At 42.3% G+C, this 57,671-nt stretch carries 37 protein-coding genes, 1 tRNA gene, 1 other RNA gene and 1 pseudogene; 22 read left to right on the top strand and 18 right to left on the bottom strand.

The features are described 5' to 3' along the window. Both RMY64_RS18260 and RMY64_RS18265 read left to right on the top strand, forming a co-directional pair. The coding region (locus RMY64_RS18260; protein ID WP_322700780.1) for a hypothetical protein at nt 1-196 on the top strand (196 nt) is incomplete at its 5' end. 82 nt (nt 197-278) lie between these two features. Beyond that, entirely contained in the window at nt 279-2,612 is a 2,334-nt protein-coding gene (locus RMY64_RS18265) for an EF-hand domain-containing protein (RefSeq protein WP_322700781.1), read from the top strand. A 210-nt stretch (nt 2,613-2,822) separates the two neighbouring features. On the opposite strand, the gene RMY64_RS18270 is transcribed toward RMY64_RS18265, so the two are convergent. Further along, nucleotides 2,823-3,053, bottom strand: a complete 231-nt coding sequence (locus RMY64_RS18270) for a hypothetical protein (protein ID WP_322700782.1) — start codon at nt 3,051-3,053, stop codon at nt 2,823-2,825. A 155-nt stretch (nt 3,054-3,208) separates the two neighbouring features. On the opposite strand from RMY64_RS18270, the gene RMY64_RS18275 reads away from it, so the two are divergent. The 3 genes from RMY64_RS18275 to RMY64_RS18285 all read left to right on the top strand — a co-directional run bounded on the left by RMY64_RS18275 (nt 3,209) and on the right by RMY64_RS18285 (nt 12,235). Continuing rightward, a complete protein-coding gene (locus tag RMY64_RS18275) occupies nt 3,209-7,519 on the top strand; it encodes an ATP-binding protein (protein WP_322700783.1) in 4,311 nt (1,436 codons plus the stop codon). Between the two features lie 442 nt (nt 7,520-7,961). After that, on the top strand, nt 7,962-10,184 hold the full coding sequence (locus RMY64_RS18280; RefSeq protein ID WP_322700784.1) for an EAL domain-containing protein: 2,223 nt from the start codon (nt 7,962-7,964) through the stop codon (nt 10,182-10,184). Between the two features lie 467 nt (nt 10,185-10,651). Beyond that, entirely contained in the window at nt 10,652-12,235 is a 1,584-nt protein-coding gene (locus RMY64_RS18285; protein ID WP_322700785.1) for a mechanosensitive ion channel family protein, read from the top strand. Between the two features lie 319 nt (nt 12,236-12,554). Here the strand turns inward: RMY64_RS18285 and RMY64_RS18290 are convergent, their stop codons facing one another. Then, entirely contained in the window at nt 12,555-13,496 is a 942-nt protein-coding gene (locus RMY64_RS18290; protein WP_322683090.1) for an N-acetylmuramoyl-L-alanine amidase, read from the bottom strand. A 562-nt stretch (nt 13,497-14,058) separates the two neighbouring features. Here RMY64_RS18290 and RMY64_RS18295 point away from each other — a divergent pair. The 6 genes from RMY64_RS18295 (at nt 14,059) to RMY64_RS18320 (ending at nt 23,272) form a co-directional block, all read left to right on the top strand. Next, nucleotides 14,059-15,213, top strand: a complete 1,155-nt coding sequence (locus RMY64_RS18295; protein WP_322675506.1) for an L-histidine N(alpha)-methyltransferase — start codon at nt 14,059-14,061, stop codon at nt 15,211-15,213. A gap of 14 nt (nt 15,214-15,227) precedes the next feature. After that, nucleotides 15,228-15,833, top strand: a complete 606-nt coding sequence (locus RMY64_RS18300) for a hypothetical protein (RefSeq protein WP_322700786.1) — start codon at nt 15,228-15,230, stop codon at nt 15,831-15,833. An 84-nt stretch (nt 15,834-15,917) separates the two neighbouring features. Further along, nucleotides 15,918-19,646, top strand: coding sequence for a magnesium chelatase subunit H (bchH, locus tag RMY64_RS18305; protein WP_322700787.1), 3,729 nt, complete (start codon nt 15,918-15,920; stop codon nt 19,644-19,646). Between the two features lie 536 nt (nt 19,647-20,182). After that, complete coding sequence (locus RMY64_RS18310) at nt 20,183-20,605, top strand: hypothetical protein (RefSeq protein WP_322675509.1); 423 nt, start codon at nt 20,183-20,185, stop codon at nt 20,603-20,605. 349 nt (nt 20,606-20,954) lie between these two features. Further along, nucleotides 20,955-22,664, top strand: coding sequence for an NACHT domain-containing protein (locus RMY64_RS18315; RefSeq protein ID WP_322675510.1), 1,710 nt, complete (start codon nt 20,955-20,957; stop codon nt 22,662-22,664). Next, entirely contained in the window at nt 22,616-23,272 is a 657-nt protein-coding gene (locus RMY64_RS18320; protein ID WP_322700788.1) for a hypothetical protein, read from the top strand. Before RMY64_RS18315 ends, RMY64_RS18320 begins: the two co-directional genes overlap by 49 nt. 374 nt (nt 23,273-23,646) lie before the next feature. Here the strand turns inward: RMY64_RS18320 and RMY64_RS18325 are convergent. Beyond that, a pseudogene (locus tag RMY64_RS18325) lies at nt 23,647-23,994 on the bottom strand (Uma2 family endonuclease); the annotation flags it as partial. A gap of 549 nt (nt 23,995-24,543) precedes the next feature. Here RMY64_RS18325 and RMY64_RS18330 point away from each other — a divergent pair. From RMY64_RS18330 to RMY64_RS18355, 6 genes are all read left to right on the top strand, one after another. Continuing rightward, nucleotides 24,544-31,185: a HAMP domain-containing protein gene (locus tag RMY64_RS18330; RefSeq protein WP_322700789.1), complete on the top strand. Its 6,642-nt coding sequence runs from the start codon at nt 24,544-24,546 to the stop codon at nt 31,183-31,185. Between the two features lie 57 nt (nt 31,186-31,242). After that, nucleotides 31,243-31,983: a cytochrome c biogenesis protein CcdA gene (locus tag RMY64_RS18335; RefSeq protein ID WP_322674274.1), complete on the top strand. Its 741-nt coding sequence runs from the start codon at nt 31,243-31,245 to the stop codon at nt 31,981-31,983. A gap of 31 nt (nt 31,984-32,014) precedes the next feature. Continuing rightward, on the top strand, nt 32,015-33,415 hold the full coding sequence (locus RMY64_RS18340) for a cytochrome c biogenesis protein (RefSeq protein ID WP_322700790.1): 1,401 nt from the start codon (nt 32,015-32,017) through the stop codon (nt 33,413-33,415). Between the two features lie 228 nt (nt 33,416-33,643). Further along, nucleotides 33,644-34,723, top strand: coding sequence for a phosphate ABC transporter substrate-binding protein PstS (pstS, locus tag RMY64_RS18345; RefSeq protein ID WP_322674276.1), 1,080 nt, complete (start codon nt 33,644-33,646; stop codon nt 34,721-34,723). A gap of 412 nt (nt 34,724-35,135) precedes the next feature. Then, complete coding sequence (locus tag RMY64_RS18350; protein ID WP_322674277.1) at nt 35,136-35,732, top strand: hypothetical protein; 597 nt, start codon at nt 35,136-35,138, stop codon at nt 35,730-35,732. A 292-nt stretch (nt 35,733-36,024) separates the two neighbouring features. Then, nucleotides 36,025-39,321, top strand: coding sequence for a filamentous hemagglutinin N-terminal domain-containing protein (locus RMY64_RS18355; RefSeq protein ID WP_322700791.1), 3,297 nt, complete (start codon nt 36,025-36,027; stop codon nt 39,319-39,321). Between the two features lie 416 nt (nt 39,322-39,737). Here the strand turns inward: RMY64_RS18355 and queF are convergent, their stop codons facing one another. The 5 genes from queF to RMY64_RS18380 form a co-directional block, all read right to left on the bottom strand. Beyond that, nucleotides 39,738-40,124, bottom strand: coding sequence for a preQ(1) synthase (gene queF / locus RMY64_RS18360; protein WP_322674279.1), 387 nt, complete (start codon nt 40,122-40,124; stop codon nt 39,738-39,740). Between the two features lie 114 nt (nt 40,125-40,238). After that, a complete protein-coding gene (locus tag RMY64_RS18365) occupies nt 40,239-40,640 on the bottom strand; it encodes a hypothetical protein (protein WP_194046692.1) in 402 nt (133 codons plus the stop codon). 164 nt (nt 40,641-40,804) lie between these two features. Further along, the gene (locus RMY64_RS18370) at nt 40,805-41,191 is read right to left on the bottom strand and encodes a phasin family protein (RefSeq protein ID WP_289795595.1); all 387 of its coding nucleotides are present in this window, start codon (nt 41,189-41,191) and stop codon (nt 40,805-40,807) included. A 25-nt stretch (nt 41,192-41,216) separates the two neighbouring features. After that, nucleotides 41,217-41,313, bottom strand: an RNA gene (gene ffs, locus RMY64_RS18375) — signal recognition particle sRNA small type. A gap of 37 nt (nt 41,314-41,350) precedes the next feature. Continuing rightward, nucleotides 41,351-41,617, bottom strand: coding sequence for a YciI family protein (locus tag RMY64_RS18380; RefSeq protein WP_289795594.1), 267 nt, complete (start codon nt 41,615-41,617; stop codon nt 41,351-41,353). A gap of 214 nt (nt 41,618-41,831) precedes the next feature. Here RMY64_RS18380 and RMY64_RS18385 point away from each other — a divergent pair, with 214 nt between their 5' ends. Continuing rightward, nucleotides 41,832-42,383, top strand: coding sequence for a 2'-5' RNA ligase family protein (locus RMY64_RS18385; protein ID WP_322700792.1), 552 nt, complete (start codon nt 41,832-41,834; stop codon nt 42,381-42,383). Nucleotides 42,384-42,432: 49 nt separating this feature from the next. Here RMY64_RS18385 and RMY64_RS18390 read toward each other — a convergent pair whose 3' ends face one another. After that, a complete protein-coding gene (locus tag RMY64_RS18390) occupies nt 42,433-43,734 on the bottom strand; it encodes a response regulator (RefSeq protein ID WP_322674282.1) in 1,302 nt (433 codons plus the stop codon). Between the two features lie 110 nt (nt 43,735-43,844). Then, nucleotides 43,845-46,226: a hybrid sensor histidine kinase/response regulator gene (locus RMY64_RS18395; RefSeq protein WP_322700793.1), complete on the bottom strand. Its 2,382-nt coding sequence runs from the start codon at nt 46,224-46,226 to the stop codon at nt 43,845-43,847. A gap of 713 nt (nt 46,227-46,939) precedes the next feature. Between RMY64_RS18395 and RMY64_RS18400 the strand changes: the two genes are divergently transcribed. Next, a complete protein-coding gene (locus tag RMY64_RS18400; RefSeq protein WP_322700794.1) occupies nt 46,940-48,274 on the top strand; it encodes a lipid-A-disaccharide synthase in 1,335 nt (444 codons plus the stop codon). 149 nt (nt 48,275-48,423) lie between these two features. Here RMY64_RS18400 and RMY64_RS18405 read toward each other — a convergent pair whose 3' ends face one another. The 6 genes from RMY64_RS18405 to RMY64_RS18430 form a co-directional block, all read right to left on the bottom strand. After that, nucleotides 48,424-48,810, bottom strand: a complete 387-nt coding sequence (locus tag RMY64_RS18405) for a hypothetical protein (RefSeq protein ID WP_322674286.1) — start codon at nt 48,808-48,810, stop codon at nt 48,424-48,426. A 141-nt stretch (nt 48,811-48,951) separates the two neighbouring features. Next, nucleotides 48,952-49,641, bottom strand: coding sequence for a Uma2 family endonuclease (locus RMY64_RS18410; RefSeq protein WP_322674287.1), 690 nt, complete (start codon nt 49,639-49,641; stop codon nt 48,952-48,954). Between the two features lie 178 nt (nt 49,642-49,819). Beyond that, a tRNA-Phe gene (locus RMY64_RS18415) sits at nt 49,820-49,892 on the bottom strand. A 74-nt stretch (nt 49,893-49,966) separates the two neighbouring features. Then, nucleotides 49,967-50,848, bottom strand: a complete 882-nt coding sequence (locus RMY64_RS18420) for a metal ABC transporter permease (RefSeq protein ID WP_322700795.1) — start codon at nt 50,846-50,848, stop codon at nt 49,967-49,969. 47 nt (nt 50,849-50,895) lie between these two features. Beyond that, the gene (locus RMY64_RS18425) at nt 50,896-51,672 is read right to left on the bottom strand and encodes a metal ABC transporter ATP-binding protein (RefSeq protein ID WP_322700796.1); all 777 of its coding nucleotides are present in this window, start codon (nt 51,670-51,672) and stop codon (nt 50,896-50,898) included. Nucleotides 51,673-51,788: 116 nt separating this feature from the next. Further along, on the bottom strand, nt 51,789-52,730 hold the full coding sequence (locus RMY64_RS18430) for a metal ABC transporter substrate-binding protein (protein WP_416212153.1): 942 nt from the start codon (nt 52,728-52,730) through the stop codon (nt 51,789-51,791). Nucleotides 52,731-53,134: 404 nt separating this feature from the next. Here RMY64_RS18430 and RMY64_RS18435 point away from each other — a divergent pair, with 404 nt between their 5' ends. Then, nucleotides 53,135-54,739, top strand: a complete 1,605-nt coding sequence (locus tag RMY64_RS18435; RefSeq protein ID WP_322674291.1) for an iron uptake porin — start codon at nt 53,135-53,137, stop codon at nt 54,737-54,739. 287 nt (nt 54,740-55,026) lie between these two features. On the opposite strand, the gene RMY64_RS18440 is transcribed toward RMY64_RS18435, so the two are convergent. Further along, on the bottom strand, nt 55,027-55,650 hold the full coding sequence (locus tag RMY64_RS18440; RefSeq protein ID WP_322674292.1) for a TenA family protein: 624 nt from the start codon (nt 55,648-55,650) through the stop codon (nt 55,027-55,029). A gap of 158 nt (nt 55,651-55,808) precedes the next feature. Then, entirely contained in the window at nt 55,809-56,579 is a 771-nt protein-coding gene (locus tag RMY64_RS18445; RefSeq protein ID WP_322674293.1) for a pentapeptide repeat-containing protein, read from the bottom strand. A 525-nt stretch (nt 56,580-57,104) separates the two neighbouring features. On the opposite strand from RMY64_RS18445, the gene RMY64_RS18450 reads away from it, so the two are divergent. Continuing rightward, nucleotides 57,105-57,371: a type II toxin-antitoxin system HicA family toxin gene (locus tag RMY64_RS18450; RefSeq protein WP_322674294.1), complete on the top strand. Its 267-nt coding sequence runs from the start codon at nt 57,105-57,107 to the stop codon at nt 57,369-57,371. Next, the gene (locus tag RMY64_RS18455) at nt 57,355-57,567 is read left to right on the top strand and encodes a type II toxin-antitoxin system HicB family antitoxin (RefSeq protein WP_099103575.1); all 213 of its coding nucleotides are present in this window, start codon (nt 57,355-57,357) and stop codon (nt 57,565-57,567) included. Before RMY64_RS18450 ends, RMY64_RS18455 begins: the two co-directional genes overlap by 17 nt. The last annotated feature ends 104 nt before the right edge of the window (nt 57,568-57,671 follow it).

Here is a 57,671-nt window from a genome sequence, read left to right on the forward strand (position 1 = left end):
ACTTTCTGGACGAATGTTTGAACTTTCTGGACGAATGTTTGAACTTTCTGGACGAATGTTTGAACTTTCTGGACAAATGTTTGAACTTTCTGGACGAATGTTTGAACTTTCTGGACGAATGTTTGAACTTTCTGGACGATATGTGGCATTATCTTCACGACTAACAATCTGCCAAGCGCCGAACCTACTTACTTAATATAATTAAACAGCATTGAAGTAGCTGTTATAAAACATGGTAATAAATTTATTAGTGACAGATATAGAATTGGAACAAAACCATGATTGATGAACAAGAAATAGAAAAATTGTGGCAAGCTTTCAAAGTATTAGACGTAGACGGCAACGGCGCGATCTCAACCGAGGAACTAGGGGAGGTAATGCGATCGCTAGGGCAAAATCCCACAGAAGCGGGGCTACGTGACTTGATTAAGGAGATTGACGTTGACTTATCAGGCACTATCGATTTTGAAGAATTTAAAACGCTGATGATTGCGAAAGTAGGCGATCGCCAAAGTCGCCTGAAATTAGCCTTCAGTGCCTTTGATGAGGACGGTAGCGGTGAAATTACTGCCGTTGAACTGCGGACAGTGATGACTCAGTTTGGGCTGACAGACGCTGAGTTGAAAGAGATGTTGCAGGAAGTAGATCATGATGGCGATGGCTCAATTGACTTTGAGGAATTCTGTCAGCTAGTACCGGAGGAGTCAAGCAAAACTGGTTATCAAGACTCACCGATTTCCCTGAACAGTTCGCTCAAGACAGTGGCTACTTCCAATGAGGCCGCAGCAGCCAGCACCCAGCCGACGCCAGAAGCAACGACTCCAGAGTTGGCACAGCTAAAAGAACAGTTAGCACAACATCCAAACTCACCGAATCAGAAAAAAAGTGGTACATCTCTCTTACAAATGCAGATTGGTTTGTTTCGTTTGATTCAAGGAGCAGCCTACCGCAGCTTCCGTGAGAGTTTCTCTGCAAATCACGAAACTCACTTGCGGGTGAAAAACTTGCCATACAGAATTACTGATTTTGTGGAGTTTGTTAAACAGGCGATCGCACTGTACAAAGCATTAGGTATAGTATCCGAAGATTGCTACCCCGTTCTAGATGCAGTGGTGAAATCGATTGCTGATGAATACGCCCGATTGCAGGAGCGGATTAAGAACTGGCAAACAGTGGCAAAGACACCAGAAATGTTGGCAGAACAGCAAGCGATTTTAGAAGCGCGGAGTAAATTTGCCAATGTCAAAGAAAAGTTTGCTGCTGGAGTCGAGTTTGCAATTACGATCAAAAAGAAAAGTCTCAGCTTGGGTGACATCGTAGAAGGTGTGCTGGCGATTAACGAACTCAATCGTCTCAGGGGAATAGAACTGAACGAAGAAATGGCTCCACCACCAGTTAAATCTCAGGCAAATCCAAAAGACTATTTGCACAAGTGGAACCGCGTCATTCTCTCCCAAGCAACTGAGGAAATAGATGGTGCAATCATGCCAGTAGCATACTGGTATGAGGACTTTATGCCGAAGTTATTGGCAGCGTTTAGTGTTTCTAGCACAGCAGATATCCAAAGTAACACCGTACCCGACGAAGCGGCTTTGGATGAATGGTATCAGTGTACAAAAAACTCAGGAGAATTTAACCGCTACGGGGCGGATGTTGCCGAAAATTTTCCCCGTTGCACTCCCAAACAGAAATTGATCCTCAAACAAGCATGGCGGTTAACGCATCACTACCTGAATGGAGTGCAGAAACGCCGGGAACGCCTAGAATTTGGGCGAGAATCAGGGGCGCTATCGCAGTATGTAGCATTCATTGATGTCTATCTAGATCGGACTGAGGTGAAGGATTCCCAAATGCGAGTCAGTTTCCCCTACTACATTGGCCCGGCAGTGTGGCGCTTCTTCCATACCACAGCTGAGATTGTCTGTACCAAGACACCAGAACAGCAAAAAGCGGCAGTCGCAATCTTCAAAGATTTCTTCCAACTGTTTGCCACAATGTACCCGTGTCCTTACTGCCGACACCACCTGAATATGTATGTTGTCCAAAATAAGGAAGTGGATATGTATCCTGTAGAATACCTGATACTTGGGCGCGACCCCAAGCTGACTGACTTTGAGGTATCATTGGAGGCAAAATTGTCCACCGTCGTAGATGGTTCTTCCCTGCGCTTATTCTTCTGGAAACTGCATAACACCGTTTCTTCTTCCATTGCGCGATCGGAAGAATGGTATCACAAGGATGAAAAAGCGTTCTACACCACCCGTTTTTGGCCCAGCCTTGACTCTGAGTTAGCAAGAGCCAATGCACTCAAATACACCAGCATAGAAACTGCTCGCATCTACAACATCTATGGAATTCTGAAGCCATTGGCACGGCTGACAGGGGTAAAAACAGAATTGCCAAAGCTGCTGGAGAAGGGCGATGCGAATAACCTCAAGGAAGCGTGTATAGTTGCACAGAACCACATCAAGGATTTAGAGGAAGCTGTCATTAACGGACAATTTCTCCAAGAAACATACTACTTTGAACCTAGCCTTGTGGATAAAGCTCCACTTTTCACCCCTGAAGAAGAAGAGTTTGCCCGAACCGGTATGTTTACAGAAACGATTTAAATACTTATAAGACTATCCCTTCAACGTAAGTAAAAGTTTTGGTCAAAAAATTCCTCTTTAATTTTTTACTCTGTGTTTTCTCCGTCTGGAGTAGTTAAATAAATTACTTTTAAATCGCATAAACGCGGAGCGCACAAAGAGAAAAAGAGAGATTTTTCCAGTCACCTTGAAAGGGGTAGTCTTAACTTAGAATGCTTTAATTCCCCTCCTTCAAAGTTTCCTCGGCAGGGGAATTAAAGCGCGACCCATTATTAAAACGCGTCTGCTTGAGCTACAGCGTGCCAAATGCTTGTGGGTAGCGATCGCCGTTGCAACATCATTGTCTAATGAGAATTGCCCTTGGTAGCTAGCTTGAAATATCGATGATATAAAGGAGACAATAAAAATAGCCAAAGTAGAAGCTTGCCCCGAAAAAGCAATTTCAATGCTTTGAAAAGTCACAGTAGAGTTGGTATCTCACCCTGTATATGCCTTTGAATATCCTCTAAAATAAGTGTTTAGAAGCGTAAAGGTCTAGTCTAATTTATAGAGGATTTTTTCTAAAAGATAACCACCGATGTAGCCTGTAACCGTACATGACCAATCGAGAGGAATTAATGAAGAACGAGTCAACGTTAGCAAGCAACGCCAACGTAAATTTCCTTATCGGTGGAGGTGAAATGGGGGCTAGGATGCGAGAACAGGATTGGTCAAAAACGTCCCTTGGCCCAACACAGCAGTGGCCGCAGAGTTTGAAGACTGCCGTGCGAATTATGCTAACTTCCCGTCAACCCATGTTTGTTTGGTGGGGCGAAGAACTGATTAACCTTTACAATGACGCTTATAAAACTATTATTGGCGGCAAACATCCAGAAGCATTTGGACAGCCGGCTTCATACGTGTGGCGGGAAATATGGGATCAGGTTGGGCCTCGCGCCGAATCAGCAATGCTAAAGAATGAGGGTACTTACGACGAAGCGCTACTGCTAATTATGGAGCGCAATGGCTACCCAGAGGAAACCTATTATACTTTTTCATATAGCCCGGTTCCTAATGACCAGGGCGACACAGGTGGGATCATCTGCGCCAACACAGAGGACACGCAGCGGATTATCAGCGAGCGTCAATTGGCACTTTTGCGCGAACTAGCGGCGAGGACAGCAGACGCGCGGACATTCGATGAAGCCTGTACGCTAAGTGCGAGTTGTCTGGAGAGCAACCCTTACGATCTCCCGTTCGCAATGATTTATCTGGTCGATCCCGATAAGCAGGAAGTTTTTCTGGCTGGAACGTGCCGCATTGGGCAAAACCACGTAGCAGTTCCAGAAACAGTGCCTCTCGATGCTGATGGGGTTTGGCCGTTTGCGGAAGTGAGCAAAACGCATCAAGCCAAACTGATTTCCGATTTGGAAGTGTCTTTTAGTAGTCTACCCTGTGGTGTTTGGCAGCGATCGCCCCATCAAGCGATCGCAGTACCCATTGCCGCATCTGGTCAAAGCGGAAAAGCTGGTATATTAATCGCTGGTTTGAACCCCTTCAGGCTATTCGATGACAATTATAAAGGATTCATTGATTTAGTTGCGGCTCAAATTGCCGCCAGCATCGCTAACGCCCAAGCTTACGAGGAAGAACGCAAACGCGCTGAAGCCTTGGCAGAAATCGATCGCGCCAAAACCGTCTTTTTCAGCAACGTCAGCCACGAGTTCCGTACCCCACTGACTCTGATGTTGGGGCCATTAGAAGACACCTTAACCACTTGTGCTACTCTGCTTCCAGCCAAAGAACGAGAGCAGCTAGAAATGGTGCAACGCAACGGACTTCGGCTACTGAAACTGGTCAACAGCTTGCTAGATTTTTCACGCATTGAAGCCGGAAGGGTTCAAGCCTCTTATGAACCCACCAACCTTGCCACCTTCACCGCAGAACTAGCTAGTGTATTTCGTTCCGCAGTAGAACGGGCAGGGATGCAGTTATCAGTTAATTGTCCGGCTCTGCCAGCACCAGTGTATGTAGATCGAGAGATGTGGGAAAAAATTGTTCTTAACCTACTCTCGAATGCCTTCAAGTTCACGATGGCTGGAGAAATTGCAGTCAGTTTGCAGTGGTTAAATGACCATGTTGAGTTTGCAGTCAAAGACACAGGAATCGGTATCCCAGCCGCAGAAATCCCCCACCTTTTTGAACGATTCCACCGCGTCAAAGGAGCGCAAGGACGAACTTTTGAAGGGTCAGGAATTGGATTATCACTGGTGCAAGAATTGGTGCAAATGCATGGTGGAACAGTTAATGTTACCAGTCTTCTTGGAGTAGGCAGTTGCTTTACTGTGTCAATTCCAACAGGATATGCTCATTTGCCTCCAGACCGAATTAGTGCCCCGCGAACTTTAGCTTCAACTGCATTAGGTGCAACACCTTATTTAGAAGAAGCCCTGCGGTGGCTACCGGAAGAAGAGAGCAGGGGAAGCAGGGGGAGAAGAGAAGCAGGGGGAGAAGAACTAGTTCAAGAAGACTACAACATATATATAGATTCTTGCCCTGCCTCCCCTGCCTCCCCTGCCTCCCCTGCCCCCCTGCCCCTCCGCTCTTCTGCACCCTCTGCTCGGATTCTCTTGGCGGATGACAACGCAGATATGCGCGATTATGTTAAGCGGCTATTAAGTCAACAGTATGAGGTGGAATCAGTGCCGGATGGTTTAGCTGCTTTGGATTCGGCTCGTGGACGTGTCCCCGATTTGGTACTGACAGATGTGATGATGCCTGGATTAGACGGTTTTGGACTGCTGCAAGCATTACGAGCCGATCCGCTGACGCAAAAAGTTCCCATCATTCTGTTGTCGGCACGGGCGGGAGAAGAAGCACGGGTGGAAGGGTTAGAAGCGGGAGCCGATGATTATCTGATTAAACCTTTCTCTGCCCGTGAATTGTTGGCGCGGGTAGAGGCAGCCCTAAAAATGGCTCGTCTCCGCCAAGAGGCAATGGAACGCGAGCAAGGGTTGCGAATTGAAGCTGAGGTCGCTAAAGCACACCTAGAGACTGTTATCGCTGGTATTCAAGACCAGTTCTTTGTGTTGGATCGAGAGTGGCGTTATAGCTTTGTCAATGAACAGGTAGCAGAAATTGTTGGCATCCCCAAAGAAGAGTTGCTAGGTAAGATCGTTTGGGAAGTGTTTCCCGATATGGTTAAAAGCGAGTTTGATACTGAGGTTCATCGGGCGATCGCCCAAAATACTGTTGTTCAGTTTGAATACTTTTATCCAGCTTCGCAGCGCTGGTTTGAGAATCGCATCTACCCCTTTGCAGAAGGAGTCAGCATTTTTGTTACAGAAATTAGCGATCGCAAACAAGCAGAAAAAGCCCTTCGGGAAAGCGAAGAAAAGTTCCGCAACATGGCTGATAATGCCCCCTTCATGGTTTGGGTGACAGATACCAATAGCGACTGCACCTATCTCAGTCAAAGCTGGTATGATTTTACAGGTCAGAGCGAGGAAATGGGTTTGGGATTTGGCTGGTTAAATGCTGTGCATCCAGAAGACAGCAATGACACCAGGAATGTTTTTCTGGAAGCTAGTAGCAGTTATTCGGCTTTTCGTTTGGAGTACCGCTTGCGGCGCAAAGATGGCAAATATCGCTCTTGCATCGATGCTGCGAATCCGTGGTTTGGAGTGGACGGTGAGTTTAAAGGTTATATCGGCTCAGTGATTGACATTACCGAACGCAAAGTCGCAGAAGCCGAACGCGATCGCCTCCTAAAACTCGAGCAAACTGCCAGAACTGAAGCCGAAAGAGCCAACCGGATAAAAGATGAGTTTCTGGCGGTACTTTCCCATGAATTGCGATCGCCTCTGAATCCGATTCTTGGTTGGGCGAGACTGTTGCAGACTCGTGAGTTTGACACAGCAGCCATAAAGAAAGCGATCGCAACTATCGAGCGGAATGCTCAATTACAAGCTCAACTAATTGAAGATTTGCTCGATGTCTCTCGGATCTTACAAGGCAAGCTCAACTTGAAGATGTTACCTGTCAACCTAGTACTGGTGATTGAGGCAGGATTGGAAACAGTCCGTTTGGCAGCAGAAGCTAAAAATATTCAAATTCAGACGATGCTGGATGCTTCTTTCGGGCAAGTTTTGGGTGATTCCGGTCGTTTACAACAAGTTATTTGGAATCTCTTATCGAATGCCGTTAAATTCACTCCTGAAGGAGGAAAAATTGATATTCAACTAGAGTACGTTGGGGCTGAAGCTCAGATTACCGTCAGCGATACAGGTAAGGGAATCAGCCCTGAGTTTCTGCCTTACGTGTTTGAATATTTTCGTCAGGCTGATGGCACGACAACCCGAAAATTTGGTGGATTGGGGTTAGGGTTAGCAATTGTGCGTCATTTGACCGAATTACATGGCGGCACGATTCAGGCAGAAAGTTTAGGTGAGGGGCAAGGAGCTATTTTCCGAGTCCGGCTACCACTAATTAAAAAAGATTTAACCCCAAAACCAAACATAGATATTGCTGCACTAAATCCTTCTCCTGCGATTGAAATCCTGGCAGGCAGCCAAATCTTAGTTGTAGATGATGACGATGATACCCGTGACTTTCACACATTTGTACTAGAACAGGCTGGAGCAATGGTGACAGCAGTGACATCAGCAAAAGAAGCATTACAAATTTTGGCAGAGTCAGAACCAGACATGCTGCTCAGTGATATTGGGATGCCAGAGATGGATGGCTATATGCTAATGCGCCAAGTTAAAGCATTGCAGGCAAATCAAGCCAAACAAATTCCGGCGATCGCTTTAACTGCTTATGCTGGAGAAATCAATCAGCAACAAGCACTTGAATCGGGGTTTCAAAAGCATCTGTCTAAACCCGTCGAACCAGAGGAATTAATCAAGGAAATTGCAATTCTAATTGGTAGAAGTGGGCATGTCTAAGTATAGTGGAGCCAATTTCAAAGTCTCTCTCCCAACATTGGGAGAGGGATTTAGGATGAAAGCTCTTTGATTCATGGCTTAATTTATTAACTTGTTTTAAATATTTTGTTATTTATTGAGGTCTATTCATTCTTCAAAAAGATATATTTACTCTGAATTAATCTAGCTAAACGCTGTCACTAATTTGGCTAACTTTACTTTTAATTTGTAACTTAAATTGTTAATATAACTCCTCTTTTTGTTGCTTGATTGTACAAAATACATCGGCAATTACTTGGGCTTTGAGTATAAATTTTGGTATGTGTCGCAAAGTCACTTACTCAGCTAAATTATGCAGTTTACTTAACTCATCAAATCTTCATGTATTTGAAGTGTAGTTTATCTTTTACAGTAAAAATAATGGGAATAATAGAATAAATCGGATTGAGCAAATTATTTAGCTATGAGCCAAATATGTCCTATCTCCAAAACCTGTGCTTGTCGCAATATTGCACGCTGCCGGACTAAGGAAGCAGGTAAGCTCTTTCTCTGGTTCCCCGTTTCACATACCCTGATAAAAGTCACTTCTTACCTACAGCAGTTTTCCCTTAAGTATGAACTGATGCACGAGCGACCAGGTTTGAGTTTAGAGTGTAGACCCGGACAGTCTCTAGAAATTGCCCGTAACCTGGCTAAACTACTTGCACCAAGAGAATTAAAAGAGACGCAAGTCCTTTTCATGCAAGGCACTTTCCAACCTCAACTCCATGATTTTAGTGACATAGCCTCATTACAACGCTTCATTAAGTTAAACCAATCCGACTGGCTGGTTGAAATGCTGGCAACAGAACGATTCACCAGTTACTTTCAACCAATTGTTTCAATTAACGATACATCGCAAATTTTTGGATATGAATCGCTCTTGCGAGGGCTAGATGAAGAAGGCAATTTAGTACTACCGACATCTATTCTGGAGTTAGCAACTGAAGCCGGACTTCTACCACAACTCGACCAAGTTGCTCGTCTGAGCACAATCACTCAATTCAGCCGCCATCAAGTAAATGGGCACATTTTCATCAATTTTGCACCAACGTCACTTTATGACCCAGCTTTTTGCCTACGTAGTACGGTAGAGGCCATTGATACTGCCAGAATTCCCCACGATCGCGTTGTTTTTGAAGTCGTGGAGTCAGACAATCCTCAAGATTTAGCCCACCTCAAGGCAGTGCTTCAATACTACCGGAATGCTGGGTTTTTAATCGCTCTTGACGATCTTGGTTCTGGTTATTCCAGCCTAAACTTGCTGCATCAGTTACGTCCAGATTTTATCAAGCTGGACATGGAGTTAATTCGAGATGTGCATCAAGACCTTTACAAAGCTTCGATTACCGAGAAGCTTCTAGAGATTACTCAAAAGTTAAATATTCAAACCGTTGCTGAAGGAATTGAGTGCATTGAGGAACTGAACTGGCTGCGAGAACGAGGTGCAAATTTTGCTCAAGGCTATTTGATTGCTAAACCCAGTGCAGCGCCTGTCACTACAACCCCTTTCTTTGAGCAAATCGCATCATTAACTCTAGCATCGGCACATTCTCAGCAGGTTGAGCAGCGTGTCCAACACCAAAGTGAGTCTGAGCGAATTGTTGCGGCTGTAACGCAGCGCATTCGACAATCGTTGGAGTTAGACGAGATTTTGCAAATCACGGTAGCCGAAGTGCGACAACTGTTTGAGGTAGATCGAGTGGTGATGTATCAGTTTAAGCCAGACTGGAGTGGATTAGTCGCTGTAGAATCCTTAGCAGAAGGGTGTATGTCGATTTTGGGATTTCACGTCATGGATACCTGCTTTCAATCCACGCGTGCAGCTTACTATCAACAAGGTAATACCAGAGCGATCGAAAACATTGAAACTGCGGGATTATCACCGTGCCATGTTGACCTCCTTAGAAGTCTGCAAATCCGGGCAAACCTTGTCGTACCAATTTTACAGCAAGGGCGTTTGTGGGGACTATTGATTGCTCACCAATGCCGTCATCCGAGACAATGGCAGCAATCGGAGATTAACTTGTTTAACCAGTTAGCAGGTCAAGCTGCGATCGCTATTCAGCAATCAGAACTTTACCACCAATTACAACAAGCAAACCAAGAATTACAGCGCCTTGCCTGTTCCGATGGTCTAACCCAAGTAGCAAATCGCCGCTGCTTTGATGACACGTTAAATACACAGTGGCAATGGTTGGCACGAGAGCAAGGTTCGCTATCTTTGATTTTGTGTGATGTCGATTACTTTAAGCTTTACAACGATACGCATGGACATTTGGCAGGAGATGATGCACTTAGACAGGTTGCTAAGGCAATCTCTCAGACAGTTAAACACCCCGCTGATTTAGTGGCTCGTTATGGCGGAGAAGAATTTGCAGTTATTTTGCCGAATACTGATATTGAAGGGGCCATTGCAGTTGCAAAAGATATTCAAATCAATGTTAGTGCATTACAAATGCCTCATCCCCGTTCTCAGGTCAGTAAATTCATTACCCTAAGTCTTGGTGTGGCAACCATCACTCCTCATAGCCAATTATCTCCTGCAACCTTAATTGCTGCTGCTGACCAAGGACTTTACCAGGCAAAAGCACAAGGGAGAAATTGTGTCGTGCAGATGGATTGTAAGAATGCTGATGCTAAATAATCCTCTTTCATCCCGTCTACCAGCTTTCGTTGGAAGAATCGTTATTTCCCCCTGACAGTGCCAGTAAATCTTTTTCACAGCTAGCCGTTGCTGAAATGACTTTTTCTGAATTTCAATGGAACAAAAATCTTTTCTCGATTGGATAAATTCAGGGGTAATCATCTATCAGCATCGCTTAAGGAAAGCGGCATCAATAATGCAAAGTTTGTAGTGAGAGCAAATGAAGGCTGAAGCCGTCACTAAAAAATAATCTCAATATTTTTTACATTACTTAATTTACTTCGATTTATTCTCACTTACGTTGAGTTGGTGAAGATAAGACGAAAAGTAAACGTGTGAATAAAATGTTAATGGCTTGACAAGTTGTGATTATATGAAATAATAATCATCTATGTATAAAAAAACTTTGACGATCTCAAGAGATTTTGATATACAACTGTTAAACTGATTCAGTTTTCTGTTCATATATGAATGTATTAATTATTTTGGCTGAAGTCAGCCTGATAATCTTTGTTTTTTTATTACTGAACTGGGTTTTCAGCAAATTATTCAAGCTATTTACTAAAACCTTTATACCTAAAAACGACAATAGAAGTATCAAAACCCTCCGCCGAAATATCACAGGGTTATTGTTATTTGTTTGCGTGGTGTCGTGCATTCTGATTGTGGGTGCTAATGCTTATCTAGTTTATCGGGGCGAAAACCTTCAGCAATACACACTCTTGTTGATTGAGCGTATCCCATCAGGATTTTGGGTGACACTAGGAATTGGCATAGCTCAGAGTATTGGCACTTTGATTTTAGCGGCGATCGCGCTGAAATTTCTCAAATATTGGCTGAAGGTAGCCAGCACTCGCGCCAAGAACTTAGAAAAAAATACTGCTGACGATGAAAGTATTGATGCTTTCTTTAACGCCTTCTATGACAGAATCAGTGGTGGAATCTGGCTATGGGCTACTATCTTGTGTGCCCAGTTTCTCAAATTACCAACTACGGTTTCGGAATATTTGTACATCGCCCTGCGAATCTATCTAATCATTGCCGTTGGCTTGCTTATACTCAAAGCAGCCGCTGCGATCGTTGATAGTCTAGATGCTCTCAGCATCAGATACTCCAATCCTGATAACCTGCTAAGATTCTACGATCGCCTCCGACACTTAATACCCTTTTTAAAGCGCTGCTTGGAATTTGTGATTTATGTCTGCATGGCAACATTGGTGATTCAACAGGTGCAGTTAATTGCCAATGTCGCAACTTTTGGCCCGCGAATTATCAAGATAATCGGTATTATCTTCATTAGTCGCGTGTTGTTTGAGGTAGTTTACTTACTTATTGAAGAAGTGCTGTTCAAAGAGCAGAATCTAACTGATATTCAAAGAAGTAGACGCCTAACGCTCGTTCCTCTGTTTCGTAGTTTCTTACAATACTTAATTTACTTCGGCGCTACAGTTTTCATTCTCTATGCCCTGAGTATCGATCCAACTCCCATACTTGCGGGTGCTGGTATTGTCGGCATCGCTGTGGGGTTAGGGGCACAAACATTAATTAACGATATTGTTTGCGGCTTCTTTATTTTGTTTGAAAACTACTACTTAGTAGGTGACTATATTGAAGCTGGAAAAGCCGAAGAGAAAGTTGTCGAAGGTATTGTCGAGGCGATTGAACTCAGAACCACTCGTGTCAGACATCCTAACGGTCAATTGCAGATTATTCGCAATGGCGATATTGGCTCAATTACTAATTACTCCAAACAGTATATCTTTGCAGTAGTAGAAGTTGGCGTGCCTTATGATTCCAACTTAGCGCACGTATACAAAGTAATTGAGGAGGTGGGACAGCAGTTAAAAGCAGAAGATCCAGATGTACTAGAAAGCACACAGGTGGATGGAGTCGAAAGTTTGGGAGAGTCTAACTTGTTGCTACGAACATTGACGAAAGTAAAGCCAGGAAAACATCTTCAGATTCAGCGCGTTCTTCGGAAGATTTTTACGAATGCACTGCAACAGGAAGGAATTATAATTCCCGTGCGCGCTGAAAGTGCCGAAGGTTAAGTTGAACAGATTCTTGTCAGCAGAATAGGTGATTTCCTACGCTTTGGTTATTTATTTTAATTAATTTAGCTCAATGCCTTTAAGCAATATCAATGCTATCTTAAATGCTTTGGCAGTTTGTGTACTTGCCAAAGATGTTATGAACAAAATATGGTTGTAATTTGCTAAAATTAGCTTCTTCATTTATTATTAGGCAAAAAAGTTCTGTTAGCAGTAACGCGGCGTTTAACCTGTTCCCAGTTCTGAGTAAAGATGTTAGATTCCTAACATCTTTACTCAGCACTACTACCCCAGTCTCTAGTCTCTAGTCCCCATCAGTCTAACCAATTAATTTCTGCCAACTAGCAGGGCCGATAATTCCATCAGCATCTAAACCATTTTGCTTTTGAAAGTTTTTAACTACAACCTCTGTTTGCGGCCCGTAGACGCCATCATTCTCAACACCTAAACGGTATTGCAAGTATTTGACAACTGCATTACCAGCATGATTTGGTCTAAGTATTCGTTTTGCCAAAATTTGATTTATGGCACTCCATGTAGCTTCATTAGCAATTCCAGTTGACTGAACCCCAACAATAGTCTGAAATTTTTCTACAGCAGATTTGGTGTTAGCCCCTGTGAAGCCATCTTCCACTAATGTTTTACCATTTTTATCAGTTATTTTTAGTCGATTTAAGGCTTTTTGCAGTCTGAGAATCGTGGTATCTACATTATCTTCTTCATCTGGTACAGGGTTAACAGGAACACTTGGCACTTTACCAGTTAAGCCTTTGACAATTGCATTAGCCATTGCTTCAGGATTAAAAAGATTTATATCTTTTTGCGAATCGAGGAAGCAACATTCTATCAAGATAGCAGGCATATCTGTATTTTTCAGAACAAACAAGTGGGAACCACTCTTAACGCCACGATTAAAAAATCCTAACTTGATGATTTCATCTAATACAGGTTTAGCAATTTTTCTACCTGTATCGCTAGTTGCAAATACTTCTGTGCCGTTAGCTTGCCCGTTAAAAGAGTTAAAATGAATCGAGACGTAAATATCTACTTTACTCGCATTAGCTGTAGAACATCTTTTTGAGAGTGATTCACGTACTGTACTAGCACTACTTGGTTTACATACTACGACTTCATTTCCTAAAGCTCTTAATTTGGTTATAACTCTATTACCGACATCTAAAGTTAAATTATCCTCGATTTTAATCCCTCTAGCTCCTGTATCTGGTGGACAATTGTGCCCGCTATCGATTCCGAATTTCATTATTTCATCCTCAAGTTAATTGTTTTTACACTAATTCAAAACTCTTCTAATTATATAGACAAAGTTTTGTTAATAACTTTGTGAAAATACTTGTTAGCAATGGCTGCATTATTTTCAGCATGACTATGCTATTAAACCAAATAAGTTTTTGTGCGAACCTGAGCAGTAACTTTGATTTGGTAAAATCCATTAATTACAAGCTATATTGTAACCAAAAACACAACTATTATAAATTATCAATATCGAGAATAACCAGTAAAATTTTGCAATAAATTGAAATCTAGTAATTGCCTCCATTATTTAGATAATAACGCTTTGTAAAACTGGAAAGCCATGACAAAAGTACTTAGTTAAGATGCCCAAATCCCGAAACCGAACGCACCCCCTGATGTGAACCTGGGTTTATAAGGCCGTAAACCCTTGACAGACTCTACCCTTGGCTTCTTGTTAACCCTGAGCAGCTTAACACATAATGCTTTACAGTATTAATGAATACGCGAGCGCTTCTAGACACACCTGTGCGAGATTTATCAAATAAACTGCTCAAGAAACGAGGCTCAACATGGGATCTTTAAATTTTGTGAAGCTACTGGAGAATTCCATCAATGAACCCGGCTTAGGGTGGACTCTTTGTTTCATAGGGGAAGATCAATCTAGCAAACTTGCAGAACTCACGCAAGAATTGAGAGGGGAATTTTCTGCAACAGGCGATGGAAAAGAGATTTTATCTGGTTTTTCCTATTGGGGAATCGGCCCAACCATCGCCTGGGATCGTGCTTGTAACGATCGCTTCTATCTTGTAATGAAAGAGAGTATAGAATCTTTTAGATATCGATGGCATCAAATTAATTTCAATAATATCAAAGATCGGCAATATCATTATGTAAGTTTAGGTGTCGGCACCGGTGAGAAAGACCAACACATTTTAAGTTTATTGTTCAACGTAAATCCCGATCTCCTCTACTTTCCAGTTGATATGAGTTCGGAAATGTTAAGGCTAGGTGTGCAACAAGCAACGAGAGGATCGCAATTGCAAGGTAGCCATGTATTGCCAATTCAAGTTGACTTCTCAATTGAGAGAAATGTTGACGAATTACGAAAACTACTAGATAGAGTTATCAATAACAGTCCTGTGCTATTTTCGCTCCTGGGGAACACATTAGCTAATTTTCAACAAGATACAGAACTTTTGCAAACTATTTCTAAACTAATGCGACCTGAAGATAGACTACTCCTAGAAGTAGCTACCACCGAAGAATTAAGCGAAGAAGCAGCACAAAATGCTGCCAAAGAATACGCAAAAACTAAATCGTTTAAAGAGTTTGTTACCAGCGCGTTGCTGCAAAATACTGATTTACATATCGACTTAAATAGTGTGTTTTTTGAAGGTACTGTAGAAGCTGATAGAGGAATTTTAATAAAAATCCTGTATCGCAATCTAACTGAAAACAAAATTGAAGTAATGTTACCCGATCGCTCAGTAATGAATTTTGAAGACCAAGATACGATTCGTTTATATCTGAGTCGGAAATATGCTTCTAATGGCATCCAGAAAACTATATCAGACTGCAACCTGGTGCTTGTTGATAGGCTACACACAGTATTGGAACCGCGTTTAAAAAATGGATTTGGCATGGATTTAATCTTAATTGCCGCTGACTCTTCAGGAATTAACAAGAATCCTTCTGTAGCAAATGATATATGGTCTAAAAGGTAAGATGTGATATGAGTATGAAAAACCTAGTGAGTTTTATCACGTTTTTCCCTCTACTTCTGGGATTTATTTTAGCTGCCGTCTGGTGGACTAAAGATGAAAAAAATTTGGAACCAATACTAACAGGTCTGGGATTATTAGCCACAATTACCGGGATTTTTGGCGAACGATGGGCATCAGCTAACGAAAAGAGGATAGAATTTCTGCGTGCCTTACTGAATGAGTGCAGATCGAATGACGTAATTTTATCTGACGAACGATTTAATCCAAACTCACATAGACCAGGACGACCGATAGTTTTTCCGCGATTAATTATATCAGTGACGGAAACAGCGATCGCATCTAATGTGTTTGCAGAACGTCAAGATAGAGAGTTATTTTCGCTTATACATCAATGGCGACATACTGCCAATGAGTTTAACCGGAGATTAGATATTACCGAGTTGCGTACATTCACAAACTTGTCAGCACAAGAAATTCGTTTGCTATACGAAGCGCTACAGCAGTCAAAAGAGTTCAATGATGCACTGAATTTAACTCAACATATTACAACTTTTTTGCAATCAAAATATCCTAAAGGTAGTAGTGATAGTGAAGTCCTCATCCCTTCAAGGAACTACTGACCAAAATCTGTGGGTAGATATTTAATAATCAGCCTGGAAGCACGTTTAAAATTTAAGTAAAGAAATATTTCGTAGCTTACAGGCATGAAACGCATCGTCTTGGTTGCTGGGTTTGAATCATTCAACGCTGACTTGTACAGAAAAGCAGCCTTTTTGGCTAACTCTCGCTGTCCTGAGTTGGATATTCGGGTATTTAGCGATCGCGATCTTACAACCAAACGCGCCGAGGTAGAAACAGCACTCGATGGCGCTGATGTGTTTTTCGGTAGCCTACTATTTGATTATGACCAAGTTGTGTGGTTGCGCGATCGCATTGCCCAAATTCCCATCCGCCTAGTTTTCGAGTCAGCCTTGGAATTGATAAGTTTAACCAAGTTGGGTGACTTTGCCATTGGCGACAAACCCAAAGGAATGCCCAAACCAGTTAAATTTATCCTCGACAAATTTAGCAATGGACGAGAAGAAGACAAACTCGCTGGTTACATCAGCTTCTTAAAAATTGGCCCCAAACTACTGAAATACGTGCCAGTGCAAAAAGTCCAAGACTTACGCAACTGGTTAATTATCTATGGTTACTGGAATGCTGGCGGCCCAGAAAACGTCGCTTCATTATTCTGGACACTGGCAGAAAAATACTTAGATTTAAAAGTCGGCGACATTCCCCCGCTAATTGAAACCCCCAACATCGGATTACTCCATCCCGATTATCAAGGGTTTTTTGAATCGCCCCGCGAATATTTGGAATGGTATCTTGTGGGGCAGGCGTCTCGCCTGCCATTCCCGAAGGGCGGGCAAGATGCCCACCCCACAAAACCAGTTGTCGGAATTCTCCTCTACCGCAAACACGTCATCACCAAACAACCCTACATTCCCCAACTAATTCGCAGTTTTGAATCAGCCGGTTTAACTCCTTTACCCATCTTCATCAACGGCGTAGAAGGACACGTGGCGGTACGAGATTTAATGACAACCGACTATGAAATTCAGCAACGACAACTAGGTAATATAGAAACTCCCTCACTATCAAGTGAAGCAGTAAAAGTGGATGCGATCGTTTCCACAATTGGCTTTCCTCTGGTGGGTGGCCCGGCTGGTTCAATGGAAGCTGGCCGTCAAATAGAAGTAGCAAAACGCATCCTCACTGCCAAGAATGTACCTTATATTGTTGCTGCACCACTATTAATTCAAGATATTTCCTCGTGGACGCGCCAAGGTATCGGCGGATTGCAAAGTGTCGTATTGTACGCATTACCAGAATTAGATGGCGCTATTGATACCGTTCCCCTTGGTGGTTTGGTGGGTGAAAATATTTATCTGGTTCCCGAACGGGTGGAGCGATTAATTGGTAGGGTAAAAACTTGGGTGGCTTTGCGGCAAAAACCTGCATCGGAACGCAAAATTGCCATTATATTATATGGATTTCCACCAGGTTATGGTGCTGTGGGCACAGCTGCATTATTAAATGTGCCGCGTAGTTTGCTGAAGTTTCTCCACGCACTCAAAGAACAAGGTTATAGCGTCGGAGATTTGCCAGAAGATGGCGAAGAATTGATTCGCTGGGTGAAAGAGGCGGATGAAGCTAATCCTCTTGTGGGGCAGTCGTCTCGCCTGCCCCTAGATAATGGCGGGCAAGATGCCCACCCCACAAACAGTGTCAATGTTCGCACTCTAGAAAAATGGTTGGGATATCTGCAAACCTCCCGCATCGAAAAACAATGGAAATCTCTCACGGGAACTGGTATTAAAACTTATGGTGAAGAATTCCAAATTGGCGGTGTGCAATTAGGCAATGTGTGGATAGGTGTACAACCACCATTAGGGATACAAGGCGACCCAATGCGCTTAATGTTTGAACGGGATTTAACGCCTCATCCCCAATATGCCGCTTATTATAAATGGTTGCAAAATGAGTTTCAAGCTAATGCTATAGTTCACTTTGGAATGCATGGGACGGTGGAATGGTTGCCTGGTTCTCCGTTAGGTAATACTGGTTATTCTTGGTCGGATATTCTGTTAGGAAATTTGCCTAATCTATATATATATGCGGCGAATAATCCGTCTGAATCGATGTTGGCAAAACGTCGCGGTTATGGTGTATTGATTTCTCATAATGTACCGCCTTATGGACGTGCAGGTTTGTATAAGGAATTGGTGGCGTTGCGCGATTTGATTGCAGAGTATCGGGAAGATCCGCAAAAGAATTATGTTTTGAAGGAAGGGATTTGTAAAAAAATTGTGGACTCTGGATTGGATGCAGATTGTCCGTTTGCGGATGCGAAAAAGTTGGGACTTGCGTTTACTCCTGAAAATGTACGGATGTTTAGCAATCATGCTTTTGATGATTATTTGGTGGAGTTGTATGAATATTTGCAATTTTTAGAAAATCGGTTGTTTTCTTCTGGGCTGCATACTTTAGGGGAAGCACCAAATGAAGAGGAATTGGCTTCTTATTTAGAGGCATATTTTGGGGAAGAGGAAGGAAAAAATGAAGAAAGAGAAGAAGAGGAAAAACTAATAAAAGATTTGTTGATGCAATCTACCGATGAGTTAACGAATTTGTTAAGGGGGTTGAATGGGGAGTATATTCCGCCTGCGCCTGGTGGGGATTTATTACGGGATGGGGCTGGTGTTTTGCCGACGGGGAGAAATATTCATGCTTTAGATCCTTATCGGATGCCTTCGCCTGCGGCGTATGAACGGGGACGAGAAATTGCTCAAAAAATTATCGCCCAGCATTTGGATGAACATGGGAAATATCCAGAAACGGTAGCGGTGATGTTATGGGGATTGGATGCGATTAAAACTAAGGGTGAATCTTTAGGGATTCTGTTGGAATTGGTGGGGGCTGAACCTGTTAAAGAAGGAACTGGTAGAATTGTTCGTTATGAATTAAAGCCGTTGGCGGAGGTTGGACATCCCCGCATTGATGTGTTGGGTAATTTGTCTGGAATTTTCCGAGATAGTTTTGTAAATATCATCGAATTGCTGGATGATTTATTTCAACGAGCGGCTGATGCTGATGAAGCGGACGATCGCAATTTTATCAGGAAACACGCTTTAGCTTTAAAAGCCCAAGGTGTGGAAAATGCCTCGGCGAGATTGTTTTCTAATCCGGCGGGTGATTTTGGTTCTTTGGTAAATGATAGAGTGGTTGATGGTAACTGGGAATCTGGCGAGGAGTTAGGCAATACTTGGCAAAGTCGCAATGTATTTAGCTACGGTCGAGAAGATAAAGGTCAAGCTAGACCAGAAGTTTTGAATACCTTGTTAAAAACTAGCGATCGCATTGTTCAAGAAATCGATTCGGTAGAATATGGTTTAACTGATATTCAAGAATATTACGCCAATACCGGCGGTTTGAAAAAGGCAGCAGAAAAACAAGGCGGTAAGAAGGTTACAACCAGCTTTGTAGAAAGTTTCTCGAAGGATACCACACCGCGCAAGTTAGATGATTTGCTCAGAATGGAGTATCGCACCAAGTTGGTAAATCCCAAATGGGCGCAAGCGATGGCGAATCAAGGTTCTGGTGGTGCGTTTGAAATTTCTCAACGGATGACGGCGTTGATTGGTTGGGGTGGTACTGCTGATTTTAGCGATGATTGGGTTTATGACCAAGCGGCAGATACTTATGCATTAGATGCAGAGATGGCAGAGAAGTTACGGAAGGCGAATCCTGAAGCTTTTCGCAATATTTTAGGGAGAATGTTGGAGGCGCATGGGCGGGGTTTCTGGGAAGCTGATGGTGATAAGTTAGATAAATTGCGTCAATTGTATGAGTTAACGGATGAAGAGTTGGAAGGTGTGACAGTTTAGAAGGTAGATGCGTTAAAAGTTCAAATAAAAATTATTGTAGAGACGGCGATTTATCGCGTCTTCACTTAACCGAACCGTATTGAAAGCGATGTCTACGACGGGCTACGCCTACGCTATTACGCTTGAAGCTGTAAAAATTTAAACCTTTGCAGCTAAGATTACTTCATGTATAAGAAAGGCTTAAGTTTTTCTAGCAAATGTATAAGCCCTTGCTGGAAAGGCTTAATACTTTGCAACAAATGTTCGTCCATGTATAAGAAAGGCTTAAGTTTTTCTGGCAAATATATAAGCCTTTGCTGCAATTGTTCAATGCTGTGCAACAAATGTTCTTCCATGTATAAGAAAGGCTTAAGTCATTGCAGCAATTGTTGTAACGAAATTATGAATCTATTTAATACCGGAAATAGAATATGTTCTAAGTGAAATTAATTAAACTTTGAGAAATGTAATTGCAACTGATTTGCGATATTTTCCCATGACAATCAGAAAAAGTTTGGTATAAAACAGTACTAATAACCTAGTAGCAGAGATGCATTATGGCACGTCGTAAAAGAAATTCCACCGCTTTAGAAAGAGCCGATCGCCGGATTGAAAGTATGCAATCTATCAGTGTAGAACTTGACTTTGGCCAAGGATTGACTATACAAGCTTACACCGTGGCAATTAACGATCTCCGGTCTAAGCTTGCTGCTTACAACACTGCATTATCTACCATTGACAAACTTACAGATGACGTGAATAACGCCGAAAAAGTTGTAATAGCGATGTCAGAACAAATGTTACTAGGAGTTGGCAGCCGTTACGGTAAAACCAGCCCAGAATACGAGATGGCGGGTGGTGCTAGACGAGGTAATACCAAGAAGAAGCGAAGCGTACTAGACAATTCCAAAGTCACCAATTCTTTAGCAGCCGATTCTGTGAAGCTTTCTTCTGCAAATGGATCTATGAATCGGGTGTAGGGTGCGAGCGTGAGTTGAGTAAAATCCACTAGGGTTTAGTTCTACGTTAAATTGACGCCTATGGGCACTGCCCATTAGTGTCAACTTAAGCTAGAAATAGCTTATCTGTTAGCTTCCTCACCCGCCTGGGAATCAATTCCCAGGCTAACAGCTAAAGTCTACTAAAGTAGACTAAATATTTTTGAGTATATTTAGTCATCTTCAGATGACTTTTGCTATTAGCAAGGAACTTCAGTTCCTTGCGGGATATCAATTTTACCTTTGTAGGACGGACACCATAGAAAGAATTGAGCGTTTTATTGTGTAGTATATAAAAGAGCGCTTAAAAGTCCTCGGTCAATTGACTACTATGGTTGCAGACCACAGCATAGATTTTCATACGTATCTAGAATCTATCAGCGAGGATGACACATATAGAGATTGGCAAGATTTATACACACCAACTGATGCCATAGACCGTCAAAGACTTGAACCCAAAAAATCGCGCAGACGCTTAGATTTGAGTTTGATGGTGCAAACAGTACCACAGCAACGAGAAGGTGAAGCACCAGACAGAGAAAAAATTGAACGGTTGAATATCCTCGAAGGGTTACGGAAGTATGCACCCGTCCATGTATTGTTAGTAGGAAAACCGGGTTCAGGCAAATCTACAGCTTTAGAACGTTTGTTGTGGGAAGAAGCTCAAAAGGGGAAACAAAGAGAACCAAATCAGAAAATTCCTGTGCTAGTGGAGTTAAGGCGCTACAAAACTTCGGTGCTGGATTTAATTCGGGACTTTTTGACTCGCTATAACTTAGACCTCAACAGCGAAGAGATTGAAAATCTACTGTTTACAGGGCAATTTTTGTTACTTGTAGATGGTTTGAATGAATTACCCAACGATCAAGCTAGACGAGATTTAGACGGATTTCGGCAGAAATACCACCGAGTCACGCCGATGATTTTTACTACGCGGTATTTGGGGGTGGGGGGTGATTTAGGTATTGAAAAAAAACTGGAAATGCAACCCCTCACAGAAGCACAGATGCAGCATTTTGTCCGCGCCTATTCAGAGGTGGGTGATGAAATGCTGCGACAGTTGGCTGGACGCTTGCGGGAATTGGCGGAAACGCCGCTGTTATTGTGGATGCTGTGTGAAGTATTCAATGATGCTAAACAAATTCCTACTAGTTTAGGTGAGTTGTTTCGTTGGTTCTCTGGAGAGTATCACAAACTCAAGGGAGATGTACCTATTGCTGAAGGGTTACGTAACTGGCAGACTGATTTATTGCAGCATCTAGCATTTGTCATGATGCAAGGCGACAATTCGACTGAGTTGCGATTAACTATTGCTAAACAGCAAGCTAGGAATTTTTTAGCAACATTTTTACAGAACAAAGTAGCTTATCCTGATGATTGTGCAAGACGCTGGATAGAAGATTTGCTCAAGTATCACTTAATTCAATTGCGAACAGACGACCAGATTGAATTTCGTCATCAGCTAATTCAGGAATACTACGCCGCAGAATTTATACTCTCACAGCTTGACAATATTAGTGATGAGAGGCTGAAACGGGATTATTTGAATTATTTGAAGTGGACAGAACCCGTGGCATTGATGTTGGGGCTGGTGGGTGATAAAAGGCAGGCTTTACGAGTGGTAAAATTAGCTTTAGATGTAGATTTGAACTTAGGGGCAAGATTGGCAGGAGAAGTAAAGTGGGAGCATCAGAAAAAAACAGTCGATTTAATTTTAGAGTTAGACATTCATCAGTTACTTAAAGTTGAATTTTTGGGTATCAGTCATTCTGAATATGCCGTTACTTTTTTAAGTAATTCGTTGCAGGGTAAAGATTACAATGTTCGTAGAATAAGTGCAGAGGCGTTAGGAAAAATCGGCAACCAAGAAGCAGTATCTGCCTTGATTAAAGTTTTGCAGGATGAAGATTACAATGTTCGTAGAATAAGTGCAGAGGCGTTAGGAAAAATCGGCAACCAAGAAGCAGTATCTGCCTTGATTAAAGTAAAGTTTTGCAGGATGAAGATTCCGTTGTTCGTAGGACTGCCGCACAGACCTTAGGAAAAATTGCTGGCTCTGAAGTTTTGTATCAGATATGGGAATTACAATTAAAAACACCATTATATAAAAACGATGCAATTTACAAAATTCAAGAGCGGTGCAAATTTTATAACCATGAAATTTATTATTCTGTCTTGAATGAGGAAACAAACAACGCCGATCCTTTAACTAGTGTTCTAAAAAAACTTGATAAAACACTCATAACTATGTCAGAAACTCCTACAAATGATTTCACAGGCGCTACCTTTGGCAACATCACAGGCAGTGTTACAGGAAATATCGAAGGTGATAACATTGGCACTCAAAACAATTACGCATCCACAAAAGATATTGCTAAATTAGAAACTGTGCTTGAGCAGTTGCTTGAGAAAATAGAGCAGGATAAACCGACTGTAATCGATGCTCAACCTATTGTGGCTCAAGCTGTTGAGAGTCATCCAGTACTTAAAAATAGGCAAGCGATTGAGCAAGTTATCAAAAATAATCCAGAGTTCAAAGTACGTTTGCAAAGAGCAGTGACAGCAGCAGGTATTGAGACTGTAAAGATTTTATTTGCTCCTGCTGGTATTGCGATTGAAGCGATTAGGGCTTGGAATGAACCTAGCTAGATGTACCCTCCTATTCCTGTTTCACTTTAAGAGGATGTTTTAAAAGTTCTTTAGCCGGTTGTAAAACGTTTTAAATCCCCCTATATTCACCTTAAAAAGGCGGAAACAGGAAATCTAGTTCACTCCCATTGGAAAGGCTACGGTGTGTATACAAGTCGAATTACCCCCCTTAATCCCCCCTTATAAAGGGGGGAAACAGGAAATCTTGTTCCCTCCCCTTGGAAAGGGGAGGGTTAGGGTGGGGTAAAACTGACACGAAAACTCAGTGAGTAAACTATTTCAGACTTGTGTATTTCTTCAACTGCTGCACAAACGCATCATGTTCCGGTGACTTCAACCCCGCTTGCACCACCTCCAACACCTGCACCATCTGATGTTTGTCCGCCTGCGTCTGGTTCAATAAACAACGCTGCATCTGGCTGGGGTTCATTGTCTAAATCTAGTCTGACTGTTGCGGCATTACTCAAATCAACACCAGGAGTCAGTGATTGGTAGACTCCTAACCAAGTTATCACCCGACTGTGGGGTTTGCCATGAAGCTCATGTCTTACAGGAGATGCGATGTAAACGATTCCTTCAATCAGTTCTGCTTTTTTGATATGGGTTGCAGCCGCATAACGCCGTTCAAATTCAGGGCGAGTTAAGCGATGTCTACGACGGGCTACGCCTACGCCACTTTCAAGCGGAGGCAGATGTCTCTGGGGTGAGTACTCTCTAACCATTTGCCAATCCTTGGAGTTGCCGGATATTTTTGACTTTAGCAAACCTCAGTTATAGCAAGGGACTGGGGACTAGGGACACTTCGACAAGCTCAGTGCATCGCTGGGGACTGGGTGAAAAGCCTTTTTGTGTCTAAATTTTATCATCTGTTAATGTCCTAACCTTTTTGGCTGTTGCTATATCAGTTAGAATTTATTGATTTGCTGTTTTCCTCAAATTCCAAAAATCATAAAACGTACTGTTAATTATCATCGTCTGTTCTACGTGCGATCGCTTACTCGCCCAAGTTAGGCATCGCCGACAATTAATGCTGCATAACAGATTCCAACTAGCTATCATTAGCTAAGTGGTATGCCAGATATATCGACGGCAATACCATTTAGTTAGCAGTCTTTCTTAACTGCTTACACTCGCACCCATAAAAATTAGTTCGATCCATTTTCTATTCCCTGCTCTCTATTGTGATACGCATTGGCTAAAAGTACTCTAAATAAGTACGGGGTGCAAAAAATATAAAAAATTCCTCAAGATTCAAGATTAAGGATAAGGCTATGGCAACCGAACAGTTAACTAGAGACAGCGACAATCTAGATTTAAATCAACTACTAAGAACGCTGAATGCTGTTAAACAGGGTGACTTTTCTGCTCGGATGCCCATAGACCATACTGGTGTGGCGGGGAAAATAGCTGATACGCTCAATGATATTATTGACCAGAATGAGCGGATGGCGGCCGAACTACAACGGATTGGTAACGTTGTTGGCAAAGAAGGAAAAATTGCTGAACGCGCCTCTCTCGGAGATGTTCGTGGTTCTTGGTTAGATTGTGTTACTTCTGTCAATACTCTAATTACAGATTTAGTTCAACCAACAGCTGAAACTACGCGGGTAATTCGCTCAGTTGCTAATGGTGACTTATCGCAAACGATCGCCACAGAAATTGAAGGCAGACCTCTGCAAGGTGAGTTTCTCCAAACTGCGAATATCGTTAACACGATGGTAGAACGGCTCGGTTCTTTTGCCTCGGAAGTAACGCGGGTGGCGCGTGAGGTGGGAACCGAAGGAAAATTAGGCGTTCAAGCCGAAGTGCAAGGTGTGGCTGGCACTTGGAAAGATTTGACTGATAACGTTAACTTGATGGCAGGTAATCTCACCGGACAAGTTCGCAACATTGCCGAAGTTGCCACTGCGATCGCCAATGGTGACTTATCCAAGAAAATCACTGTCAATGTTAAAGGCGAAATTCTAGAACTAAAAAACACCGTCAACACGATGGTGGATCAGCTTAATTCTTTTGCATCGGAAGTTACTAGAGTTGCCCGTGAAGTGGGAACTGAAGGGAAGTTGGGCGTACAAGCCGAGGTTAAAGGAGTAGCAGGAACTTGGAAAGATTTAACCGATAACGTTAACTTGATGGCAGGAAATTTGACTGCCCAAGTGCGTAACATTGCCGAAGTCACCACGGCGGTAGCAAATGGCGACTTATCCAAGAAAATTACTGTTGATGTCAAAGGCGAAATTTTAGAGTTGAAAAACACCGTCAACATCATGGTAGATCAACTCAATTCCTTTGCCAGTGAAGTAACAAGAGTTGCGCGTGAGGTGGGTGCAGAAGGAAAATTAGGCGGTCAAGCAGAAGTGCGCGGCGTAGCGGGTACGTGGAAAGACTTGACCGACAGCGTGAATTTCATGGCGGGAAGCTTGACGGCACAGGTGCGGAATATTGCGGAAGTCACAACGGCGGTAGCAAATGGCGACTTATCCAAGAAAATCACTGTGGATGTGAAAGGCGAAATTCTGGAACTCAAAAATACCATTAATACAATGGTGGATCAGCTTAATTCCTTTGCATCAGAAGTAACAAGAGTTGCCCGTGAAGTGGGAACTGAAGGGAAGTTGGGCGTACAAGCAGAAGTCCGGGGAGTAGCGGGGACTTGGAAAGATTTAACCGACAACGTTAACTTAATGGCGGGTAATCTCACCGGACAGGTGCGAAATATTGCCGAAGTTGCCACTGCGATCGCAAATGGCGATTTATCGAAAAAAATCACCGTCGATGTTAAAGGTGAAATTCTGGAACTCAAAAACACCATCAATATCATGGTAGATCAACTCAGTTCCTTTGCATCGGAAGTAACACGGGTTGCTCGTGAGGTGGGAAGTGAAGGTAAACTGGGCGTGCAAGCCGATGTGCGCGGCGTGGCTGGCACTTGGAAAGATTTAACCGACAGCGTAAACTTCATGGCGGGAAGTTTAACGGCACAGGTGCGAAATATTGCCGAAGTAACTACGGCGGTTGCAACAGGCGATTTATCCAAGAAAATCACTGTCGATGTCAAAGGTGAAATTCTGGAACTCAAAAACACCATTAACACAATGGTGGATCAATTGAATTCCTTTGCATCAGAAGTAACGAGGGTTGCGCGTGAAGTGGGAAGCGAGGGTAAACTGGGCGTGCAAGCAGAAGTGCGCGGTGTCGCGGGTACTTGGAAAGATTTAACCGACAGCGTAAATTTCATGGCGGGAAGCTTAACGGCACAGGTGCGAAACATTGCCGAAGTAACTACGGCGGTTGCAACAGGCGATTTATCTAAGAAAATCACCGTTGATGTCAAAGGTGAAATTCTGGAGTTGAAAAACACCATTAATACAATGGTGGATCAACTCAGTTCTTTTGCAAGTGAAGTGACGCGAGTCGCCCGTGAGGTGGGAACTGAAGGTAAACTTGGCGTACAAGCGGAAGTAAAAGACGTTGCCGGAACTTGGAAAGATTTAACCGATAGCGTAAACTTCATGGCGGGAAGCTTGACGGCACAAGTGCGGAACATTGCCGAAGTGACAACTGCGATCGCCAATGGTGACTTATCCAAGAAAATTACTGTTGCCGTCAAAGGCGAAATTCTCGAACTCAAGAATACCATCAATATAATGGTCGATCAACTCAACTCCTTTGCCAGTGAAGTAACGCGGGTAGCGCGGGAAGTGGGAAGCGAAGGTAAACTAGGCGTACAAGCAGATGTGCGCGGCGTAGCTGGAACTTGGAAAGATTTAACCGACAGCGTGAACTTCATGGCGGGAAGTTTAACGGCACAGGTGCGAAACATTGCCGCAGTTACCACGGCGGTGGCAAATGGCGACTTATCTAAGAAAATCTCTGTTGATGTCAAAGGTGAAATTTTAGAGTTGAAAAACACAGTCAACACGATGGTGGATCAACTCAATTCCTTTGCATCGGAAGTAACGCGGGTTGCCCGTGAGGTGGGAACTGAAGGTAAATTAGGTGTACAAGCAGAAGTTAAAGGTGTAGCCGGAACTTGGAAAGATTTAACCGACAGCGTAAACTTCATGGCGGGAAGTTTAACAGCACAAGTGCGGAACATTGCCGAAGTTACCACGGCGGTAGCAAACGGCGACTTATCCAAGAAAATCACCGTTGATGTTAAAGGTGAAATTCAAGAGCTTAAAAACACCATCAACACAATGGTGGATCAATTAAATTCTTTTGCATCAGAAGTTACCAGGGTTGCTCGTGAGGTGGGAACCGAAGGTAAATTGGGCGTACAAGCTTACGTCAGAGGCGTAGCTGGCACTTGGAAAGATTTAACAGACAATGTGAACTCGATGGCGGGGAACCTCACCGGACAAGTTCGCAACATCGCGGAAGTTACCAAGGCGGTAGCTAATGGCGACTTATCCAAGAAAATTACCGTCGATGCCAAAGGCGAAATTTTAGACTTGAAGAACACCACCAATACAATGGTGGATCAACTCAGTTCCTTTGCAAGTGAAGTAACGCGGGTAGCGCGGGAAGTGGGAACTGAAGGGAAGTTGGGCGGACAAGCCCAAGTCCAAGGTGTTGCCGGGACTTGGAAGGATTTAACAGATAACGTTAACTCGATGGCGGGGAACTTAACGGCACAAGTGCGCGGTATCGCCAGAGTCGTAACAGCAGTTGCTAACGGTGACTTGAAACGGAAGCTGATGTTAGATGCCAAAGGAGAAATCGAAACCTTGGCAGAGACAATCAACGAGATGATTGATACCCTAGCAACATTTGCCAATCAGGTAACTACAGTAGCGCGGGAAGTAGGAATCGAAGGGAAGTTAGGCGGACAAGCGAGAGTCCCTGGGGCGGCTGGAACTTGGAAAGATTTGACAGATAATGTGAACGAACTTGCTGCTACACTGACAACTCAGTTGCGAGCGATCGCCGAAGTTGCTACAGCTGTCACTAAAGGCGATTTAACTCGTTCAATTGCCGTCGAAGCATTAGGGGAAGTAGCGATACTCAAAGACAACATCAACCAGATGATTGCTAATCTGCGCGAGACAACGCAGAAAAACACCGAACAAGATTGGTTGAAAACTAACCTTGCCAAATTTACCCGAATGCTGCAAGGGCAGCGCGACTTGGAAACCGTATCTAAACTAATTCTCTCAGAACTAGCGCCCTTAGTAGGAGCGCAACACGGCGTATTCTTCCTGATGGAGTCTGCTGAACATACACCGTATTTGAAATTAATTAGTAGCTACGCTTACCGCGAACGCAGACATCTAGCTAACCGCTTCCACTTGGGTGAAGGTTTGGTGGGACAATGCGCTTTAGAAAAAGAGCGAATACTGCTAACGGATGTACCCAGTGATTATGTCAGAATTGCCTCTGGTTTAGGAGAAGCCACGCCCCTGAATGCCGTGGTGTTACCTGTACTTTTTGAAGGACAAGTGACAGCAGTCATCGAATTAGCATCCTTCCGCCGCTTTAGCGAAATTCATCTGACATTCTTCGACCAGCTTACCGAAAGTATCGCGATCGTCCTCAACACGATCGCCGCATCAATGCGAACTGAAGAATTACTCAAGCAGTCGCAATCTTTGGCTGAAGAACTCCAAACCCAGCAAAGCGAACTCAGGGAAACTAACAAGCGCTTAGAACAACAAGCCCAATCACTCAAAACTTCAGAAGATTTACTCAGAGGACAGCAGGAGGAATTACAACAAACTAACGCCGAATTAGAAGAAAAGGCAGAGTTGTTGGCGATGCAGAAGAAAGAAGTCGAGCGCAAAAATCGAGAAATCGAACAAGCAAGAATGTCTTTAGAAGACAAAGCTGAACAACTCGCCCTTTCTTCAAAATACAAATCAGAATTTCTCGCCAATATGTCCCACGAACTGCGGACACCGCTAAACAGCTTGTTGATTTTGGCGAAATTGTTGTCAGATAACATCGATCGCAACCTTACCGCCAAACAAGTCGAATACAGCCAGACAATTTACTCAGCCGGTACCGATTTGTTGGCATTAATCAATGACATTCTCGATCTCGCCAAGATTGAATCGGGAACTATGTCGATTGACATAACTCAAATGCCATTGACAGAATTGGGCGATCAGATTGAGCGCACCTTCCGACAAATTGCTCAGAGCAAAGGACTTGGTTTCGCAATTGAATTGGCTCCCGAATTGCCCACAACCATCTATACAGATGTCAAACGCTTACAACAGGTCTTAAAAAATCTCCTCTCCAATGCTTTTAAATTTACAGAAAAAGGAGAAGTACGCTTACAGATTGCGGTGGCGAAGCAGGGATGGAGCAAAGACCAAGAAAGTTTGAATCGCGCTCAAAATGTCATCGCCTTCTCAGTCAGCGATACAGGCATTGGCATTGCTCCCGACAAACAAAAAGTTATTTTTGAGGCATTTCAGCAAGCCGATGGCTCTACCAGTCGGAGATACGGCGGCACCGGATTGGGCTTATCAATTAGCCGTGAAATCGCCCGTCTCTTTGGCGGCGAAATTAAACTAATCAGTCACCCCGGCCAAGGCAGCACCTTTACATTCTACTTCCCCCAATTGAGTCCAGAGTTCCGAGTTCCGAGTCCTGAGCCAACATCAACTCAATCCAGCACAGACGCGATTAATCGCGTCTCTACCCACTCCTCACTCCTCACTACTTCGGCTTCGCTCAGTACAAGTCCTCACTTACCAGTGATTAATGACGATCGCACTACTATCGGCGTCGGCGATCGCGTGTTACTAATTGTTGAGGATGACGTTAATTTTGCGCGTATCCTGCTAGAGATGGCACAACAGCAAGGATTCAAGGCGATCGCTGCCCAAACAGGTACTACAGGTTTGATGCTAGCGCAGCAATTCTTACCTTCAGCCATTTTGCTAGATATCAGGTTGCCAGAAATGGATGGTTGGACTGTATTAGATCGTCTCAAACATGACCCAAATACCCGCCACATTCCTGTACATATCATGACCGTTGAGGAAGGAAGACAACGCGGTTTGCAATTAGGTGCGATCGCATATCTGCAAAAGCCCTTAACCAGCGAAACAATATCCGAGGCGTTGACCAAAATTAAAGGTTTTGTTGAGCGCCAAGTGAAAAATTTGCTAGTAGTCGAAGACGACGACACTCAACGGCTGAGTATTGTTGAGTTGATTGGTAACAGCGATGTTTCGACCACAGCAGTGGGCACTGGTGCAGCAGCTTTAGAAGCTATTCGCGCCCAGCATTTTGATTGCCTGGTTCTCGATTTAGGGCTACCCGACATGACTGGGTTTGAACTTATCGAACAAATAAAGCTTCTACCTCACGGTAAAACTTTACCAATTATTGTCTACACAGGTAGAGAAATTAGCAAAGCTCAAGAAACGGAACTCAGACGAATTGCCGAAACAATCATCATTAAAGATGTGCGATCGCCCGAACGTCTCCTCGATGAAACAGCATTATTTTTACACCGAGTCCAAGCAAATTTACCAGCACCCAAACGAGAAATACTCGAACAACTGCATTCCATAGACTACTTACTCGCTGGCAAAAAAGCGCTAATCGTAGACGACGATATGCGGAATATCTTTGCGCTGACAAGTATGCTGGAGCGCTATCAAATCCAGGTTTTATACGCTGAAAACGGCAGGGAGGGGATTACCCTGTTGGAAACTACACCAGATATTGATGTTGTTTTGATGGACGTAATGATGCCAGAAATGGACGGTTACGAAACAACACGCTTAATCCGCCAAAACGAGCAATTTAAATCTTTGCCGATTATTGCACTGACCGCTAAAGCCATGCAAGGCGATCGCGAGAAGTGTATTGAAGCGGGCGCATCAGATTACATCACCAAACCCGTAGATACTGAACAATTGCTGTCGTTATTGCGTGTTTGGCTATATCGTTAACGGAATAACTAAGCTACAATTCAAGCAGAGTAAGCATTTCCCGCTCAGAGACTCCCCATGTTTGATAACCTGCAAACCCAAATTTACCAACTAGAACAATTTGCCAATAGCCTCGTTTCTAACCAACTGACACACCTTAGCGGGGTAAGCGTTGGCATCATCTTTGTCGCTGGCTTGCTTACCAGTCTTACACCCTGTATGCTTTCGATGCTGCCAATTACCATTGGTTACATCGGTGGTTATGAAGCCAAAAGCCGCTTGCAAGCAGCTGCCCAATCAACTTGGTTTGCTTTAGGTTTAGCAACTACACTAGCAGGGCTAGGTATAATAGCAGGTTTAGTTGGAAAAGTCTATGGTCAAGTGGGAATTGGTTTGCCGATTATCGTCAGCATTATCGCCATTCTCATGGGGCTGAACTTATTAGAAGCACTACCTCTACAATTTCCATCCTTGAATGAAACCAATTGGATTTCGCCAGATTTGCCAGCAGGATTGCGTTCTTATTTGCTGGGGCTGACTTTCGGTTTAGTCGCATCTCCTTGTAGCACGCCTGTTTTAGCGAGCTTGTTAAGTTGGATTGCTAGTACACAAGACTTAATTTTAGGCGCTGTTTTGCTACTTTCTTATACAGCCGGTTATGTAGCACCGTTGATTTTGGCGGGTACTTTTACAGCTTCAATTAAAAAATTACTAGAACTGCGTCGCTGGTCTGGCTGGATTAACCCAGTTAGTGGGGCACTATTGGTAGGATTCGGTGTATTTTCCTTAATTTCTCGGATTCCCCTTGGCAGTTTTTAATATCAATACCTTGTATTAGATTTTACACCTAATGACTTTAGAAGATTCAGCGTCCAAAGAAATAAAATGGTGGGTAGTACCTGGGCAGTTCTTACGCCAAGAGCTTTTGCCCGTACTGACTAACTTAAAATTAGCGATCGCACTACTGCTATTGATTGCCATCTTTAGCTCTACTGGTACTGTCATTGAGCAAGGTCAATCACCCGCATTTTACCAAGCCAATTACCCAGAACATCCAGCCTTATTTGGTTTCTTAACTTGGAAAGTAATTCAAGTAGTTGGATTAGACCACGTATATCGTACCTGGTGGTTTCTGGCATTACTGATCTTATTTGGCACAAGTTTAACTGCCTGTTCATTTACCCGTCAGTTACCAGCCTTAAAAGCTGCCCAGCGCTGGAAATATTACGAAGAACCACGACAATTTCAAAAATTAGCTTTAAGTGCAGAACTAGATACTGCTTCCCTGAATTCCCTCAGCGAAATCTTACAAAAACACCGCTATAAAATTTTTCCAAATCAAGAAAAAGCAAATCTTCTTTATGCCCGCAAAGGAATAGTCGGACGCATCGGCCCAATTATTGTTCATATTGGGATCGTTGCTATTTTGCTAGGGGGAATTTGGGGGGCGATGACTGGGTTTTTGGCTCAGGAAATGGTTGCCAGTGGCGATACATTTCAAGTGACAAATATTGTCGATGCTGGGCCTTTAGCCGCAGCGCAAGTCCCGAAAGATTGGTCTGTGCGCGTCAATCGTTTTTGGATTGACTACACTCCATCTGGCGGCATCGATCAATTTTATTCCGATATGTCTGTCTTGAATAATCAGGGAGAGGAAGTTGACCATAAGAAGATTTTTGTCAACGAGCCTCTGCGCTATCATGGCGTAACTTTCTATCAAACTGATTGGGGAATTGCAGGTGTTCGCGTCCAATTTAACAACAGCCCGATTTTTCAGTTGCCGATGGCGCAATTGAACACCAACGGTAACGGACGCATTTGGGGAACCTGGGTTCCGACTAAACCAGATTTGAGCGAGGGTGTCTCTTTGTTAGCGAAAGACTTGCAAGGGATGGTATTAATTTATGATGCCACTGGCAAACTTGTTGATACAGTTCGTGCGGGGATGTTCACCGAAGTTAATGGCGTGAAGCTGAAAATTTTGGATGTAATTGGTAGCACCGGCTTGCAAATTAAAGCCGACCCAGGCATCCCAATTGTTTACACAGGGTTTGGCTTACTCATGCTGGGTGTGGTGATGAGTTACTTTTCACACTCGCAAATTTGGGCATTGCAAAAAGGCGATCGCTTATATATTGGTGGCAAAACTAATCGCGCCCAAGTTGCTTTTGAACAAGAAGTTTTAGAGATTTTAGATCGGCTGAGTTCACAGCCAAAAGGTGAAGAGAAAGAGGCAGCGATTGAAGTTTAAACACAAAAAGGCGCATTCGCATTAGCGTTCGCGACGTTAGGAGCGTCAGCGTCTCCCAGAGAAGGAAATCGCAGAGGAACGCAGACGCAGAAGATTACTTTGCGTACCTTTGCGTTAACCTCCGCGTCCCTTTGCGTTTCAAAATTATTTACAACTAATTACATCCACACGCCTACAAACATTGAAATTACTAGAGGTATTTATTAAACATTGGAACAAAAAATTTCTATGTCTGCCAAACTTCAATCTCAGGGGCGGGTTTGCCTTCTACCTTTAATCGCTATCTTGTTGAGTATTGCTTCTTGCGCTGCCGAGCAAAAAAACATCAAGCGTGTTTCCCTTGTTGGTACTGGGGCAAGTTTTCCCGCACCTTTGTACGAGCGTTGGCTTTCAGATTACAACCAGCAAAATCCCAATATAGAAATTAACTATCAAGCTATCGGAAGCAGTGCTGGAGTGCAACAGCTCATCGACGGGACTGTAGATTTTGCAGCTAGTGATGTGGGAATTACAAGGGAACAAGCAGCCAAGGTAAAACGGGGAGTCATTGCTTTGCCAATAACTGCCGGTTCTATTGTGCTAGCTTATAACCTGACACCATCTATAGGGCAGTCGCCTCAAGTCAATGTGCCACCCACTCTCAGGCTACCACGCCAAGTTTACGTAGATATCTTTCTCGGAAAAATTAAGAATTGGAATCATCCTAGAATAGGTGCAGCTAATCCAGGTGTAAGTTTGCCCGATTTACCAATTCAAGTTGTAAACCGAACTGATGGTAGTGGAACTACAAGCGTATTTACGCAACACCTAAGCGCCATCAGCCCAGAATGGAAAAGCAAAATTGGGGCTGGTAAATCTGTAGCATGGCGAATAGGAATTGGTGGAAAGGGTAACGAAGGTGTTACCGCCCTGATTCAACAAATACCAGGAGCTATTGGCTATGTAGAATACATTTACGCCAAACAAAATAAGCTTCCTGTGGCTGCTTTAGAAAATAAATCTGGTAATTATATTACGCCGACACCAGAATCTGTAGCACAAACTTTAGAAGCAGTAAAATTACCAGGTGATAATTTGATTGCTTTTATCACCGATCCTACAGGTACCCAGTCTTATCCCATTGTCACTTACAGCTGGCTTTTAACTTATCACCAATATCCAAATCGAGTTAAAGCTCAAGCACTGAAAAACTTTGTAAATTGGGCTGTGATTGACGGGCAAAAATCCAGTTTGGAACTTGGATATATTCCTTTATCAAAAAAAGTTGTGCTGCAAGTGCAATCTGCCGTCAAGAAAATTGCTGAATAAATATAGCAGTTCTCCTGTGGATGCAACATAGACTAAATGGTTGAAAAAGAGGCAAGGGAGCAGGGGAGATAGTTCAGATATTGCGTTTAGTTATAAACTTTGTAAAGAATAAGAAATTTTTTAGCAACCCAATAATCATTGCAGTTTTATTATGAAATAGGAAACAGCTAATAACTTTATTCCTAGTTGACTGAAGTTTAGTGCTGTTATTTGGTGGAGGGTGCAATGTCCGGTGATTTGGATTTTGCTCCTTAGAGTGCTTTGGCTAGGAATTGTGCACTTGCTCAATTAACTTCAGATAGCGGTTTTTCCAATATTTATAAGCTTCTAACTTAATGGAAGTAACTGCCAGACCCTGACCAAATAGTACTTTTTTGATTGATATTCCCATTATTATCTGGAGGCTATTGCTATGTTCAATGAACAAGCTTACTTGCTAGCATACCCTGATGTAGCGGCGGCTGTTAATGCTGGCTCTTTTACCTCAGGACTACAACACTATGAACAGTTTGGACAATTTGAGAACGATCGCTTTGGCTTTTTTTTTGGAACCAACGGGAATGACACCGTAACTGGCTTTGGTGAAGGTAACAAACTCATTGCTGGACTTGGTTTTGACGTTTTATCAAATGGAGCAACAGTTGCAGGAGTCGGTCAGATCGATACCCTAATTGGCACCCAAGCACAAGATGTATTCCTCCTTGGCCATCCTACATTGTCTTCATTAACCTCCACGCCTCAACAATTTTACGTTGGTGGCGGTAATACAGATTATGCTCTAATCCAGAACTTTGAGCCAGGCATTGACAAGATTGTGCTAGAAGGAGCAGCACAGAACTACACGACTCAAGTAATAAACGGAAGTTTAAACATCTCTACATTATCGGGAGACTTAGTTGGTATTGTGGAGGGGGTTACTTTTTTAAGACAGGTTCCGGGTGATTTTATTGACATTACACAATTCAACATTCCATTTAATGCTATTGGACAGTTTTCTGTTTTTTTGTAATGCAATGTACGACTTCCTTTGCGACGAGATTGTCAAACTGTAACAGTTTTTGAGTATTACAATGCTCTTCGCTTCCTCCAATACCGAAGCAAAGCCAGCTTAACACAACAAGGTTGGGCGGCATGTGCCTAATCGCAGAATGACTTCCAGGATGGAGTGACACGAACCATCGCATCACGATTATTCGTAACATATCATGAGTAATTCAGCAGTGTTAGCTCCTCATTTATCCTTAGTGCTAATCATCTGTAGTTCACTAGGTGTTGTTGCTTTATGGAGTTAAGTTTACTGAATGTTTATTAGCTGGAAAGATTGGAACTGGTTGTTGGCGTTAGGGAGTTTGTTAATTATTGATGGTGCAATCTCAGCCTCTATCAATTGTGCTCTTGCCCAACCCATAGCTGATGATACCTTAGCTAAAAATTCTATTGTTAAACCTAGTATCATTCCGTTAAACAAAGATGTATCTAGTATCCTGATCGATGGTGGAGTCACTAGAGGAGCTAATCTTTTGCATAGTTTTAAGGAATTTAATATTGGAGAAAAAGAAGGAGTCTATTTCATTAATCCTATCGGCATTAAGAACATTTTGAGTCGAGTTACAGGAGATAAAGGCTCTGAAATTCTAGGAACTCTGGGAGTATTGGGCAATGCTAACCTGTTTTTGATTAATCCCAATGGGATCATCTTTGGGCCAAATGCCAGCCTGAGTCTCAACGGTTCGTTTGTAGGAACAACAGCAAATGCCATCGGGTTGGCTAATGGTGACATTTTCAGTGCAAATCCGCTTAAAAACCTGCCAACCGGACTGTTGAATGTAAATCCTTCTGCATTTTTTTTCAATCAAATTGCTGCCCCAATTCAAAATAACTCAGCTAACCTAAAGGTCAAAAATAATCGTAGTTTGCTGCTAATGGGTGGCAACGTGAGAATAGATGGTGGCTCCTTGAATGCCTTTGGTGGGCGAGTGGAGTTAGGAGGATTAGCACAAGAGGGGACAGTTGATCTCAATATCAGTGATGATAATTTCAGCTTAAATTTTCCGGCTAACATAGTGCCAGCAGATGTGTCGCTCACCAATGGCGCTGAAGTTAATGTCGCGTCTAACGGTGGCGGTAGTATTGCTATCCACGCTCAGAATATAGATATTTTAGACAGAAGTAGCCTGCGTGCTGGCATCAGCCTACTTGCAGGTATCGATGACGCTCAAGCAGGAGATATTATGCTTAGTGCAAAAGGAGCATTAACGGTAAAAAATAGTTTTGTTTACAATGCTGTTTTTGATAGGGGGAATGGCGGTGATTTACTTGTTGACACAGGAAAATTGATTATTCAAGATGGAATAGTAGCGACTGCTACTACTTCTAGTGGTAGTGCTGGGAATCTAGTTGTGAAAGCCTCTAACTCAATAGAACTAACTGGCAGTTCCTCATCAAACGGTACAATTGACATCAATGTTCCGATTAATTCCGCCGATAATTCTTCCAATTTTCCTGTTCCAATTGGCTTGTTTTCCGCTTCCTTGGATGTCAAGAATCTTCTTGCCCAGAATCTTCGTAATGCTCCTCCTTATTTAAAAAATTTTATAATTTCTTCTCTACCTACTGCAAGTGGAAATGCCGGAAACCTGACCATTGAAACTGGGCGGTTAATTGTCTCTAATGGGGCAGTAATATCGGCAGGGAGTACTACCCCAGGGCGAGCCGGAAATTTATTCGTGAACGCAAAAGACTCTATAGAACTTAGTGGCACCTCAGCTAATGATGCTCCCCAAGGACTAGGACTGTTCACCATAGGCGACAGAGTTCCCAGTGGATTGCGTAATGAAACTACAGGTTTGGGGCAAGGAGGCGACTTAACTATTGATACTGAAAGATTAATTGTCCGTGATGGGGCTTGGGTGACAGCAGGTACTGGTGGAGAGAAGCCAGGAGGAAAATTAACTGTGAATGCTTCAAAGTTAGTAGAAATAAAAAGCATCGGCAGAGACAATAATGTTCCTAGCGTCTTAGCTAGTGGAACACAGGGATCTGGAAAATCGGGCGGTATGGCTATTACTACTAAAAAGTTAATAGTCAGTGATGGGGGAATCATATCATCGGGTACTTCTAGCTTGGGAAAAGGCGGAGATTTAACTATCAACGCCTCCGAATCTGTAGAACTCCTCGGCACCTCAAAGCAAGGAGTGTCCGCCGATGTCTTAGAGCAACTAATTGGAATTAGTGGAGGCTTAGTCTCTAACGTCGTAAAGGATCGTCCGTTTCCTAGTGGTATAATTACAGGGACTACAGGTCAAGGAAATGCTGGAAACTTGGTAATTAAGACTGGACAGTTGTTTATCCAAGATGGGGCACAAGCATCAGTTTCAACAACCAGTGTAGAGAAAGGGAATGCGGGTTCCTTGACTGTTAATGCCACTTCTATAAAACTGAGTGGAACTTCACTTGAAGGCTCCAACCTCAACGATGTTGTGGGTCGGAGCCTGTTAACGACTGCTACCAGCAAAGACTCAACAGGAAAAGGCGGCGATATTAATTTATACACCAACTCCTTAGAAATCATCGATGGTGCTGCACTGACAGCTAGTACTTCAGGGCAAGGAGATGCAGGTAAAATAACTGTTAATGCTACTGATAAAGTAATAATTAGTGGTAGTAATTTTAATTATGATGACCTAGTTAATAACTTTACTGATAAGGTAGAAAATATCGGCGTTAGCAGTGGCTTATTTGTCAGTTCTACTGGTTCAGGAACCGCAGGTGACATCGAAATCAACTCACCTAAAATTATTTTAGACAACCAAGGTAAACTCAACGCCGAATCTGCATCCGGTAACGGCGGTAATATCAACATCAATAGCGACTTACTTTTACTCCGTCGCAACAGTCAAATCTCCACCAACGCAGGTACAGACAAATTAGGTGGCAATGGTGGTAACATCATTATCAATAACCTCCCAAATTACCAAGGCTTTATCGTTGCAGTTCCCAACGAAAATAGCGATATCACTGCCAACGCCTTTGAGGGTAGCGGCGGGAAAGTTATTATCAACTCTGCTGGCATCTTTGGGCTACAGCCGCGCAGTCGGCAAGAGCTTGAGCAGCAGTTGCATACAACCGACCCGAACAAGCTAAATCCTAGTCAGTTACTAACAAGTGACATCACTGCCATCTCCCAAAGCCAGCCTTCCTTAAATGGTGAGATAAATCTCAACACACCTGATACTGACCCTAGTCGCGGCTTAATTCAACTACCCTCTAACCTCGTCGATGCATCTCAACAAATCGCTCAAGGCTGCACTCCCAGAGGACGACAAACCGCCAGTCGTTTTATTGCCACAGGACGCGGTGGATTACCCCTTAGCCCCAACGAGCCTCTGCAGGGACGAGCAGTAATTACTGGTTGGGTAGATTTGCCCCCACAAGCAACACAGAGAGTCACGGATAAATTATCTACATCTGTTACTAAATCTACTAATCAGATTGTGGAGGCTCAAGGATGGATTGTTGATGGTAAAGGTGATGTTATTCTTGTGGCTCAATATCCCCAAAGTTCTTCTATTCCCTCTGCTATGTCCTGTAGTCGATGATTCATTATCCCAAGAGTAGGGGGAACAATTCCTATGAAACCCAAGAGTTATAAAAGTAACAAGTGGCCAAGAATGTGTAACGGATGCTTTGAACCCACATTCCGCACCCCAACTGTCACAGAACATCAACAAAATGTAAATAAAATAGTACAAGAAAACTAATAAGAACGAATATTTAAATTGAAGCTAAGGGAGAAAAAGGAGATTACAGTACAAAACGTGTAAAATTTAACTCTAATCGCTTTAGTTAACTTGACGTTACATACTTGTAAATTTTGCCGCCCACTTATATATATCCTGTGCGGTTAATCAATCTTCCTTTAAAAATATTTCTAGTCAGGATTTCAGTCCTGATTTTGTATCACGTAGCGTCTTGTAAAAAGGACTAAAGTCCTCTCTAAAAGCCAAAGGTTTCATTATGGGTACTTATGATGACGCACTTCAATCACAGTATGTACATTGCCGCGAGGGGTAAAATCTGCTTTCACAATGACTTCCAACGGATCGCAAGCAGCTACAAAATCATCTAAAATTTGATTGGCAGATTCTTCGTGGGAAATGTAGCGATCGCGGTAACTATTAATATAAAGTTTGAGTGCCTTTAATTCCACTACCCGTTCATCAGGCACATAGCTAACATAAATTGTCGCAAAGTCAGGATAACCGGAAAATGGACATTTACAAGTAAATTCCGGCAAAGTAATGTTAATGTCATATCGCCTACCCACACGCGGATTGGGAAAGGTAATTAGTTTACCTTCGGCAATGTCGCGTTCACCATACTTCATTTCTTGGTTTGTCATTTGTCATTTGTCATTTGTCATTAGTTATTCTACTTATCTTTACGTCCTTTTAGTAATTTTGTAGCTTGTTAACTCCAAACTCCTAACTCCAAACTCCTAACTACCAACTCCCCCTCAATACTCTTCCTTCTCCCAGTCTGGACAATTCTCATCTTCGCACCCGTGGGGATGCATAGCACAAACTAATAAATTACCACCATAAACTTGACCGTGGTAATGACTACAACCAATACAGGCAGGATTTTTTTCAGATGTAGGTTCAACTGAATAAGGAAAACCCGGATCTACATCTGCTACCATGTCTTCCAGTTCCCAGTAAGCTTCTAACATCGGTTCAGCCAAATCCTGTAGATACTGATCGACTTCAGTAACAATATTATTATGTACTTGCTCGCTGACTTCTTCCGTTAGCTCAAAAAATGCGTCTACCACTTCACTCATTCCCAGGAAGAAGCGCTCTACTTCATCAGCTACTGTTTCGACGATTTCTACTAAATCTTTTTGCCACTGTTCCATAAACTTGACACCTTTGCAGGCTATAAACAGGACGCTTTGTGCTATCTGGCTTGACGCACTAAAATACACACTAGGCAATGTATCTTATCAAGTTTTTATCCAAAGTGTCATGTCAAAATGCCACTTATTAGTTATATTTATTGCGCTCAAAGAATGAATGCTTTTTATCGATCGCGTTGCAATCGTTTTAACTCATCTTGCAGTTTTAGCACTTCATCGCGCAATTTATCTACATTCTCATCATTTGACGCCTCTTTGACCGTTGGCTCTTCATCTTCCTCTAAAATTTCAATGCGGCGAGGTTGAGAAGGGGGCGTTTCTGGTGAGGTTTCAACAGATGGTTGGGCTTGTTGGGCTTGCTTCATCATGTCCTCAACGAAGCGGCGGGCTTCTTCTGTGTTCATTTCGCCCTTTGCCACCATTTCATCTGCCAGTTTTTGGACTTGCGATCGCACTTCGGCTAATTTTCCCCCTGCTTTCTCACCCGCGTAAGAAGCTAATCCAACACCGAGGTAAAAAGCTTTTTGAACAATATCTCCAAAACCAGGCATGGTTGCTGACCGCTCCTAAAAATAGGGCGACCCGGAGACTACGCCTACCACAAGCCTCCCGTGTTGCTGCTACCTTCCGGTTCTGACAAGATTTGGGTGTTGCGATCGCATAGATCCAGGTCTTATATAAACATAACATGAAAATTCAGTAAGTGTGTGTCATTCCATAACAATTCGCCATTCATAAAGCTGATAGTTGACGCAACCGTGTTTTACCAAGGGGTCATCAGCTACAATCGCTTCTGCTTCTTCCTTTGAGGCTGCCTCAAACAGTAACATTCCGCCTCTTTGCTCTACCCAATAGCCTGTTCGCGCTTTGTGTCCTTTAGTAATTAATTCCCGAATGTAGGCTTTGTGAGCAGGTACATATTGGTCAAAGGTAGGTTTATCGACTTTCCCTTCTTCAATTTTTACAAACCACGGCATTGGCTTCTTAACTCCAGTTACAACAGACAGCTTACGTAAAGTACCCAGTGCTGATTCAGAGTATCAAATACAATAAATTTTAAGTGAAGTGCGCTATAGCTTTAGCCTAACGCACCGCTATATCTGTAATATCCTTTGAGCGTTTGCCGTTCAATACTCAACAGCAATGATTGATTTCATAATCCAAAATCTCAAATCCAAAATCTAAAATTGAATGAGCCGTTTTTTTGTTGCCCTCCTACCACCGCAAGATATTCAAGACTACGCCAACGAGATTAAGCAGTATTTTGCCTCACGCTATGCTAGTAGCGGGGCGCTAAAGTCTCCGCCTCATATTACCCTGCAACCGCCCTTTGAATGGACAGATGCTAACTTGCCACTATTAGAAGCATCCTTGAAACAGTTTGCCGATGGACAACAGCCAGTAGCAATTACACTTAAAGGGTTTGATGCTTTTGTACCTCGTGTCATATACATTAATGTCGTCAAAAGTCAAGGACTTTTAAATTTGCAAGCTGATTTAATGGCTTATACAGAAAGCAACTTGGGAATTGTTGATAAAGTTTCAAAAACCCGCCCTTTTTCCCCCCATTTAACGGTTGCATTTCGGGATTTAACAAAGCAGAATTTTAAAGCTGCTTGGCCAGAATTTGAAAATCGTCAGTTGCATTTTGAGTTTACTGCTGACAAATTAACCTTGCTGCTTCACGACGGGAAGCGCTGGAATATTAAACGAGAGTTTGCTTTTTTCTCTGGTAGTAATTGAGCTTGCAACTGATAATTCAGCCAATGTGGGTAGAATTTGGGATTCTAATTTATCGAATAGGTAATTCAATTACAAACTCGGTACCCTCTCCTTGTGTTGAATGGCAATTTAGCTTCCCGTGATGATTGTTAACTACAATTTGGTAAGCAATAGATAAACCTAGTCCTGTTCCTTTACCAATGACTTTTGTAGTGTAAAAAGCATCGAATATCTTTGTCCGGTTTGCTTCACTGATTCCTGAGCCATTGTCTGCTATTTTGAGAATAACTCGCTCTCCAATTGCTTCAGTTTTAATCCAAATCATCCCAATATGTCGAAAGTTTTCATCAAAATATTGATTGTTTTGGATTTCTTCAATTGCATCGATACTATTACCAATCAAATTCATAAAAACCTGATTTAGTTCGCCTAGATAGCACTCAACAAGTGGTAATTCTCCATATTCTTTGATTAATTTAATTGCTGGACGATGACCATTTGCTTTAAGTCGATGTCCAAGAATGAGTAGTGTAGTTTCTAAACCTTCATGGAGGTTAGCCAGTTTTTTACCTGCTTCTCCGTGTCGAGAGAATTTATTCAACGATGACACAATTTCTGTAACGCGATCTGTACCCAGTTGCATAGATTGAATAATTTTGGATAAATCATTTAACAAATAATTGATATCTTTTGTTTTAATAGCATTTTGAATTTCATCTGGGGGATCGGGTAGATACTTCTGATATAGTTCGAGTAAATTAACAACCTCTTGGAAATACTCTTCAATAAAATTCAAGTTACCAGCGATAAAATTTATGGGATTATTTACTTCATGGGCAATTCCTGCTGTCATTTGACCCAAGGTTGCGACCTTTTCTGCTTGAATCAGTTGGGTTTGAATCTGTTGTAATTCGGCGTTTTTGTCAATCAAGGTTTTCGTCAAATTTTTCAGATTCAGTTGATGTTCTATTCGCACCAAGACCTCTTCATACTGAAAAGGTTTAGTAATATAATCTACGGCGCCTAATTGCAATCCTTTAACCTTGTCAGCAGTATCTGAAAGAGCAGTCATAAAAATGATCGGAATATCCCGGACACGAGGATTGCTTTCACTTTTGAGGTATTTACAAGTTTCAAATCCATCGATACCCGGCATCATGATATCAAGCAAGATTAAATCAGGTAAATTATCATTATCTAATCTCTGAATGGCTTTTTCACCACTGCGCGCTGCCCAAACTTCAAAGCTAGACTGATCCAAAAAGCTCGATAAAACTTGTAAGTTAGCAGGGTTATCGTCCACGACTAAAATAATTCCTCTGCTCGGATCGCTATTTAGGGAATTTTTTTGATCGCCTATAGTTACTGTCATAAAATTTCTATCCTATATTGATTCACGTTGCTTCTTTGCAAAACGCTAAAAAAGAACACTCCTAATTCCAAATTCACGCGATAAAATCCCCATAAATAAATTTAGGGAAATTAATCCTTTGAGTTTTCGCTCAAAAAGTTAAGGATTAAATCTTCGTCAAACTGCCTCGCTAGTTGCCGCAATTGGTTAGCAAAGGGAGCGAATTTTGCGTCTGTTTCCTCTAGTTTATCTGCCCATTTTAAAATGTCATTAAAGTTACCTTTACTGGCTAAATTCATCAGTTCCTGCAAGACATCGGGGGAAGGAGGAGTTAATTTATCTGGTGTATCAAGTGTTGTAGGCAAAGAATTAATTTTTTGTTCCTCAGATTGCTGGTAAATCCATGTCAAACCTAAATTGCACTCTAATTGATGCAGTAATTCATTTGCCTGTACAGGTTTGCTCAAAAAGGTGTCACCTCCTGCTTGCAGACTGCGATGTTGGTCGGCTTCAAAGACACTAGCAGAAGAGACAATAATCTTGACATCGTGGATATCTGGGGTATGACGTAGGTGTTTAATCAATTCAAACCCATCCATTTCTGGCATCAGCAAATCTGTAATCACTAGGTCTGGTTTCAAGGCGATCGCTTTTTCTAAACCTTCTTTACCGTTGCTGGCTTCAACCACCTTGAAACCCAATGGTTGCAGTAAATTTGTAATTACTGTGCGATTCTCCCAGCGATCGTCCACCATCAAGATGGTGCGGGGACTACCTGCAAAGCCCATGATTTGTCCTTTGGATACAGCCATCGCAGACTGTACCCATTCGCTGGCTTGGGCGATCGCAATTTCAAACCAGAAAGTACTACCCTGACCGATCTCACTTTTAACCTGGATATCGCTACCCATCATCTGCACCAACTGCCGAGTAATAGCTAAACCCAGCCCCGTCCCTTCTATCTGATGCTTTTTTGCACCTACTTGTTCAAATGGCAAAAAAATGCTGCCTAATTGAGTTGGAGTTATGCCAATTCCTGTATCTTTTACACTAAAGTGAATGCGATATTTCTCTGTCTGTTCATCAGCAGTCAGTCGATCGATTACCTCAACCTCGAAGCTAACTTTACCCTCATCGGTAAATTTAATGGCATTTCCTAGCAGATTCAAAAGAACCTGACGTAACCTTTTGACATCGACATGAACCCCTGTGGGTAAGTTGCTTGTGGGTTCATAGACAAACAAAATGCCTTTTTGTTCTGCCCGAATCTGGCAAATTTCGACAATACCCTGTAAAAAAGACGGAAAATGCACATCTTGAGGATTCAGTTCTAGTTTTCGCGCTTCAATTTTGGAAAGATCCAAAATGTCATTAATTAAAGTCAGTAGATGAGAGCCACACTGTTCAATAATGTTTACATGATATTGCTCTGACTCTGGCAAAGCTTTGGAACGCAGCAAAATTTGAGCGCAACCCAAAATACCATTCAAGGGCGTTCGCAGTTCATGGCTCATGTTGGCTAAAAATTCGCTCTTAGCCCGGTTTGCGGTATCAGCCGCTGCTTTAGATTTTTTCAGTTGAGCTTGTTCAAAAGCTTGTACCTGCCACAAGACAGTGACGATAATCGCTGTCAATCCGCCCACAATTAGGGCGATCAGATCGAGGAATTGTAGCCGAGATTCAATGTTTTGGCGCGGAATTACCAAAGCCACAGACCAATTAGCTTCTCGCAACGGCACATAAGCAACATACTTTTTAGTGCCGTCAATTTCCATCAACTGAATTCCCTGTTGTTTTTTTACCATCTGCTGCGCGATCGCATTTAAATTCCGATCTGGAATTTTCAGCAGGCTGGGTGCAGGTTTTTCTAACGTTGACATTAAGGTTGAGTTGGGATAGACGATCGCTTCTCCTTGGGAATTGAGAGCGAATGCATAGCTGTTCTTGCCGTAGCGCAACGAGTTAACCACCTTTGCAATGCGATCGACTTTAACATTGCCGTGGAAAACCCCAATCGGTGAACGATTGGTAGGAGAATCAGACCAGATTGGAGTGGCGATCGCAATTAAAGGAATACCTGTGGAACGGCTGATAAAGGGATCGGAAATGTTGCTTTTTCCCGCTAATGCTTTTTGAAAGTAGTTTCGATCCTTAATATTCTTATTTGACCGACCAATCTTAGTATTAAAATACGAACCATCCGGGGTAACTATTTGGAAAAAGAAAAATTCATCGATCCGCTCAACTTCTGACTTTAAATAAGGTTCTGCTATAGACCAGTTTAAGGAGCGTACAGTTGAAGTATGAGCAAGGGTTTGTACCTCGACTTTGCGAATATGTAACCACTCCTCAATTTCATCAACTCCTCTCTGTACCTCTAAAAAAGCTTTTCCTCTCAAGTCTTGTAGCGTTATTTTCCGAGCAGCTTGATAGCTAAAATAAGCAGAAATACTCACAAGAAGAGTAGTGCCGCCAAGAATAAATCGGATCAGTAAATTGCGTGAAGAATACATTTTAATGTCAGATGGGCTGGAATTGCCTTTGATCGCAGGGTTCACCCTCTAAATAATGGGTTTGATAAGCAAAAAAAAGGGCTATATTTAGATTGCCCAAAAAATTATTAATAATCGCAGCTATGATTGTTACCCATCGCTGCGATTGTCAATACCCTAAACTTTGCTAACCATTCTTTAAAGACCTGTATTGCGAAGTACGTATAGGCTTACCATCAGGTAATATCAATTCTGTATGAAGATGCGCTAAACCATCTTTAAGTAGAAGAAAGAAGAAAGAAAAATGAACCGCAAACGACGCAAATAATACAAAGAAATAAAGAAAGTAAAGAAATAAGTTAAAATGGTTTGGCGCAGCCTTAAAAAAAATGGTATAAATTCAAAAAATATATTTTACAGAAAATATAATAATCAACTTTATCGTTATATTATTTTGATAAACTAGATAATATTACTGAGATTTAAATTTTATAAAATGGTCAATTTTTATCTAGTAAAATAGGTATTTAAAATTAAAAGTTTTGGATGATTGGGTAATCTCAACTAAATGTAGGTGAAAGCCAGTAGTCGCAATCTAGGTGACAGTGGTAGCGATTAAATAACTGCCAACTCTATGCAAAATTAATGTGAAAGAGGTTATCAAATCTCATTAACAAGCTACAGTATATACCTATAGCATAAGAACAAATTAGGTAATATTTGCCTTTTGACTAATGACTCAAGTAGATATTCTGATCCTTTCAAATGGCCCAGGTGAAGTAACAACCTGGGTGCGTCCAGTAGTAAAGGCGTTGCGGCAAGAACTAGGGGATGACCGTTCTGTAGTGAGAATTTCTGTGGTATTATCGCCTTGCTCAAATGCCAGTGGTAAAGAAGCAGCGATCACTCTTTCTTACCCCGAAGTAGATAGAGTTCAGGGAGCAGAACATTTTTGGCAATTTTTGCTTTGGGGCAAAACATTTGAAAATTGGGATTGGAGAAGTCGCGGTGTTATCGTTTTTTTGGGCGGCGATCAAATTTTTCCAGTGATTATAGGCAAAAAGCTCGGATACCGCACAGTTGTTTACGCCGAATGGGAAGCCAGATGGCATAACTGGATCGATCGCTTTGGCGTGATGAAACCTGAAGTAGCAGCCAAAGTCCCAGCAAAATATGCTCACAAATTCACTGTTGTCGGTGATTTGATGCTAGAAGCTAGTAGTCATTCGTCATTAGTCATTGGTCATTTGTCCTTAGCAAACGACAAAGGACAAATGACTAATGACATAGATGCGTCAGCGACTTACCACAGCGTAGAACAAGAGACTGAATTGATTGGGTTACTCCCTGGTTCAAAAGCAGCAAAATTAGCCCAAGGAGTACCATTATGTTTAGCTATTGCCGAATACATTCATGCAAAAAGACCGCAAATCAGATTTGTGATTCCTGTAGCCCCAACTTTGGATTTACCAACTTTAGCTAGTTTTGCCAATCCCCAAAAGAACTCTATTGCTGAAATCTTTGGCTTTGGCGGTGCTTCCTTAATTATCCCAGAGGATGCTCAAGGCAAGGCATTGCTCAAAACTGCAACGGGCTTAACTGTGGAACTGTGGCAAGAAAATCCTGCATATCACCTATTATCCCAGTGCTGTATCTGCTTGACTACGGTGGGTGCAAACACTGCTGAACTTGGTGCTTTAGGAGTGCCAATGATTGTTTTACTGCCAACGCAGCAACTTGATGCCATGCGTTCTTGGGATGGTTTACCTGGATTGTTGGCAAATCTGCCAGTAGTCGGTACGCTATGCACTAAGGTGATTAATTGGTCATTTCTGAGATTTGTGAGACGTAAAGGTTTATTAGCATGGCCAAATATCTGGGCACAAGAAGAGATAGTCCCAGAAATTATGGGTAAAGTTCAACCACAAGATATTGGAGAAATGGTTTTAGATTTTTTGGCGAATCCAGAAAAATTGGATAATATGCGCGCTAAACTCCGTAATATTCGCGGTGAAAGCGGTGCAGCGCAGAAGATAGCACAGATTGTTGGTGAAGAAATTGGGAAGTAGGAACAGTTCGGCAGAATTTAATTGGAATTTTTAATAGTGAAACTTAGACAAAAATTAAGCCCAAATGTAGCCCAAACTGGCTTTATAAGTAACAAACACATCACGATAAATGGTCAACCAATCAAAAAATCGAAAAGGTATAACCGCAATTAATCTGAAGATTCGCCATTGCGTCGTCCCAATTCAAAAATGCCACAACTAATACACGCAAGTATACCTAAGCTGATTCCCCAACTAGGCCCTAAACTGAGTTCCACACCCCAGTTAACTAAAGCGCCAACTACCAAAAAAGGCACAATGCTAAACAGTGAGGCGTAGAAAGCATTTTGGGATTCTCTGGCTTTACGAGTCTTTTCAAATTCTGACTGGCTGGTGTAGAGCGATCGCTCGGCAAAGTTAAACCAGCGATTGAGTTGCTCGATTACCCATTCATTGACTCTGGAAAAACCTAGATATAGCGCCAATGACCACAAACTCGCTCCAGCGATCGCGATCGTGTCTAATTCAAAACGGAAAGGTAAAATTTCAGTCAGCATTGCTTAGGTGAGTCCTGCAAAGGGTTAACTTTAGCTGTCAGTAGATGCTAAATAAACCTCTTGTGCAATTTTAAGCATAAAAGCTAACAAGATTTCAACTACTTGACAACTTCCCGCTTTTTAGCTTGAAGCAAACCTAATTTACGGATTGCTGGGTAAATGATCGGGGTCGATGCCAAGAGAACGTAAATGCTGTGCAAACTTTTCTGCTTTTTCTTCTGCCGTTAAATACCGATTTCCTTGTTCGTCATACCAAGATAGAAATTCCTGACCAATTCCACCAATAACACCTTGATGTCGTCCAATTCCTAAACCAACCTCTGGCATCCAATGAGGTTCGCCAATTTGTAATTGATAATTTTTATCTACCAATTTGTAAATTTCAAATGGTTGATGTCGATCGCGTTGCCAATATTCGGGGTTGTAAATAATGTAGTAAAGTACGCCAAGTTTCCGATAAATTTCTAACTTTTCGTCGTATTCACTTCCTGGGAAATGGGATACCATCTCCAATGTTAGTATTGGTACTACCTCATTTTCTTCCCAGACAGCGTAACTTCTACGCGATTTACCACCTTTTTTGCGATCGACTCCCAAACTCAAAAACCCATCTGGTACTATGGGGACTCTAGCATTAGCCCCTGTCGTGTGGTAGATTGCCATGTCTACGCCGAAAAACCAATCGGTGCGCGTTGCCCAAATCGAGGTTAATAGGAACAGTAGAATGTTGGGCAGAAAATTTTGATCCTCATTATCCACAGGTATATCGTCCGAGCAGGCTAGTTCGTCAGTGCTTGGAAGCCCAACGACTTTAAGGTTTTCTGACAGCATGACTATTACCGCGGTGGCTTCGGTTTCTTTGATTATCTTTGATTATAGGTAAATTCAACTTGCTAAGGGTGTAGGGAAGGAACGCATTCTAATAGCGTTCTCCACCCCAGCTAAAAGCAACTTGCAGGCAACTCTTTTGCTTATGCAATATGTCAGAAGTGTTTTTCGCTGTAATCTATGCCAGGAACCGGACTTGAACCGGTGACACGAGGATTTTCAGTCCTCTGCTCTACCAACTGAGCTATCCCGGCTGGGGCTTTTGTGAGCCACGATTAATCAATGTAGCAAAGATAAAAGAATATAGCAAGTCTTTGGAGAAAAATAGTTATGCAGGTTTCAAACTGAACTTAAACCAGATGAAAACGGCTACAAATAGGAGAAACTGGACAAGAACAATACTTGGCCCAGAAGCAAGGTTGAAAATACCTGAGACAACGATGCCAACAATGCTGCTGATGGAACCAACTATTACCGACATGACTAGAAAGCGGCTAAAGTGGTGACTCATCAGTTTGGCGGTGGAGGCGGGAATGACCAAAAAGGCGTTCACCAGTAAAACACCAACAGCTTTAATCGCCACAGCAACGGCGAGTGAAAGCAAGACCACAAAAGCGTAGCGGTACAATTGGACGGGAACGCCTTGAACTTGGGCAACATCGGGGTTAAGGGTCAATAAAATTTGCTGTCGCAGAGTTGATAGTAAAAATATGCTACCTCCCACAAGGACTAGCAGCGTCAAAATCAAATCTGTGGTGTCGATCGCTAGAATATCCCCGAACAGTACAGCCATCAAGTTGCCACGATATCCTTTAATTTGGCTCGTGAGAATTAAACCGATCGCTAATGCCCCAGATAGCACGATGCTAAGTATGCTATCGCTAGCTAAGTCGGTTTTGTCGATAAAGTAGAGGACAATAACCCCAAAAACTAAGGTAAAAGGTAACAGCATCCAAGTAGGATTTATTTGTAGCAGCACACCTAACGCTACACCTACCAATGCTGCATGACCAACCGCGTGGCTGAAAAATGACAACTGGCGCAAGGTGACAAAACTACCCAACATCCCGCCAAGTATTCCCATCAAGGCAGCACCCATAAATGCACGCTGTATTGAGGCAAGTTGTAACAACTCTAGCAAGTCATTACTACTAGCGATCGCAAGCCAAGTTATCTGACAATCATTGAATAAATTTATAATTACTGGCATAATTCATTCTTTAATTACGAATTACGAATTACGAATTACGAATTCTTTTAATGTTGGTGCTGGTAGCGGCTGAAACCTGGGCCATAGGTTGCTAACAGGTTTTGCGGTGAAAGGGCAATTTCTGGCTTACCAGTACAAACAATGCTTTGGTTTAGGCAAAGCACGCGATCGCAATGCCGATTTACCATATCAATATCGTGAGAAACTTGTAATACTGTCCAACCTTCCTCTCGCTTTAATTCATTTAGCAAAGCGTAAAAATCTGCTGCACCTTGCACATCAACACCAGCAAAGGCTTCATCTAGTACCAAGAGTTTCCGAGGCATTACCAAACAATAAGCCAATAAAACCCGCTTCAGTTGACCGCCACTAAGAGTACCAATAGCTTGATGCTGTAAATGATAAGCATCAGTTCGCCGTAAAGCTTCTGTTACTGCTGCCGATTTTTCTCGGTCTTGTTTCCACAGCTTGGAGAAAAATGAATTTTTTCTTTTGCCTTCCTTAGTCCATCCCAGTCCAACTAATTCGCTGACAGAAATAGGAAAGCTGCGGTCAAAAATAAAGTTTTGTGGCATATAGCCCAACGTGTGGCGTAAATGCCCCAATCTGGAAATTGGACGACCCAAGATTTCAATCGTCCCAGCACTTCGAGGGATCAAATCTAAAACCGCTTTTACCAGGGTACTTTTACCAGCACCATTGGGGCCAACAATGGCTGTATCTGTTCCTGGTAATAATTCAAAGGAAATATCTCGAACAGCTAGATAGCTGCCTTGATAAACAGTTAATCCTTCTACTTTCAAAATAGGAATGTCATTAGTCATTGGTCATTGGTCATTGGTCACTTGTTCTGAGCGTAGTAGTTAGTGCAACCTCTTGTAGAGAAGTATTGGTCATTAGTCATTTGCAAATGACAAAGGACAAATGACAAATGACAAATCTATTGACATGATGTTTCCAAAGTTTGCAAATTAGCTTTCATTGCCTTGAAATAATGCTGCGGATCTGTTTCGCCAGTTTCTAGAGAATCTAGAGTACGCAAATTTAATTTCAAGTCTTTAGAGAGGCTGTTCAGCAGTTTATTATCTACTCCTGGTTCGCTAAATAAAGCTTTAACTTTGTATTTTTTTACAGCGTTGACGGCATTTTGGACATCTGTTGGTGAAAGTTGATCTTCGGGAATTTGTACCACTGCAACTTGCTTGAGGTTATAGCGTTTAGCTAAATATGGAAATGCATCATGAAAGGTAATAAAGGTGCAAGTGGGATTTTTCTGCAAAGTCTGCTGAAATTCACTGTTTAAACTTTCTAATTCTTTAATATAAGCTGTAGCATTTGCTTCGTAAGTAGCTTTGTTCCTCGGATCGGCAGTAATTAATCCGTCTCGAATATTTGTTACCTGCTGTTTTGCTAAAACTGGATCTAACCAAACGTGAGGATTACCTTGACTATGTTCGTGGTCTTTTTCATCTGACGTAGTTTTTACAACAGGTGAAATTTCATTTAAGGGTTTAATACCAATACTTGCATCAATTTCAGTTAATTTGGGATTTTGGGCATTTTTGACAGTACCTTCCAAAAATTCCTCTAAGCCTAAACCATTTTTCACTAACACCTTAGCAGTAGCGATCGCTTTGACATTTCCTGGTGTCGCTTGGTATTCATGTACCTCCGTACCAGGTGGTACTAGAATTTCTACATCTGCGACATCCCCAGCTACTGCCTTAGTAAACAAATATATCGGCAAAAATGTCGCTACTATTTTAGTTTTTCCCAGCTGCGCCTGTGGGATAGAAGCAGCTTCTTGTGCTTGTGGTAACTGTTCGGAAGTTGTTCCCTGATTTGGATTCGATTGGCTACACCCAGTAGCCATCGACAACATTAGCAGAGCAATTATAGGCAAGATGCCGCTTCTTTGCCTACCTGTTCTAATTTCTCTGCAATTCACAATCACGATATTTCTCCTCAAAACGGATGCTTGCTCTACCTTTGTCATCATCGCTATTGACAATGGCAAGTATTCTAAACTTTATACTATAATAATTCTCATTCTCATTTTAAGTACATAATATCATTCTGGGTTTGCTGTGTAATGAGTAACAACAAAACTTTTTCAGACGGTACAGCCCTCTCCAATTTAGTTTTCCCTAAATAATTAGGATTTCTTGACTTTTTTTGTTAAAAAGTTTCCTGACTTCTGATAAGATTGCTGACAAATATTCTCATAAAATACACGTTTAAAAAACGTGGTTTGGGTGTGAGTTGGAGATCGGTGTGAGGAGAGAAATGCAAAAATTCTGGAAATATCTGCTAGTTAGTCCAGCAGTCTGCGGTGTCATGCTATTTGTGAATACTGCTACATTTGCAGGTGAAACTTCTAGCATGTCTGAAATCAATCAAGTGCAAGTTTTAGCTAATCCAGACACAAAAGTTCAGACAAAAGCGCAAGTTACTTCTGTGTCTCAATTTTCCGATGTACAACCCACTGACTGGGCATTTCAAGCATTGCAGTCTTTGGTTGAACGCTATGGCTGTATTGCAGGATACCCAAATAGCACCTATCGCGGTAATCGGGCATTAACGCGATATGAGTTTGCTGCTGGTTTGAATGCTTGTCTCGATCGCGTTAACGAACTTATTGCTACAGCCACTGGCGATTTAGTTAACAAACAAGATTTAGCCACATTACAAAAGTTGCAAGAAGATTTTTCCGCCGAACTAGCGACACTCCGAGGTCGTGTGGATACAGTAGAAGCGCGAACTGCTGAATTAGAGGCGAATCAGTTCTCAACTACAACTAAATTGCAAGGACAAGTTGTTGCAGTTGTTAGCGATGTGTTGTCAGGAAATACAGTCAACGGTGCGGAAATTACAGATAAGAATACAACTTTAGGGTTACGGGCGCGGATAGAATTAGTAACCAGTTTCACAGGGAAAGATACGCTGTTCACCAGAATCCAGGCTAATAATATTCTCGGCCCTAATATTGGTACGCCAGAGGGTAACTTATTTTTTACTGGCGAGGATGGTACTACTGATGCTGCGATAGATGCACTGTTTTACAGATTTCCCTTGGGCGAAAAAACAGAGGTTGTTGCTATTGCTAATGCAGGTGCAGCAGACGACCTTACCACTACTGTGAATCTCTTTGATGGTGATGGTGCTTTTGGTGCTTTGTCCACCTTTGGTACACGTAACCCAATTTATAACCAAATAAATGGCGCGGGGTTGGGAGTAACGCACGAGTTCAATGATAAATTGGCACTAAGTCTAGGGTATTTGAGTGGTACAGCTAATGACCCTACACCCAATAATGGTTTGTTCAATGGTTCTTACGGTGCGTTGGCGCAGCTGACAGTTAAACCAAGCGATCGCATTTCTATCGGTTTAACTTACATCAATTCCTACAATCAACCACTACTCACAGGTAGCAATGCCGCCACTTTCCAGAATATAGCAGCTATCCAAGGTTTACCAGAAGAGCAAGTCGGATTTTCCAGTAATTCTTACGGTGTCGAAGCATCCATTGGCATCACTGATAACATCGTCTTAGGTGGTTGGGCTGGATACACCAACAGCCAAAGCTTGAGAGGAACTCGTGGAGACATTGATATTTGGAACTATGCTGTCACCTTGGGCTTCCCTGACCTCGGTAAAAAAGGTAACTTAGCAGGTATCATCGCTGGTGTGGAGCCGAAAGTGACAAGTTCTGACATCGCAGGGTTGGATAGCGATCCTGATACATCCTATCATCTTGAGGCTTTTTACCAATATAAGCTGAGTGACAATATCACCATTACTCCTGGAGTCATCTGGTTAACATCTCCAGATCACAACGACACGAATGATGATGTTGTTATTGGTGCATTGAGAACCACATTCAGTTTCTAATTTTTAAAATCTTAAAAGAAGACGCAAAAGATAAATTTGCGTCTTTTTTTGTGTATAGGTTTAAAAATAGAACTTAGCATTTTTACCCGGCTTGATATAGCAAGGGACTGGGGACTGGTGACACTTCGACAAGCTCAGTGCATCGCTGGGGATTGGGTGAAAAGTCTTGTTGTGTCTAAGTTTTATCATCTGTTAATGTCCTAACCACCAAGGCTTGTGCTATATCTGAAAACAACGCGAGTTTGACATTTAGGAAAAGTCAAAAAAGTTGCTCGATATGAATTTGCTTAATTGAACATCCACGCAGCTTGAAAAAAGTCGCGTTCGCAAAACATCGCATAACGATAAGTTGAATGCACAACAGAGTTGGTAGCGGCATAATTGTCAACCAAATTTTCTAATTGTTGTGTTAGTGGTTGAAAATCTGCGCCGCTATAAGTACGAATCCAGTCTGCATATTGATGATCGGGAATACCGTTACCAGCCAATTTTTCTCCTAAAAAGGCATACAAACGCATACAGGGAGACATCGCCGCCGCAGTTAAACCTACATCTTTGCTCCAAGCAGTTGCTAACAAAAAATCAGTATAGCGGCGGGTGGCAGATGTCGGTTCTACAGCATACAAATTGACTCCCCACTCAGAAGCATAACTACTATGCAGCCGTAGTTCTTCTAAAACTCCACTAGCTAAATTATGAAATGTGGTGAAACCTAACCAGTCTGGTGCTTTAGCTGCGGCGATACTGTAGGCACGGGCAAAAGCTTCTAAGAAAAAAGCATCTTGCCCTACGTAGTAAGCAAATTTAGCTCGATCAAGAGTACCATCGCCAATACCTTGAACAAAAGGATGCTCTAAGCAAGCTTGGGCTAAGTCTTGATTTGCTGCCCATAATTCGTTAGATAAAGTCATTTGTTATTTGTCATTTGTCATTTGTACTGCCCTTCAACTACGCTCAGGAACCGCGAACGCGAACAGCGTCTCGTAGAGAAGCCGTAAAGCCTGCGGCATAGCTTCGCTTAAGGCGCAGCGTCTCGTAGAGAAGTATTTGTTAACTGTTATTATCTCTTTTAAAAAGGGAAGAAATTGAGCAAGACTGAGCCAATACTTCCCAAAAAGTCAACGAAGCTGGGTTTACCAGTACTTACCTTCTCATTGACGGGTGTTTGCAGTTCTTTGATAAAAGTTTGGGCTGTTAGGGTTCCAGTGCTGTTGTTTTGGGATGTAAACAATTTTTGTGCAACTTGAGCATCTTGGAATGCACCTTGTCTATCTAGTATTTGGTAACGGGCGACACCACGAGCTAGATAAGCATCTGCATATTCTGGTTTAATTGCGATCGCTTGATTAAAATAACTGATTGCTTGCTGTTGGTTGCCTTTTTGCCCTTCTGCTACACCCAAAGCATAAAAATCTGCTGGTGAAGCAATTTGTGATGGTATCGCAACTGCACCTTGAAAGTTAGTCCCATTCAAGTAAGCGCCAGTTAGTTCTGCATTTGCTAAATAAGTATTTCTCAAATCAGCACCCGTCAAATTTGCCCCATTAAATTTAGCTTCGCTCAGGTTAACGCCAAATAAACTCGCGCCACTTAAGTTTGCACCCCGCAAATCTGCACCGCTCAAGTTTGCACGGCTGAGGTTAGCACCTGTGAGATTAGCACCGCTCAAATTGGCTCCAGATAAGTCAGCCATCACTAAACCTGCACTCGTCAAATCACAGTTTTGACATTGTTTGGTTGCTAATAACTGTTTAACATGTTCAGAATTAGCCGCTTGTACGGTCGTTGTCAAACTAATGGTGGTTAAAAATGCAACTGCACTTAGAAGTTGATTCTTCATATTTATGTAATATTTTTTACTTAATAGCAGTATGAACTGAGATGGATTTATACCTCAGCATTATGATATGAGCAATCTCAATAATTTGTCCTCTGTAGTTGCCTACATCACTTATAAATTGGTGATACCTTTCCTGTGGAACCTTACGCTAAAGGATTATAGAAAAGTCGGAAAAGTATAAATTGAGCCGATATTAAGATTGATAACCCCAGTAACAAGGGTAAATGAGCATCATTCGTCAAGATAAATGATACACTTTACTACAGGCGAAACTGATGTTACAAAATTAAACTCACTGCAAAATATCGCTTCCAAAAAATCATCTGTAACATCCAAATAATTAGTATTTTTTAAAATCAAGTCAATTAGTAGAGCAGTATCCAAGCCTAAAGTTTGCCCTATAACTGGACTAGTCATTGTCATCAGGGATGCTCTAACTCAGGAGCAAAATGATAGATTTGCTTTTGGATACCCTGATTTTAAATAAATATGAGACTATAGAAACATTAAGGCAGTCAGAAAAACGTGAGTCAGCAAGACAAACTCTTAGACAAAATTATCTCTGGGACTTCTGATACAGATATCCCCTTCGCCCAACTGTGGCAACTTTTATATACACTAGGCTTTGAAGAACGGATTCGTGGCGATCATCGTATTTTTGTCAAAGCCGATGTTGAGGAGATATTGAACCTGCAACATAAAAAAGGAAAAGCCAAAAGTTATCAAATTAAACAAGTTCGGGCAGTGATTCTCAAATATAAGCTAGGAAGTAAAAATGATGTTTCGGTATGAAATTATTCTCTACTGGAGTGAATTAGATCGAGCTTTTATTGCTGAAGTTCCAGAGTTATCAGGCTGTGCTGCTGATGGTGATACTTATCAAGAAGCACTGCATAATGTAGAATTAGTTGTGCAGGAATGGATAGAAACTGCTAAAGATTTGGGGCGTCCAGTTCCTGAGCCTAGACCACGTTTGATGTATATTTAATTGATACGCAAACCAAGTTAAACTGATTTTTTAGCACTATCAGAAATATTTAATACCACATTAGATACGGTTCGGAAAAATTTTCACTAAAAGACCTAAAAATT

The organism is Nostoc sp. DedQUE08, from assembly GCF_034530895.1.
GTDB lineage: Bacteria > Cyanobacteriota > Cyanobacteriia > Cyanobacteriales > Nostocaceae > Nostoc.

Excerpts from the sequence above, each read along its gene's own strand:
- RMY64_RS18265 (WP_322700781.1), top strand. The coding sequence starts at position 279 with ATGATTGATGAACAAGAAATAGAAAAATTGTGGCAAGCTTTCAAAGTA.
- RMY64_RS18275 (WP_322700783.1), top strand. The coding sequence starts at position 3,209 with ATGAAGAACGAGTCAACGTTAGCAAGCAACGCCAACGTAAATTTCCTT.
- RMY64_RS18280 (WP_322700784.1), top strand. The coding sequence starts at position 7,962 with ATGAGCCAAATATGTCCTATCTCCAAAACCTGTGCTTGTCGCAATATT.
- RMY64_RS18285 (WP_322700785.1), top strand. The coding sequence starts at position 10,652 with ATGAATGTATTAATTATTTTGGCTGAAGTCAGCCTGATAATCTTTGTT.
- RMY64_RS18290 (WP_322683090.1), bottom strand. The coding sequence starts at position 13,496 with ATGAAATTCGGAATCGATAGCGGGCACAATTGTCCACCAGATACAGGA.
- RMY64_RS18295 (WP_322675506.1), top strand. The coding sequence starts at position 14,059 with ATGGGATCTTTAAATTTTGTGAAGCTACTGGAGAATTCCATCAATGAA.
- RMY64_RS18300 (WP_322700786.1), top strand. The coding sequence starts at position 15,228 with ATGAAAAACCTAGTGAGTTTTATCACGTTTTTCCCTCTACTTCTGGGA.
- bchH (WP_322700787.1), top strand. The coding sequence starts at position 15,918 with ATGAAACGCATCGTCTTGGTTGCTGGGTTTGAATCATTCAACGCTGAC.
- RMY64_RS18310 (WP_322675509.1), top strand. The coding sequence starts at position 20,183 with ATGGCACGTCGTAAAAGAAATTCCACCGCTTTAGAAAGAGCCGATCGC.
- RMY64_RS18315 (WP_322675510.1), top strand. The coding sequence starts at position 20,955 with ATGGTTGCAGACCACAGCATAGATTTTCATACGTATCTAGAATCTATC.
- RMY64_RS18330 (WP_322700789.1), top strand. The coding sequence starts at position 24,544 with ATGGCAACCGAACAGTTAACTAGAGACAGCGACAATCTAGATTTAAAT.
- RMY64_RS18335 (WP_322674274.1), top strand. The coding sequence starts at position 31,243 with ATGTTTGATAACCTGCAAACCCAAATTTACCAACTAGAACAATTTGCC.
- RMY64_RS18340 (WP_322700790.1), top strand. The coding sequence starts at position 32,015 with ATGACTTTAGAAGATTCAGCGTCCAAAGAAATAAAATGGTGGGTAGTA.
- pstS (WP_322674276.1), top strand. The coding sequence starts at position 33,644 with ATGTCTGCCAAACTTCAATCTCAGGGGCGGGTTTGCCTTCTACCTTTA.
- RMY64_RS18350 (WP_322674277.1), top strand. The coding sequence starts at position 35,136 with ATGTTCAATGAACAAGCTTACTTGCTAGCATACCCTGATGTAGCGGCG.
- RMY64_RS18355 (WP_322700791.1), top strand. The coding sequence starts at position 36,025 with ATGTTTATTAGCTGGAAAGATTGGAACTGGTTGTTGGCGTTAGGGAGT.
- queF (WP_322674279.1), bottom strand. The coding sequence starts at position 40,124 with ATGACAAACCAAGAAATGAAGTATGGTGAACGCGACATTGCCGAAGGT.
- RMY64_RS18365 (WP_194046692.1), bottom strand. The coding sequence starts at position 40,640 with ATGGAACAGTGGCAAAAAGATTTAGTAGAAATCGTCGAAACAGTAGCT.
- RMY64_RS18370 (WP_289795595.1), bottom strand. The coding sequence starts at position 41,191 with ATGCCTGGTTTTGGAGATATTGTTCAAAAAGCTTTTTACCTCGGTGTT.
- RMY64_RS18380 (WP_289795594.1), bottom strand. The coding sequence starts at position 41,617 with ATGCCGTGGTTTGTAAAAATTGAAGAAGGGAAAGTCGATAAACCTACC.
- RMY64_RS18385 (WP_322700792.1), top strand. The coding sequence starts at position 41,832 with ATGAGCCGTTTTTTTGTTGCCCTCCTACCACCGCAAGATATTCAAGAC.
- RMY64_RS18390 (WP_322674282.1), bottom strand. The coding sequence starts at position 43,734 with ATGACAGTAACTATAGGCGATCAAAAAAATTCCCTAAATAGCGATCCG.
- RMY64_RS18395 (WP_322700793.1), bottom strand. The coding sequence starts at position 46,226 with ATGTATTCTTCACGCAATTTACTGATCCGATTTATTCTTGGCGGCACT.
- RMY64_RS18400 (WP_322700794.1), top strand. The coding sequence starts at position 46,940 with ATGACTCAAGTAGATATTCTGATCCTTTCAAATGGCCCAGGTGAAGTA.
- RMY64_RS18405 (WP_322674286.1), bottom strand. The coding sequence starts at position 48,810 with ATGCTGACTGAAATTTTACCTTTCCGTTTTGAATTAGACACGATCGCG.
- RMY64_RS18410 (WP_322674287.1), bottom strand. The coding sequence starts at position 49,641 with ATGCTGTCAGAAAACCTTAAAGTCGTTGGGCTTCCAAGCACTGACGAA.
- RMY64_RS18420 (WP_322700795.1), bottom strand. The coding sequence starts at position 50,848 with ATGCCAGTAATTATAAATTTATTCAATGATTGTCAGATAACTTGGCTT.
- RMY64_RS18425 (WP_322700796.1), bottom strand. The coding sequence starts at position 51,672 with ATGACTAATGACATTCCTATTTTGAAAGTAGAAGGATTAACTGTTTAT.
- RMY64_RS18430 (WP_416212153.1), bottom strand. The coding sequence starts at position 52,730 with ATGTTGTCGATGGCTACTGGGTGTAGCCAATCGAATCCAAATCAGGGA.
- RMY64_RS18435 (WP_322674291.1), top strand. The coding sequence starts at position 53,135 with ATGCAAAAATTCTGGAAATATCTGCTAGTTAGTCCAGCAGTCTGCGGT.
- RMY64_RS18440 (WP_322674292.1), bottom strand. The coding sequence starts at position 55,650 with ATGACTTTATCTAACGAATTATGGGCAGCAAATCAAGACTTAGCCCAA.
- RMY64_RS18445 (WP_322674293.1), bottom strand. The coding sequence starts at position 56,579 with ATGAAGAATCAACTTCTAAGTGCAGTTGCATTTTTAACCACCATTAGT.
- RMY64_RS18455 (WP_099103575.1), top strand. The coding sequence starts at position 57,355 with ATGATGTTTCGGTATGAAATTATTCTCTACTGGAGTGAATTAGATCGA.